Source organism: Actinomycetospora sp. 2LY8.5 (genome assembly GCF_057180585.1).
The window spans coordinates 1-56,577 of record NZ_JBXUHE010000042.1 but is presented as its reverse complement, the minus strand read 5'-3'; the positions used below and the strand labels follow the sequence as shown (position 1 = coordinate 56,577).

General features: G+C 74.4%; 55 protein-coding genes (1 of these 55 only partly in view). 10 read left to right on the top strand and 45 right to left on the bottom strand.

Annotation, left to right across the window (positions count from 1 at the left end):
* The 24 genes from nuoN to menD all read right to left on the bottom strand — a co-directional run.
* On the bottom strand, positions 1–722 hold the beginning of the coding sequence (nuoN, locus tag AC2A1K_RS29935) for an NADH-quinone oxidoreductase subunit NuoN (protein ID WP_483899995.1). 931 nt of this gene lie to the left of the window's left edge; 722 of the gene's 1,653 nt are visible here — the first part of the coding sequence; its start codon is at positions 720–722; the stop codon falls past the left edge of the window.
* Positions 719–2,350, bottom strand: a complete 1,632-nt coding sequence (locus AC2A1K_RS29930) for an NADH-quinone oxidoreductase subunit M (protein ID WP_483899994.1) — start codon at positions 2,348–2,350, stop codon at positions 719–721. The genes nuoN and AC2A1K_RS29930 overlap by 4 nt, the downstream gene beginning before the upstream one ends.
* Entirely contained in the window at positions 2,347–4,338 is a 1,992-nt protein-coding gene (gene nuoL / locus AC2A1K_RS29925) for an NADH-quinone oxidoreductase subunit L (protein ID WP_483900002.1), read from the bottom strand. Before nuoL ends, AC2A1K_RS29930 begins: the two co-directional genes overlap by 4 nt.
* 19 nt (positions 4,339–4,357) lie before the next feature.
* Positions 4,358–4,657, bottom strand: coding sequence for an NADH-quinone oxidoreductase subunit NuoK (gene nuoK / locus AC2A1K_RS29920; RefSeq protein ID WP_483899993.1), 300 nt, complete (start codon positions 4,655–4,657; stop codon positions 4,358–4,360).
* Positions 4,654–5,553, bottom strand: coding sequence for an NADH-quinone oxidoreductase subunit J (locus AC2A1K_RS29915; RefSeq protein WP_483900001.1), 900 nt, complete (start codon positions 5,551–5,553; stop codon positions 4,654–4,656). The genes nuoK and AC2A1K_RS29915 overlap by 4 nt, the downstream gene beginning before the upstream one ends.
* A 41-nt stretch (positions 5,554–5,594) precedes the next feature.
* Positions 5,595–6,194 (bottom strand): NADH-quinone oxidoreductase subunit NuoI, encoded by a 600-nt coding sequence (gene nuoI / locus AC2A1K_RS29910; protein WP_483899992.1) that lies wholly within the window; start codon positions 6,192–6,194, stop codon positions 5,595–5,597.
* Positions 6,194–7,546: an NADH-quinone oxidoreductase subunit NuoH gene (gene nuoH, locus AC2A1K_RS29905; protein ID WP_483899991.1), complete on the bottom strand. Its 1,353-nt coding sequence runs from the start codon at positions 7,544–7,546 to the stop codon at positions 6,194–6,196. Before nuoH ends, nuoI begins: the two co-directional genes overlap by 1 nt.
* Positions 7,543–10,200, bottom strand: a complete 2,658-nt coding sequence (locus AC2A1K_RS29900; RefSeq protein WP_483899990.1) for an NADH-quinone oxidoreductase subunit G — start codon at positions 10,198–10,200, stop codon at positions 7,543–7,545. Before AC2A1K_RS29900 ends, nuoH begins: the two co-directional genes overlap by 4 nt.
* A complete protein-coding gene (gene nuoF / locus AC2A1K_RS29895; RefSeq protein WP_483899989.1) occupies positions 10,197–11,528 on the bottom strand; it encodes an NADH-quinone oxidoreductase subunit NuoF in 1,332 nt (443 codons plus the stop codon). The genes AC2A1K_RS29900 and nuoF overlap by 4 nt, the downstream gene beginning before the upstream one ends.
* On the bottom strand, positions 11,525–12,322 hold the full coding sequence (gene nuoE, locus AC2A1K_RS29890; RefSeq protein ID WP_483899988.1) for an NADH-quinone oxidoreductase subunit NuoE: 798 nt from the start codon (positions 12,320–12,322) through the stop codon (positions 11,525–11,527). Before nuoE ends, nuoF begins: the two co-directional genes overlap by 4 nt.
* Complete coding sequence (locus tag AC2A1K_RS29885; protein WP_483899987.1) at positions 12,319–13,644, bottom strand: NADH-quinone oxidoreductase subunit D; 1,326 nt, start codon at positions 13,642–13,644, stop codon at positions 12,319–12,321. The genes nuoE and AC2A1K_RS29885 overlap by 4 nt, the downstream gene beginning before the upstream one ends.
* The gene (locus tag AC2A1K_RS29880) at positions 13,644–14,564 is read right to left on the bottom strand and encodes an NADH-quinone oxidoreductase subunit C (RefSeq protein WP_483899986.1); all 921 of its coding nucleotides are present in this window, start codon (positions 14,562–14,564) and stop codon (positions 13,644–13,646) included. The genes AC2A1K_RS29885 and AC2A1K_RS29880 overlap by 1 nt, the downstream gene beginning before the upstream one ends.
* Positions 14,554–15,150: a NuoB/complex I 20 kDa subunit family protein gene (locus tag AC2A1K_RS29875; protein WP_483899985.1), complete on the bottom strand. Its 597-nt coding sequence runs from the start codon at positions 15,148–15,150 to the stop codon at positions 14,554–14,556. The genes AC2A1K_RS29880 and AC2A1K_RS29875 overlap by 11 nt, the downstream gene beginning before the upstream one ends.
* Before the next feature lie 18 nt (positions 15,151–15,168).
* Positions 15,169–15,534: an NADH-quinone oxidoreductase subunit A gene (locus AC2A1K_RS29870; RefSeq protein ID WP_483899984.1), complete on the bottom strand. Its 366-nt coding sequence runs from the start codon at positions 15,532–15,534 to the stop codon at positions 15,169–15,171.
* 175 nt (positions 15,535–15,709) lie between these two features.
* Positions 15,710–17,044, bottom strand: coding sequence for a geranylgeranyl reductase family protein (locus AC2A1K_RS29865; protein ID WP_483899983.1), 1,335 nt, complete (start codon positions 17,042–17,044; stop codon positions 15,710–15,712).
* Between the two features lie 209 nt (positions 17,045–17,253).
* Positions 17,254–17,991 carry a demethylmenaquinone methyltransferase gene (locus AC2A1K_RS29860; RefSeq protein ID WP_483899982.1) on the bottom strand — a complete coding sequence of 246 codons (738 nt, stop codon included), beginning with the start codon at positions 17,989–17,991 and terminating at the stop codon, positions 17,254–17,256.
* The gene (locus AC2A1K_RS29855; RefSeq protein WP_483899981.1) at positions 17,988–18,602 is read right to left on the bottom strand and encodes a DUF3592 domain-containing protein; all 615 of its coding nucleotides are present in this window, start codon (positions 18,600–18,602) and stop codon (positions 17,988–17,990) included. Before AC2A1K_RS29855 ends, AC2A1K_RS29860 begins: the two co-directional genes overlap by 4 nt.
* A 23-nt stretch (positions 18,603–18,625) precedes the next feature.
* Positions 18,626–19,069, bottom strand: coding sequence for a monovalent cation/H(+) antiporter subunit G (gene mnhG / locus AC2A1K_RS29850; RefSeq protein ID WP_483899980.1), 444 nt, complete (start codon positions 19,067–19,069; stop codon positions 18,626–18,628).
* The gene (locus AC2A1K_RS29845) at positions 19,066–19,350 is read right to left on the bottom strand and encodes a monovalent cation/H+ antiporter complex subunit F (RefSeq protein ID WP_483899979.1); all 285 of its coding nucleotides are present in this window, start codon (positions 19,348–19,350) and stop codon (positions 19,066–19,068) included. The genes mnhG and AC2A1K_RS29845 overlap by 4 nt, the downstream gene beginning before the upstream one ends.
* Complete coding sequence (locus tag AC2A1K_RS29840; protein ID WP_483899978.1) at positions 19,347–19,928, bottom strand: Na+/H+ antiporter subunit E; 582 nt, start codon at positions 19,926–19,928, stop codon at positions 19,347–19,349. Before AC2A1K_RS29840 ends, AC2A1K_RS29845 begins: the two co-directional genes overlap by 4 nt.
* Positions 19,925–21,760 carry a Na+/H+ antiporter subunit D gene (locus AC2A1K_RS29835; protein WP_483899977.1) on the bottom strand — a complete coding sequence of 612 codons (1,836 nt, stop codon included), beginning with the start codon at positions 21,758–21,760 and terminating at the stop codon, positions 19,925–19,927. Before AC2A1K_RS29835 ends, AC2A1K_RS29840 begins: the two co-directional genes overlap by 4 nt.
* Complete coding sequence (locus tag AC2A1K_RS29830) at positions 21,757–22,260, bottom strand: Na(+)/H(+) antiporter subunit C (protein ID WP_483899976.1); 504 nt, start codon at positions 22,258–22,260, stop codon at positions 21,757–21,759. The genes AC2A1K_RS29835 and AC2A1K_RS29830 overlap by 4 nt, the downstream gene beginning before the upstream one ends.
* Entirely contained in the window at positions 22,257–25,109 is a 2,853-nt protein-coding gene (locus tag AC2A1K_RS29825; protein WP_483899975.1) for a Na+/H+ antiporter subunit A, read from the bottom strand. Before AC2A1K_RS29825 ends, AC2A1K_RS29830 begins: the two co-directional genes overlap by 4 nt.
* Positions 25,110–25,296: 187 nt before the next feature.
* Entirely contained in the window at positions 25,297–27,024 is a 1,728-nt protein-coding gene (gene menD, locus AC2A1K_RS29820) for a 2-succinyl-5-enolpyruvyl-6-hydroxy-3-cyclohexene-1-carboxylic-acid synthase (RefSeq protein WP_483899974.1), read from the bottom strand.
* 117 nt (positions 27,025–27,141) lie between these two features.
* Here menD and AC2A1K_RS29815 point away from each other — a divergent pair, with 117 nt between their 5' ends.
* Positions 27,142–27,330: a hypothetical protein gene (locus AC2A1K_RS29815; RefSeq protein ID WP_483899973.1), complete on the top strand. Its 189-nt coding sequence runs from the start codon at positions 27,142–27,144 to the stop codon at positions 27,328–27,330.
* Here AC2A1K_RS29815 and AC2A1K_RS29810 read toward each other — a convergent pair whose 3' ends face one another.
* Together AC2A1K_RS29810 and AC2A1K_RS29805 are read right to left on the bottom strand one after the other, a co-directional pair.
* Complete coding sequence (locus AC2A1K_RS29810; protein ID WP_483899972.1) at positions 27,331–29,301, bottom strand: sigma-70 family RNA polymerase sigma factor; 1,971 nt, start codon at positions 29,299–29,301, stop codon at positions 27,331–27,333.
* Positions 29,298–29,621 (bottom strand): YciI family protein, encoded by a 324-nt coding sequence (locus AC2A1K_RS29805; RefSeq protein WP_483899971.1) that lies wholly within the window; start codon positions 29,619–29,621, stop codon positions 29,298–29,300. Before AC2A1K_RS29805 ends, AC2A1K_RS29810 begins: the two co-directional genes overlap by 4 nt.
* Positions 29,622–29,767: 146 nt before the next feature.
* Here AC2A1K_RS29805 and AC2A1K_RS29800 point away from each other — a divergent pair, with 146 nt between their 5' ends.
* The 3 genes from AC2A1K_RS29800 (at position 29,768) to AC2A1K_RS29790 (ending at position 32,868) form a co-directional block, all read left to right on the top strand.
* Positions 29,768–30,421: a DUF998 domain-containing protein gene (locus AC2A1K_RS29800; RefSeq protein WP_483899970.1), complete on the top strand. Its 654-nt coding sequence runs from the start codon at positions 29,768–29,770 to the stop codon at positions 30,419–30,421.
* Positions 30,422–30,696: 275 nt separating this feature from the next.
* Complete coding sequence (locus AC2A1K_RS29795; RefSeq protein ID WP_483899969.1) at positions 30,697–31,971, top strand: hypothetical protein; 1,275 nt, start codon at positions 30,697–30,699, stop codon at positions 31,969–31,971.
* 24 nt (positions 31,972–31,995) lie between these two features.
* Positions 31,996–32,868, top strand: a complete 873-nt coding sequence (locus tag AC2A1K_RS29790; protein ID WP_483899968.1) for a 1,4-dihydroxy-2-naphthoate polyprenyltransferase — start codon at positions 31,996–31,998, stop codon at positions 32,866–32,868.
* Between the two features lie 42 nt (positions 32,869–32,910).
* Here AC2A1K_RS29790 and AC2A1K_RS29785 read toward each other — a convergent pair whose 3' ends face one another.
* Positions 32,911–33,312, bottom strand: a complete 402-nt coding sequence (locus tag AC2A1K_RS29785) for a DUF4229 domain-containing protein (RefSeq protein ID WP_483899967.1) — start codon at positions 33,310–33,312, stop codon at positions 32,911–32,913.
* Positions 33,313–33,539: 227 nt separating this feature from the next.
* On the opposite strand from AC2A1K_RS29785, the gene AC2A1K_RS29780 reads away from it, so the two are divergent.
* Both AC2A1K_RS29780 and AC2A1K_RS29775 read left to right on the top strand, forming a co-directional pair.
* The gene (locus tag AC2A1K_RS29780; RefSeq protein WP_483899966.1) at positions 33,540–33,743 is read left to right on the top strand and encodes a BldC family transcriptional regulator; all 204 of its coding nucleotides are present in this window, start codon (positions 33,540–33,542) and stop codon (positions 33,741–33,743) included.
* Positions 33,744–34,008: 265 nt separating this feature from the next.
* Positions 34,009–34,260 carry a hypothetical protein gene (locus AC2A1K_RS29775; protein WP_483899965.1) on the top strand — a complete coding sequence of 84 codons (252 nt, stop codon included), beginning with the start codon at positions 34,009–34,011 and terminating at the stop codon, positions 34,258–34,260.
* A 24-nt stretch (positions 34,261–34,284) separates the two neighbouring features.
* Here the strand turns inward: AC2A1K_RS29775 and AC2A1K_RS29770 are convergent, their stop codons facing one another.
* The 4 genes from AC2A1K_RS29770 to AC2A1K_RS29755 form a co-directional block, all read right to left on the bottom strand.
* Positions 34,285–35,661, bottom strand: a complete 1,377-nt coding sequence (locus AC2A1K_RS29770; protein ID WP_483899964.1) for a MinD/ParA family ATP-binding protein — start codon at positions 35,659–35,661, stop codon at positions 34,285–34,287.
* 123 nt (positions 35,662–35,784) lie between these two features.
* The gene (gene ccsB / locus AC2A1K_RS29765; protein ID WP_483899963.1) at positions 35,785–36,813 is read right to left on the bottom strand and encodes a c-type cytochrome biogenesis protein CcsB; all 1,029 of its coding nucleotides are present in this window, start codon (positions 36,811–36,813) and stop codon (positions 35,785–35,787) included.
* Complete coding sequence (resB, locus tag AC2A1K_RS29760) at positions 36,803–38,578, bottom strand: cytochrome c biogenesis protein ResB (RefSeq protein ID WP_483899962.1); 1,776 nt, start codon at positions 38,576–38,578, stop codon at positions 36,803–36,805. The genes ccsB and resB overlap by 11 nt, the downstream gene beginning before the upstream one ends.
* An 11-nt stretch (positions 38,579–38,589) precedes the next feature.
* The gene (locus AC2A1K_RS29755; protein ID WP_483899961.1) at positions 38,590–39,438 is read right to left on the bottom strand and encodes a cytochrome c biogenesis CcdA family protein; all 849 of its coding nucleotides are present in this window, start codon (positions 39,436–39,438) and stop codon (positions 38,590–38,592) included.
* Positions 39,439–39,704: 266 nt separating this feature from the next.
* Between AC2A1K_RS29755 and AC2A1K_RS29750 the strand changes: the two genes are divergently transcribed.
* Positions 39,705–39,890, top strand: coding sequence for a hypothetical protein (locus tag AC2A1K_RS29750; protein ID WP_483899960.1), 186 nt, complete (start codon positions 39,705–39,707; stop codon positions 39,888–39,890).
* A 289-nt stretch (positions 39,891–40,179) separates the two neighbouring features.
* Here AC2A1K_RS29750 and AC2A1K_RS29745 read toward each other — a convergent pair whose 3' ends face one another.
* The 14 genes from AC2A1K_RS29745 to AC2A1K_RS29680 form a co-directional block, all read right to left on the bottom strand.
* Positions 40,180–40,755, bottom strand: coding sequence for a TlpA family protein disulfide reductase (locus AC2A1K_RS29745; RefSeq protein ID WP_483899959.1), 576 nt, complete (start codon positions 40,753–40,755; stop codon positions 40,180–40,182).
* 1 nt (position 40,756) lies between these two features.
* On the bottom strand, positions 40,757–41,386 hold the full coding sequence (locus AC2A1K_RS29740) for a histidine phosphatase family protein (protein ID WP_483900000.1): 630 nt from the start codon (positions 41,384–41,386) through the stop codon (positions 40,757–40,759).
* Between the two features lie 56 nt (positions 41,387–41,442).
* Positions 41,443–42,759: a glutamate-1-semialdehyde 2,1-aminomutase gene (hemL, locus tag AC2A1K_RS29735; protein ID WP_483899999.1), complete on the bottom strand. Its 1,317-nt coding sequence runs from the start codon at positions 42,757–42,759 to the stop codon at positions 41,443–41,445.
* An 85-nt stretch (positions 42,760–42,844) separates the two neighbouring features.
* Positions 42,845–43,174, bottom strand: a complete 330-nt coding sequence (locus AC2A1K_RS29730; protein WP_483899958.1) for a hypothetical protein — start codon at positions 43,172–43,174, stop codon at positions 42,845–42,847.
* Positions 43,171–43,623 (bottom strand): hypothetical protein, encoded by a 453-nt coding sequence (locus AC2A1K_RS29725; RefSeq protein WP_483899957.1) that lies wholly within the window; start codon positions 43,621–43,623, stop codon positions 43,171–43,173. The genes AC2A1K_RS29730 and AC2A1K_RS29725 overlap by 4 nt, the downstream gene beginning before the upstream one ends.
* Positions 43,620–44,060 (bottom strand): hypothetical protein, encoded by a 441-nt coding sequence (locus tag AC2A1K_RS29720; RefSeq protein ID WP_483899956.1) that lies wholly within the window; start codon positions 44,058–44,060, stop codon positions 43,620–43,622. Before AC2A1K_RS29720 ends, AC2A1K_RS29725 begins: the two co-directional genes overlap by 4 nt.
* The gene (gene hemB, locus AC2A1K_RS29715; RefSeq protein ID WP_483899955.1) at positions 44,057–45,046 is read right to left on the bottom strand and encodes a porphobilinogen synthase; all 990 of its coding nucleotides are present in this window, start codon (positions 45,044–45,046) and stop codon (positions 44,057–44,059) included. Before hemB ends, AC2A1K_RS29720 begins: the two co-directional genes overlap by 4 nt.
* A gap of 31 nt (positions 45,047–45,077) precedes the next feature.
* On the bottom strand, positions 45,078–46,724 hold the full coding sequence (locus tag AC2A1K_RS29710) for a bifunctional uroporphyrinogen-III C-methyltransferase/uroporphyrinogen-III synthase (protein ID WP_483899954.1): 1,647 nt from the start codon (positions 46,722–46,724) through the stop codon (positions 45,078–45,080).
* Between the two features lie 41 nt (positions 46,725–46,765).
* Positions 46,766–47,767, bottom strand: a complete 1,002-nt coding sequence (hemC, locus tag AC2A1K_RS29705) for a hydroxymethylbilane synthase (protein ID WP_483899953.1) — start codon at positions 47,765–47,767, stop codon at positions 46,766–46,768.
* Positions 47,764–49,194: a glutamyl-tRNA reductase gene (locus tag AC2A1K_RS29700; protein WP_483899952.1), complete on the bottom strand. Its 1,431-nt coding sequence runs from the start codon at positions 49,192–49,194 to the stop codon at positions 47,764–47,766. Before AC2A1K_RS29700 ends, hemC begins: the two co-directional genes overlap by 4 nt.
* Entirely contained in the window at positions 49,191–49,991 is an 801-nt protein-coding gene (locus AC2A1K_RS29695) for a redox-sensing transcriptional repressor Rex (RefSeq protein WP_483899951.1), read from the bottom strand. The genes AC2A1K_RS29700 and AC2A1K_RS29695 overlap by 4 nt, the downstream gene beginning before the upstream one ends.
* A gap of 343 nt (positions 49,992–50,334) precedes the next feature.
* Positions 50,335–51,030 (bottom strand): ferritin-like domain-containing protein, encoded by a 696-nt coding sequence (locus AC2A1K_RS29690; protein ID WP_483899950.1) that lies wholly within the window; start codon positions 51,028–51,030, stop codon positions 50,335–50,337.
* Positions 51,027–51,614: a hypothetical protein gene (locus tag AC2A1K_RS29685; protein ID WP_483899949.1), complete on the bottom strand. Its 588-nt coding sequence runs from the start codon at positions 51,612–51,614 to the stop codon at positions 51,027–51,029. Before AC2A1K_RS29685 ends, AC2A1K_RS29690 begins: the two co-directional genes overlap by 4 nt.
* Positions 51,611–51,961 carry a glutaredoxin family protein gene (locus AC2A1K_RS29680; RefSeq protein WP_483899948.1) on the bottom strand — a complete coding sequence of 117 codons (351 nt, stop codon included), beginning with the start codon at positions 51,959–51,961 and terminating at the stop codon, positions 51,611–51,613. The genes AC2A1K_RS29685 and AC2A1K_RS29680 overlap by 4 nt, the downstream gene beginning before the upstream one ends.
* An 860-nt stretch (positions 51,962–52,821) precedes the next feature.
* Here AC2A1K_RS29680 and AC2A1K_RS29675 point away from each other — a divergent pair.
* From AC2A1K_RS29675 to AC2A1K_RS29665, 3 genes are all read left to right on the top strand, one after another.
* On the top strand, positions 52,822–53,532 hold the full coding sequence (locus tag AC2A1K_RS29675; RefSeq protein ID WP_483899998.1) for a sigma-70 family RNA polymerase sigma factor: 711 nt from the start codon (positions 52,822–52,824) through the stop codon (positions 53,530–53,532).
* Positions 53,533–53,656: 124 nt separating this feature from the next.
* Positions 53,657–54,973 (top strand): DUF5667 domain-containing protein, encoded by a 1,317-nt coding sequence (locus AC2A1K_RS29670; protein WP_483899947.1) that lies wholly within the window; start codon positions 53,657–53,659, stop codon positions 54,971–54,973.
* A gap of 367 nt (positions 54,974–55,340) precedes the next feature.
* Positions 55,341–56,234, top strand: a complete 894-nt coding sequence (locus AC2A1K_RS29665) for an HAD family hydrolase (protein WP_483899997.1) — start codon at positions 55,341–55,343, stop codon at positions 56,232–56,234.
* The last annotated feature ends 343 nt before the right edge of the window (positions 56,235–56,577 follow it).

The following is a 56,577-nucleotide window of genomic DNA, read 5'->3' as shown; positions in this document are numbered from 1 at the left end:
AAGAACGCCGACGAGAACGCCCCGAGCAGGAAGTACTTGACCGCCGACTCCTGGCTCATCAGCCGCCGGCGCCGGGCCAGGCCGCAGAGCAGGTACAGCGGCAGGCTGAGCACCTCGAGGGCGATGAACATCGTCAGCAGGTCGTCCGCGGCGCAGAAGACGAGCATGCCGCCGAGCGCGAACAGGACGAGCGAGAAGATCTCGGTCTGCCCGTCGACGGCGCCTCGTCCCCGGGCACCGTCGCGGGCGTCGCGGGCGTCGCCGCGGCCGGTGCCGTCCCCGCGACCGGTGCGCGCCCGCACGGTCCCGCCGCCGGCCCGGGCGCCGACCGTCGCCTTCTCCCACGCCTCCGCCTCGCCGGCCGCGTCCGGGTCGGCGAGGAACGCTCCCCCGGGCTCGACGGAACGGTCGGCGATCAGGAGCACACTCGGGATCGCGAGGGCGAGCAGCGTTCCCCAGAGGAACAGGGCCGGACCGTCGACCGACACCGCACCGGCGAGGGTCGAGACCGGCGGCGCACCCGACGCGGCCCGCACGATCACGGCCAGGAGTGCCACCACGAGCGCGCCGAGCGTCAGCCCCAGCTGCACCCGGCGGCGCACGCGGAAGGGCAGCAGGGCCTCGAACAGCACCGCGACGCACGCCGCACCGAAGACGATCCAGAGGGGTGCCAGCGCCCCGTAGGCGATGGTCGGGAACGTGGGCGCCAGGGGCCCGGTCATCGCGCCACTCCGTTCGGGGTCACCGGATCGGTCACGCCGACCTCGCTCATCGTCGCCGCCACCGTCGGGTCGAGGACCTCGAGGACGGGCCCGGGGAAGAAGCCGAGCACGAGGATCAACGCGACCAGCGGGGTGAGCAGCGCGATCTCCCCGCGGGTCAGGTCACCGAAGCGGGCGGTGGTCCGCCGCATCCAGGAGTCGTCCCCCGTGTCGTGACCAGTGTCGGTGCCGAGCGTCGCCGCCGATGCCGCCCCCGGGCCGTCCCCAACGACCGCCGTACCGCGCAGCGGCCCGGTCATCGTGCGCTGGAAGACCCAGAGCATGTAGAGGGCGGCGAACACGATGCCGACGGTCGCGATCACCGTGAAGGCGGGCTGCCGCGCGAACGACCCGAGCAGCACGAGGAACTCGCTGATGAAGGAGTTCGTGCCGGGCAGAGCGATCGTCGACAGGCCCGCGACGAGGAACATGCCGGCCAGCAGCGGGGCGGCCCGCCCGACGCCGCCGTAGGCGGTCAAGTCGGCCGTGCCTCCACGGCGGATCAGCAGCCCGACGACGAGGAACAGCATCGCGGTCGAGATGCCGTGGTTGACCATGTACAGCGCCGACCCGGCGATCGACTGCGTCGAGAACGCGAAGATGCCGAGCGCGATGAAGCCGAAGTGTGCGATCGACGTATAGGCGACGAAGCGCTTGAGGTCGGTCTGCGCCGCGGCCAGTAGGGCGCCGTAGAGCACGCCGATCACGGCGAGCGTCAGCACCAGCGGTGCGAGCTCCCGCGACGCGGCCGGGAACAGCGGCAGCGTGTAGCGCAGGAAGCCGAAGGTGCCGACCTTGTCCAGCAGACCGAGCAGGATGATGCTGCCCGCGATCGGGGCCTCGGCACCGGCGTCGGGCAGCCAGGTGTGGAACGGCACCAGCGGAGCCTTGATCGCGAACGCGGCGAAGAACCCCAGGAAGAGCCAGATCTGGGTCGACAGCGGCAGCTCGGCGGCCATCGCCTGCAGCGCGGTCCAGTCGAAGGTGCCCTGGCCGTAGCGCGCCTCGCTGGCGACGAACAGACCGATCACCGAGGCGAGCATGATCAGCCCGCCGAGGAACGAGTAGAGGAAGAACTTCACCGCGGCGTACTGCCGGCGCGGCCCGCCGAAGCGCCCGATGAGGAAGTACATCGGGATGAGCATCGCCTCGAACAGGACGTAGAACAGGAACACGTCCGTCGCGGCGAAGACGCCGACGAGGATGCCCTGGGTCGCCAGCATCAGGGCGGTGAACCCGGCCCCGGTGCGGCCCGGGGGCAGCTTGTCGGCCGCCGCGAAGACCAGCACGATCGGCACGAGCACCGACAGCAGCGCGATCATCGTCAGTGCGATGCCGTCGAGCCCCAGGGCGAACGACACCCCGAACGCCGGGATCCACTCGACGGAGATCCGGCCCTGGAACCGAGCCGCGTCCGGGGCCGTCGAGAAGAGCGACCAGACGGCCGCCACGAGCAGGAGCGACACCGCGGAGAACCCGAGACCGACGGCGCGGGCGGCCCGGTCGAGGTTCTCGCGGTTCGCCATGCCGCCGCAGATCGCGGCGCCGATCAGCGGGACCAGCAGCAGGGCCAGCAGCAGCGCGCTCATCCGACACCGCCCACGACGAGCAGGGCCGCGACGAGCACGACGGATCCTCCCAGGATGGTCAGGGCGTAGGAGCGGACGAAGCCGGTCTGCGTGCGCCGCAACCGGCCCGACGAGCCGCCCAGCAGGGCGGCGACGCCGTTGACGACACCGTCGACACCGCGGTTGTCGACGTAGACCAGCGCGCGCGAGAGCCAGATGCCCGGGCGGGCGATGACGCCTTCGTTGATCGTGTTGGCGAACAGGTCCGCGCGCGCGGCCCGCACGGGCAGGCTGACCCGCTGCGGGCGCTCGACCGGCACCTCGCGGCGGCCGACGAGCACGTAGGCGAGACCGGCGCCGATCAGCATCACCAGGGTGGCGACGTAGGGCACCAGGCCGACCGGGAACGCGGCGGGCAGGTCGTGGGGCTCGACGGGCACGCCGATCGAGGCCTCCAGGTAGTGGCCCAGGCGCTCGCCCCCGACGAGGAACGCGCCGGCGCCCACCGACCCGATCGCGAGCAGCACCATCGGCGCCGTCATGGACGCGACGGACTCGTGCGGGTGGTAGTGCTCGGGCGGGTCGGAGAGGTCGGCGCCGTCGATGCGCCGCGGGTGGAGGTCCTTCCACCGCTCGGGCCCGAAGAACGTCATGAGCATCAGGCGCGACATGTAGAAGGCGGTGAGCCCGGCGGCCCCCAGCGTCGCGACGCCGAAGATCCACCCGGCGACGGGGCCCGCGGTCAGCGAGGCCTCGATGATCAGGTCCTTCGTGTAGAAGCCCGACAGGAACGGGAAGCCGATCAGGGCCAGGAAACCGGCGGTGAACGTCGCGAACGTCACCGGCATGTGGCGCCACAGGCCGCCGAAGCGGCGCATGTCGGTCTCGTCGGCCATCCCGTGCATCACCGAGCCGGCGCCGAGGAACAGGCCGGCCTTGAAGAAGCCGTGGGTGAGCAGGTGCGCGAGCGCCGCGGCGTAGCCCACCGGACCGAGCCCGACGGCCAGCATCATGTAGCCGATCTGGCTGACCGTGGAGTACGCGAGCACCTTCTTGATGTCGTCGTAGGCGCAGCCGATGATCGCGCCGATCACCAGGGTGATCGCACCGATGATCGTCACGACGAGCTGTCCGACCGGCGCCAGGTCGTAGAGCGGGTTCGCGCGGGCGATGAGGTAGACGCCGGCGGTGACCATCGTGGCGGCGTGGATGAGCGCCGACACCGGGGTCGGGCCCTCCATGGCGTCGGGGAGCCAGGCCTGCAGCGGGAACTGGCCCGACTTGCCGCACGCGCCGAGCAGCAGGAGCAGCGTGATCGCGGTCAGCGTCCCGGGCGAGATCTCGCCGGCGCGGGCGAACACCTCGGCGTACTGCGTGGTGCCCAGCTCGACGAACAGCAGGAAGATCGCCAGCGCGAGCCCCACGTCACCGACGCGGTTCATGAGGAACGCCTTCTTGGCCGCGCTGCCCGCCGAGGAGCGCCCGGTGTAGAAGCCGATCAGCAGGTAGGACGCGAGACCGACGCCCTCCCAGCCGAGGTAGAGCGTCACGAACCCGTTGCCGAGGACGAGCACGAGCATCGCCGCGACGAACAGGTTGAGCTGCGCGAAGAACTTGCGCCGGTTCGGGTCGTGGGACATGTAGCCCACGGAGTAGATGTGGATCAGCGAGCCGACGCCGGTGATGAGCAGGGCGAACGTCAGCGACAGCGGGTCGATCCGCAGGCCGAACTCGACGTTCAGCGCGCCGACGGCGATCCAGTCGTAGATCCCGAGGTCGCGGACCCGCTCCTCGGCGGGCAGCCCGAGCGACCCGGCGAACAGCACGACGGCGACGACGAACGACGCGAGGACGGTGGCGACGCCCAGGACGTGCCCCCAGCGGTCGGTGCGACGACCACCGACGAAGAGCACGAGCGCGCCCAGGGCGGGCAGCGCGACCAGGAGCCAGGCCACGCCCGCGGCGCCCTCGGCGGGGAGCACCGGGGGGAGCGGGGCGGCGGCGGTCACGAGCGACACGACGCTCCCCCTAATACTTGAGCAGGTTGGCGTCGTCGACCGAGGTCGACCGGCGCGTGCGGAAGATGGTCATGATGATGGACAGGCCGACGACGACCTCGGCCGCGGCGACGACGATGACGAAGAACGCCAGGATCTGACCGTCCAGGGACCCGTTGATCCGGGCGAACGTCACCAGGGTCAGGTTCACGGCGTTGAGCATCAGCTCGACGCACATGAACACGATGATCGCGTTGCGCCGCACCAGCACCCCCACCGCGCCGATCGCGAACAGCAGCGCGGAGAGCAGGAGATAGATCGTCGGGCTCATCGCGCACCGCCCTCGTCGTCGGCGTGGTCGGCCTCGTGCAGGCGGTCGTGCGTGCTGCCCACGCGGAGGTCCCCGTCACCGCCGTCACCGGCCTCACGGCCGTCCCCGCCGCGCAGGGCCCGTGCGTCGACCTGCCCGGCGGGACCGCTCTCCGACTGCACGTCGGCGATGTCGGCGTCGAGCCGCTCGCGGCGGGTGGCCTCGATGATGCGGGACAGCGAGGCCGGCGCGACCGAGCCGTCGGGCAGCAGCGCCGGGGTGGCGACCGAATCGGCCGTCGCGAACACCCCGGGTCCGGAGCGCGAGCCGTAGCCGGCGAGCGGGCCGCGGAGGCGCTCGGTGACCCGCTCGCGCTGCGACGTCCCGCGCTGGCGCGCGCGACCGGCGAAGGCGTAGACGAGCGCGCCGACCGCGGAGACGGTCAGCAGGAACGCGCTGAGGATCACGGGGAACACGTACTCGAGGAAGATGCTGCTGCCGAGCAGCGTCACGTTCCCCCGGGCCTCCGGCCCGTAGCCCGGACCGAGGCCGACCGGCTGCACCGCGGTCAGGGTGCCGGCGACGGCGACGGCCGCGAGCACGGCGAGGCCGACGCCCAGGACGGCCGCGACCAGGCGCTGACCGCGCAGGACCTCGACCACCGAGTCCGACGCGTCACGCCCGACCATCATCAGCACGAACACGAACAGGATCATGATCGCGCCGGTGTAGACGATGATCTGCGTGACCCCGAGGAAGGGCGCCTGCTGCACCAGGTAGAGCACCCCGAGCGAGAGCATCGTCAGCACCAGCCACAGCGCCGAGTGCACCGCGTTGCGCGAGAAGATCATGCCGAGGCCGCCGGCGAGGGCGACCGGGCCGAGGATCCAGAACACCACCGCTTCGCCGGTGGTCATCTCCCCGCCGCCCGTCACGGGTGCGGCGGCCAGCAGGGCGCTCACGGGGCCTCCTGGCTGGGCACCGCGTCGGGGGTCGCCGCCCCGGACACCATCGGGATCTCCTCGCGGACCTGGTCCTGGACGTCGGCCCGACGCGCCATCTCCGGGCCCTGCACGTAGTAGTCCTGCTCGTTCTCGCCGAGGCGCATCGGGTGGGGCGGCTGCTCCATACCCGGCAACAGCGGCGCGAGCAGACGGTCCTTGTCGTAGATCAGGTCCTGGCGATCGTCGTCGGCGAGCTCGTAGTCGTTGGTCATCGTCAGCGACCGGGTCGGGCACGCCTCGATGCACAGACCACACCCGATGCACCGCAGGTAGTTGATCTGGTAGATCGCCCCGTAGCGCTCACCGGGCGAGTACCGCTCCTCGTCGGTGTTGTCCCCGCCCTCGACGTAGATCGCGTCGGCCGGGCACGCCCACGCGCAGAGCTCGCAGCCGACGCACTTCTCCAGACCGTCGGGATGGCGGTTGAGCTGGTGGCGCCCGTGGTAGCGCGGTGCGGTCACCTTCTTCACCCGCGGATAGTCCTCGGTGACGACCTTGCGGAACATCGTCGAGAAGGTCACGCCGAACCCGGCGACGCCGTCGAACATGCCCATCAGCGGTCTCCCTTCGATGGTCCGGCTCCGGCCGGCTCCGCGTCCGACCCGCCGGCGCCGGCCCCGACCGTCTCGCTGTCCTCCTCCGTCGACCGCCCCGAGGGCAGCCCGCGCCGTCGGCGCTTGGGGGTCGTCGGCACGGCGAGATCGAGCGGCGGGACGGGGTAGTCGGCGGCGAGCGGCGGTTCCTCGTCCTCCTCCGGCGGTGCCTGGTCGGGGATCAACAGCGCTGCCCCCACCAGCACGACCAGCGCGATGCCGCCGACCACGAGGATCTGGCCGGTCGTGAGCTCCGTGCGCAGCACCCGCAGGGCGGCCACGAGCACGAGCCACACCAGCCCGATCGGGATCAGGAGCTTCCAGCCCAGCCGCATGAACTGGTCGTAGCGCTGCCGCGGCAGCGTGCCGCGCAGCCAGACGTAGACGAACAGGAACGCCAGCGTCTTGCCGAAGAACCAGAGCAGCGGCAGCCAGCCCTCGTTGACGCCCGGGATCAGCGACAGTGGCCACGGCGCCATCCATCCGCCGAGGAACAGGGTCGTGGCCACCGCGGAGAGCGTGACCATGTTGATGTACTCGGCGAGGAAGAACAGGGCGAACTTCAGCGACGAGTACTCGGTGTGGAAGCCGCCGACGAGCTCCGACTCGGCTTCGGGCAGGTCGAACGGCGCGCGGTTGGTCTCGCCGACCATCGACACCGCGAAGATCACGAAGCTGACCGGTAGCAGCCAGACGTACCAGCCGGTCTGTTGCGCCGCGACGATGTCGGCGGTCGAGAGCGAGCCGGCGTAGAGCACGACGGCGATGATCGACAGGCCGAGCGCGAGCTCGTAGGAGATGACCTGGGCGGCGCTGCGCAGGCTGCCCAGCAGCGGGTACGGCGAGCCGGAGGCCCAGCCGGCCAGGACGATGCCGTAGACCCCCACCGAGGAGCAGGCGAGCACGACCAGCACACCGACGGGGAGGTCGGTCAGCTGGAGCGCGGTGCGCTCGCCGAAGATCGAGACTTCCGGGCCGAGCGGGATCACCGACCACGCCACGAACGCCGGCACCACGGAGAGCACCGGGGCCAGGAAGAACACCGCGCGGTCACGCGCGGCGGGCAGCACGTCCTCCTTGAACGCCAGCTTGAGCCCGTCGGCCAGGGACTGGAGCAGGCCGAACGGGCCGTTCCAGTTGGGGCCCGGCCGTTGCTGCATCCGGCCCACGACGCGGCGCTCGAACCAGATCATGAACAGCGTGACCAGCATGAGCCCCGCGAAGACCACGACGACCTTGATCAGGGTCAGCCAGAACGGGTCGTCCGCGAGCAGTGTCTGGGTGTACCCCGGCGGGGGTGGTACGGGGTTCACGCAGAGCTCCCATCCGTGGCCCCGCTCCGCTCCGCTCCGCGTCCCGCGTCGCGAGTGGGGCGGCCGCCGGTCAGGCGGACGGCCCCGCCGTGGGCGAGACCGAGCCCGGCGAGCGTCGTGACCCCGCCGTCGAACCGCGGGACCCGCGCCGGGGCCCACACGACGTCGTCGGGAAGGTCGGCGACCTCGACCGGCAGGATCAGCGACCCGTGCGGGCCCTCGAGCTCCGCGGGGTCGTCCTCGACGAAGCCGAGCCGGCGCGCGGTCGCCGCCGAGACCCGGATCCTCGGCGGCCGCGCCGTGCCCGCGAGCTCCGGCTCGCCGGCCATCAGCGCACCGCCGTCGAGCAGCTGGCGCCACGTGGCGAGACGCAGCGCGGGGGCCTCGACCTCCTCGGTGACGTCGTCGTTGCCCGCGAGCGGGGAGTTCGCGCGCCTAGAAGCAGCGAACAGCGCGTTCGCTGCGTCCTGGGTGCGGTGGCCGGCGAGGGCGTCCGCGACGCGCGCGAACTCGGCGGCCGCGGCCTCCGGGGTCTGGGTGAAGAGGTCGACGTCCATCTCGACGGCGAGGGTGTCGAGCACCCGGCAGTCGGGCAGCGTCGTCGCCGCGGTGCCGCCGACACGTCCCGCGGAGCCGCCGGACGGGTCGATCGTGGTGGCGAAGCGGCGGTCGCGGCCCTCCCAGTTGCGGAAGGTCCCCGCCTTGTTGATCACCGGGGCGACCGGGAGAACGACGTCGGCGCGGTCGGTGACCTCGGTGCGGCGCTGCTCGAGGGACACGACGACGTCCGCGGCCTCGAGGGCCCGGCGCGCGAGGTCCGGGTCGGGCAGGTCGTCGAGCGCGACGCCGCCGACGACCAGCCCGGCGAGCTCGCCGTCGGCCGCCGCGCGGAGGATCTCGCCCAGGTCGCGGCCGGCGTCGGACGGCAGCTCGGCGACCCCCCACGACGACGCCAGCGCCGCGCGGGCCCCGGCGTCGGCGACGGGGGCACCGCCGGGCAGCACGGTCGGCAGCGCGCCCGCGTCGAGCGCGCCCCGCTCCCCCGCGCGGCGCGGGATCCAGGCGACCTTCGCGCCGGTGCGCTCCGCGAGACTCGCGACCGCGGCGTACAGGCCGGGCACCTGCGCCGCGCGCTCGCCCACGAGGACGACCGCGCCGGGCTCGGCGAGCCCGGCGGCGACGGGGTCGGGCAGCGTGCCCAGGGCGGCGACCTCGTCACCGGGCGCGCAGCGCACGAGCTTGCTGCCGGTCTTCACCACCGCCGGCGTCGACCACTGGCCGAGATGGTGCACCGCGGTACCCGTCCGCGCGGCCTTGCGCAGCCGCAGGAAGACGATCGGCGCCTCCTCCTCGGGCTCGAGGGCCACGCACAGCACCGCGGGCGCGCTCTCGAGGGCGTCGAAGGAGACGTGGTCGGGGCCCGTCCCCGCGACCCGGGTGCCGAGGAAGTCGAGCTCCTCGTCGGTCGCCGCGCGCGCCCGGGCGTCGACGTCGTTGGTGCCCAGGGCGAGGCGGGCGAACTTGGCGTAGGCGTACCCGTCCTCGACGGTCACGCGGCCGCCGGGCAGCACGCCGACACCCTGCTTGCGGTGCCCCTCGGGGTCCTCGGGATCCTCGGGACCCTGACCGTCGCGCGCCGCCACCAGCAGCTGCGCCGCGCGCTCGAGGGCCTCGGTCCACGAGGTCTCGGCCAGCTCGCCGTCGTCGCCGCGCACCATCGGGCGCAGCAGGCGGTCGGCGGCCTGGGTGTAGCGGAACGCGAAGCGGGTCTTGTCGTCGATCCACTCCTCGTTGACCTCGGGGTCGTCGCCGGCGAGGACGCGGGTGACCGCCCCGCGGCGCCAGTCGCGGCGGACCGAGGCGCCCGAGGAGTCGTGCTCGGAGACCCCGGGCGTCGAGACGAGGTCGAACGGCCGCGAGCGGAAGCGGTAGGACGCCGAGGTCAGCGCGCCGACCGGGCAGATCTGGATGGTGTTGCCGGAGAAGTAGGACTGGAAGTCCTCGCCCTCGCCGAAGGCGGTCTCCTCGGTGCCGATCTGCTGGTGTGCGCCACGCTCGAGCAGCTCGATGAACTGGTCGCCCGCGATCTGGCGGGAGAACCGGGTGCAGCGCTGGCAGAGCACGCAGCGCTCACGGTCGAGCAGCACCTCGTCGGAGATCGGCAGCGGCTTGGCGAACGTCCGCTTCTCCTCGTGGAACCGCGACTCCGCCCGCCCCGAGGACATCGCCTGGTTCTGCAGGGGGCACTCACCGCCCTTGTCGCAGATCGGGCAGTCCAGCGGGTGGTTGATCAGCAGCAGCTCCATGACGCCCTGCTGCGCCTTGTCGGCGACCGGCGAGGTCATCTGGGTCTTGACGACCATGTCCTGCGCGACCGTCATCGTGCAGCTGGCCTGCGGCTTGGGCATCTTGCGCCCGCCCATCTCCACCTCGACCAGGCACTGGCGGCAGGCGCCGGCCGGGTCGAGCAGCGGGTGGTCGCAGAAGCGCGGGACGACGATGCCGAGCCGCTCGCACGTGCGGATGATCAGCTCGCCCTGCGGCGCGTCGACGATGCGGTCGTCGATGGTCAGCCGCACGTACCCCTCCGGTACGGGCGGCAGGTCCTCCCGCTCCGAGGGCTTCTCCGGGGCCCTCTCCGATGCCGCGGTCATGCGCTGGCTCCGCTCAGTTCGACGATCCGGTCGACCTCGGGGTGGCGGCGCTGCGCGGTGCAGAGGTCGACGAACTCCTGCCGGAAGTACTTGATGCCGCTGGTGATCGGCGAGACCGCACCGTCGCCGAGGGCGCAGAAGGAGCGGCCGAGGACGTTGTCGCAGACGTCGAGCAGGGTGTCGACGTCGGCCTCGGTGCCCTCGCCCTCGACCATCCGGCGCAGGATGCCGGCGAGCCAGTAGCAGCCCTCGCGGCACGGCGTGCACTTCCCGCACGACTCGTGCTCGTAGAACTCGGTCCACTTCATGACCGCCCACGGCACCGACACGGTCTCGTTGAAGATCATGAGCGCGGTGGTGCCGAGCATCGAGCCGGCCTCGGTGGCGCCCTCGAAGTCCAGCGGGACGTCGAGGTGGTCGGCCGTGAGCAGCGGGGTCGACGACCCGCCGGGCGTCCAGAACTTCAGCGGGACGCCGTCCTTCATGCCCCCGGCGAGGTCGAGGAGCTCGCGCAGCGTCGTGCCCAGTGGCGCCTCGTACTGGCCGGGGCGCTCGACGTGCCCGGACAGCGAGTAGATCTTCGGGCCGGGCGAGCGCTCGCGGCCCATCGTGCGGAACCAGTCCTTGCCGCCCGACACGATCGACGGGACGGTCGCGATCGTCTCGACGTTGTTGACCACGGTCGGCGCGGCGTAGAGCCCCGCCGTCGCCGGGAACGGCGGCTTGAGCCGCGGCTGGCCGCGGCGGCCCTCGAGCGAGTCGAGCAGCGCGGTCTCCTCGCCGCAGATGTACGCCCCGGCGCCGGCGTGCACGACGATGTCGAGGTCGAACCCGGTGCCGTGGATGTTCTTGCCGAGGTGACCCGCGTCGTACGCCTCGCGCACGGCGGCGTGCAGGCGCCGGATGCAGTGCACGACCTCGCCGCGCACGTAGATCGCGCAGAAGTGCGCGCGGATCGCCCAGCTCGTGATGATGCAGCCCTCGATGAGCGAGTGCGGGTCGGCCATCATCAGCGGGACGTCCTTGCAGGTCCCGGGCTCGCCCTCGTCGGCGTTGATGACGAGGTACTTCGGCTTCGCGGCCGGGCCGGTGGGCTCCTCGCCGGGCTTGGCCTGCGGGATGAAGCTCCACTTCATGCCCGTCGGGAACCCGGCGCCGCCGCGGCCGCGCAGGCCGGAATCCTTGATCAGCGCGATGAGGTCGTCGGCCGGCGTCTCCAGCGCCTTGTCCAACGCCTGGTAGCCACCCAGCTCGGTGTAGTGGCGCAGCGTCCACGACTCCGGACCGAGCCAGTGCTTGGTCAGCACCGGGGTCAGCGGGTCGGTCATGAGGAGCTCCCCTCATCCGGCACGGGCGGAGCGGTCCAGCCGCGCTCCTCGGCGAGCCGCGCGCCGCGCAAGCTCTCCTCGGCGGCCGACGGGCCGGCGACGGCGTCGAGACCCCCGACGGCGGGGTCGTCGAAGAACCCGGCCAGCAGCAGCTCGACCGAGCGGAAGTCGGTCAGCGGCGCCCCGCGGGTCGGCGCGGGCTTCTCGCCGCGGCGCAGCGCGTCGATGATCTCGAGCGCCGAGTCGACGGTCTGCTTGTCGAAGAACTCGTAGTCGACGGTCAGCACGGGCGCGAGGTCGCAGGCCGCCAGGCACTCGGCGTGCTCGATCGTCATCGACCCGTCGGCGCTGGTCTGCTCGTGACCGATGCCGCCGAGGCGTTCGCGCACCGCCGCGTAGATGTCGTCGCCGCCGAGCGCCGCGCACAGCGTGTTGGTGCAGACGCTGACGAGGTGGCGGCCGACGGGCTCCCGCTTGTACATCGTGTAGAAGGTCGCGACCGCCGAGACCTCCGCGGTCGTGATCTCCAGGGCCTCCGCGCAGAAGGCGATGCCGCTGCGGGAGACGTGGCCCTCGACGTGCTGGACGAGGTGGAGCAGCGGCAGCAGCGCCGACCGCGGCTCCGGGTAGCGGGCGATGATCCCGGCCGCGCGGTCGCGCACCCCGTCGAACATCGAGATGTCGACGGCGGAGAGCGCGGCGTGCGCGGCGGGCGTCCCGCCGGCCTCGTCGATCGCGTGGTCCGGCTCCGACGGCGGCGTGGCCGGGGCCTCGGGACCCAACGTGCGGCTCATCGGTCACAACCCCCCATCACGGGATCGAGGCTCGCCAGCGCGGCGATGACGTCGGAGACCATCCCGCCCTCGGACATCGCCGGGGCGGCCTGCAGGTTGACGAAGCTGGGGTCCCGCATGTGGACCCGCAGCGGGCGGGTGCCGCCGTCGGAGACGAGGTGCGCGGACAGCTCGCCGCGCGGCGACTCGATCGGCACGCACGCCTGCCCCGGCGGGACCTTGAAGCCCTCGGTGACCAGCTTGAAGTGGTGGATCAGGGACTCCATCGACTGCCCCATGATCCGGCGGACGTGCTCGAGCGAGTTGCCCATGCCGTCGGCCCCGATCGACAGCCGGGCGGGCCAGGCGATCTTCGCGTCCTCGACCATGACCGGTCCCGGCTCGAGACGGGCGAGGGCCTGCTCGATGATCGACAGCGACTGGCTCATCTCCTCCACCCGCAGCAGGTAGCGGGCGAAGCTGTCGGCGGCCGTGTCGGTGGGGACCTCGAAGTCGTAGTGCTCGTAGCCGAGGTAGGGCTCGACCTGGCGCAGGTCCCACGCGAGCCCGGCCGAGCGCAGGATCGGGCCGGTGACGCCGAGCGCCAGGCAGCCGTCCAGCGGCAGGTAGCCGACGCCCTCGAGGCGCTGGCGCCAGATGCGGTTGCCGGTGAGCAACTTGTGGAAGCCGGGCAGCCGCTCGCGCATGACCTTGACGAACGAGCGGATGCGCTCCTCGTAGCCCTCGGGCAGGTCCTGCACGACCCCGCCGGGCCGGATGAACGCGTGGTTCATCCGCAGGCCGGTGAGGAACTCGAGCAGGTGCAGGACCTCCTCGCGCTCACGGAAGCCGTTGGTCATACCGGTCAGCGCGCCGAGCTCCATGCCGCCCGTCGCCAGTGCGACGAGGTGCGAGCCGATCCGGTTGATCTCCATGAGGAGCACGCGGATCGTCGCGGCGCGATCGGGCACCTCCACGCCGAGGAGCCGCTCGACCGACATGCAGTAGGCGGTCTCGTTGAACAGCGGGGCGAGGTAGTCCGCGCGCGTCACGAAGGTGACGCCCTGGGTCCAGGTGCGGTACTCGCAGTTCTTCTCGATGCCCGTGTGCAGGTAGCCGATGACGAGACGGGCGTCGGTGACGGTCTCGCCGGAGAGCTCGAGCACCAGGCGCAGCACGCCGTGCGTCGACGGGTGCTGCGGACCCATGTTGATGACGATGCGCTCGTCGCCCGCGGTCTGGTCGACCATCTCGTCCCAGTCGCCACCGGTGACCGTGTAGACGGTGCCCTCGGTGGTCTCGCGGCTGGACGCGGCGTACGGGTCGGTGTGGGTCTCCGTCATCAGGTGTACGCCCTCCGCTGGTCGGGCGGCGGGATCTCCGCGTCGTGGTACTCCACGGGAATGCCGCCGAGCGGGTAGCTCTTGAGCTGCGGGTGGCCGTTCCAGTCGTCCGGCATGAGGATCCGGGTCAGGCTCGGGTGGCCCTCGAAGACCACGCCGAACATGTCCCAGGTCTCGCGCTCGTGCCAGTCGGCGGTCGGGTAGACCTCGACCAGCGACGGGCAGCGCGCGTCGTCGAGCTCCAGGGCGATCTCGAGGCGCAGGCGGCGGCGGTAGGTCATCGACAGCAGGTGGGTGACGACGTGCAGCTGCTGCGGCACGCCCTCGCCGTAGTCGACGCCGGAGACCCCGGAGCAGAACTCGAAGCGCAGGGCGGGGTCGTCGCGCAGGGTGCGGGCCAGGCGCACCAGCTGCTCGCGGTTCACATACCAGGTCATCTCGCCGCGGTCGACGGTCACCTGGTGCACGCAGACGTCGAAGGGAGCGCCGCCGGCCCCGTTGTCGTCGGCCAGTGCTGCCGTGGTCTCGTCGACGACCTCGTCGAACCAGCCGCCGTAGGGCCGCTCGGCGGGCGCCGGCGCGTAGGCGGGCAGGCGCAGCCCGCCGAAGCCGGACGTGTCGCCCGACCCGTGGATGCCGAACATGCCCTCGCGGGCCCGGCCGGACACCGTCTCGGACGCGGCTCCCCTCTCGGCGTACTGCCCCGATCGCTTCGCGGGAGGGCCCGGGACGTCGCGGCGCTGGATCTCCTGAGGACCGAACGCGGTACCGGCCGTGCCGGGGTTCGACGCGCCGGTCGGGCCGCTCGCGCCGCCGGCACCCGTGCCGGGGGTCTCGGGCTTCTCGTCGCCCCCCTGGGTCGAGCTCCGCGGCCCGGTCGGCGTGTTGTGCTGTTCTCCGTCTCCCGAGTCACCAGACATGCTCGGCCTTCACCTCCCCGGTCCTGCGGTCGGTCTTGCCGTACTTCTCCGAGGAGGGCAGCAGCTCGAGCTTCTCCCCCTGCGCGCGGCGCTCCGCGGCGAGCTCCGCGCGCACCGGGCCGAGCGGCTCGTTCTGGATCTTCTGGTGGAGCTTGAGGATCGCGTCGATGAGCATCTCCGGGCGCGGCGGGCAGCCCGGGAGGTACATGTCGACGGGCACGACGTGGTCGACGCCCTGCACGACCGCGTAGTTGTTGAACATCCCGCCCGACGACGCGCAGACGCCCATGGCGAGCACCCAGCGGGGCTCGGCCATCTGGTCGTAGATCTGGCGCAGGACCGGGGCCATCTTGTTGGTGACGCGGCCCGCGACGATCATCAGGTCGGCCTGGCGGGGGCTGGGGCGGAACACCTCCATGCCGAAGCGACCGAGGTCGTAGCGGGGGGCGCCCGAGGTCATCATCTCGATCGCGCAGCAGGCCAGCCCGAAGGTGGCGGGCCACAGCGACGCCTTGCGGGTCCAGTTGACCAGGCTCTCGACGCTGGCCAGCACGATCCCGTTCGGCAGCTTCTCTTCGAGTCCCACAGTGCCCTCCTTCCGGGCTCAGCTCCAGTCCAGTCCGCCGCGGCGCCACTCGTAGGCGTAGGCGAACACGATGGGCGCGAGGAACACGACCACCACCGCCAGGCCGTAGAGGCCGAGCGCGTCGATGTTCACCGCGTACGGGTAGAGGAAGACGATCTCCACGTCGAAGAGGATGAACATCATCGCGGTGAGGTAGTAGGCCACCGGGATGCGCCCGCCGCCGGAGACGGGCTGCGGCGACGGCTCGATACCGCACTCGTAGGAGTCGAGCTTCGCGCGGTTGTAGCGGCGGGGCCCGATGAACGGTGCGGCCGTGACGGAGAACAGCCCGAACGCGGCCGCCAGCACGAACATGACGATGAGCGGGACGTAGAGGTCCAGCATCCTCGTCTCCTTCCTCCCCGGGGCTGCTGCGCGACGGGATCTCGCGTGGGTGGTGCGGCCCCGTGTCGGGGCCGTGTGGTGGATCACGCTCGTCGGGCGGACGCCGACCCTAATGAGGACCTGGGTGCCGTCCGGTGATGAGGGCGTCCTAACTCGCGGTGCTCGGGGCGGCTCCTCAGGCCGCCGCGGACTCCCCCTTCCGGTCGGGGGCGTCGTCCAGCGGGGGGACCAGGCGGAGGGCCAGCTCGAGCACGCGGTCGGCCGCGTCCCCGTCCCGTCCGTCGGTCAGGCCCGCGAAGAGCTTGAGGGCGGCGCACATCACCCGCTGCCGCGGCAGGCCGAGGCGCAGGGCGTGGTGCATGAACCGCGGCCGGCCCAGGGCGCCCGCGGCGCGGTTGCCGACGCGGTAGTAGCGGCCGAGCTCGTGGCGCACGGCCGTCGGGTAGGCCCCGAGAGCCCGCTCGCGGCCGGGGCCCTCCGGGCGCGCCATGGCCTGGACGACGCACTCGGCGGCGAGCGCGGCGGACTGCATCGCGTAGGCGATGCCCTCGCCGCTGAAGGGGTTGACCATCCCACCGGCGTCGCCGACGAGCACGAGCCCGTCGCGGTAGACCGGCGTGCGGTTCAGGCCCATCGGCAGTGCGGCCCCGCCGACCGGGCCGGTGGCGTTCTCCTCGCGCAAGCCCCACTCCGCGGGCAGGCCGTCGAGCCAGGAACGCAGCATCGCGCGGTAGTCGCGCTTGTCGCTCGGCCGGGTGGCGAGGACGCCGAGGCCCACGTTCGCGGTGCCGTCGCCCATCCCGAAGATCCAGCCGTAGCCGCCGTGGAGGTCGGCGCCGACGCCGGGCCGGTCGTGGAGGCCGAGGTGGGTCTCGAGGTAGTCGTCGTCGTGGCGGGGGCTCGTGTAGTAGCGGCGGACGGCGACGCCGAGCGGGCGGTCGTCGCGCTTGGCGATGCCCAGGCTGAGCGCGGTCCGCGCGCCGACGCCGTCGCAGGCGACGACGAGGGGGGCCTCGTACCGGGCGGGTGTGCGCTCGGGGCCGCGGCGGATCTCGACGCCGGTGACCCGCCCGGTGCGTCCGTCGCGCGTGGCGCCGGTGACCGAGACGCCCTCCTCGACGCGGGCTCCGGCGGCGCGGGCGTGATCGGCGAGCATCTGGTCGAAGTCGCGACGCGGGCGCACCAGGCCGTAGGCCGGGTAGTGTGCGAGCTCGGGCCACTCGAGCTCGACGCTGGCGCCGCCGCCCACCACGCGCAGGCCGCGCTGGTGGCGCCAGCCGGCCTCCTCGCGGGTGTCGACACCGAGGTCGACGAGCTGCTTGACCCCGCGCGGCGTGACCCCGTCGCCGCAGACCTTCTCGCGGGGGAACGTGGCCTTCTCGAGCACGACGACGTCGATCCCGGCGCGCGCCAGGTACGTCGCGACCGTGGAGCCTGCGGGACCGGCACCCACGACCACGACGTCGGCGTCGCTGTCGGGACTGCGGCGCGCTCCGGTGGTGGCGGACACGGCGACCTGGCTCCTTGTGAATCCGTTCACTAGCTCGGTACACCGAAGTGTAGGGATCGTGTGGCGAGATCGCCCGCCGAGGGTGGTTTGGATCCGTGCGCGGCGGTCAGCAGGTGAAGTCCGCGTGATCGGAGGACGGCGTGTCGCGCCGGCGAGGATGTGGCGATCCTGGAGTGAGACGCCAGCGATGCCGCATCGCTGGTACGGGCCTACGAGGGCTTGGTCGCGGTGTGGAGGGCGACGATGCCGCCGGAGAGGTCGCGCCAGGCCACGGAACGCCAGCCGGCGGCGGCGATCCGCTGGGCGAGGGCGGCCTGGTCGGGCCAGGCTCGGATGGATTCCGCGAGGTAGACGTAGGCGTCGGGGTTCGAGCTCACCGCCGTCGCGACGCGGGGCAGCGCGCGCATGAGGTAGTCGGTGTACAGCCGGCGGAACGGACCCCAGGTCGGCCGCGAGAACTCGCAGACCGCGAGCGTGCCGCCGGGGCGGGTGACGCGGGCGAACTCGGCGAGGGCGGCGTCGGGGTCGACGGTGTTGCGCAGGCCGAAGGAGATGACGACGGCGTCGACCGCGGCGTCGGGCAGCGGCAGGGCCAGCGCGTCCGCGGCGACGAAGGGGAGGGCCTCGTTCGAGGGTCGGGATCCACTCCGTTTCGTCTCCCGGACGGCTTGGCGCGCGCGGCCGGTGCGCAGCATGCCGAGCGAGAAGTCGGTGGCCAGGCAGCGCGCGCCGGTGCGGGCGAGCTCGACCGTCGACACCCCGGTGCCCGCCGCGACGTCGAGCACCGTGTCGCCGGGCCCGACGGCGAGCGCGGCGCGGGTGGCGCGGCGCCACCGGACGTCCTGCGCGAACGACAGCACGGTGTTGGTGAGGTCGTAGCGCGCCGCGACCCCGTCGAACATGCGCGCCACCGCGGACGGATCGCGGTCGAGGTCCGCCCGGCTCACCGCTTCCCCGCCCCGGCCATCTCCGGCTCGCCGTCCTCGCTCTCGTCGGAGCCGGAGCCGGAGCCGGAGCCGGAGCCGGAGACGTCGTTCTGCCACCGCGTCACGGCCGCGGCGGCCTCGCGGCGCCGTCGACGCGCCCGCGCGAGCGCCCACGCCGACGGACCCACGAGGGCCCACAGCACGACCAGTCCGAGCAGCACGGGCACGAGGCCCTCGGTCCAGGTGCGCCCGGCGACGCGGACGAGCTCGGGGTCGGTGCGGTCGTACTCGACCTCGACGAGCTGGCCCGGCTCGAGCCCGCGCGGGTAGAACACGCCCTTCTCGGGGGTGAGCACCGCGCCCTCCACCGTGGTGAAGCGGACGTAGACGTGGGGCCGCGACCCGCCCTCGAGCACCTCGGCGACGGCCCGGCCCTGCGCGGCGTCGATGGAGGCGTCGTTGCGAGCGGCGCCGACGAGCACGAGGGCGAGCAGCACGCTGATCACGACGCCGACGACGACCACGATCTCCGGCGCCCGTCGGCCGGCCGGGCGGATCAGGTCGACACCCTCGGCGAGGAACGGAGCGATCCGCGCGCGGCCCCGCCGCACGAGCTCGCGCAACCAGGTCACCGGGCCGATTCTAGGGAGGCGGCTCACCGTCCCTCCCTGGGCCCGCCGGGCGCCGGGGCGTCCGCGTCCTCGACGTCGGGCTCGGGGCGGTCCGGGCCGGGGTCGGCGTCGTCGGGGGTGTCGTCGAGCTCGTCGACGTAGAGCAGGTCGCGACGCACCCCGTCGCCGCGGTGGGCGAGCCGGCCCACCACGTGCGCGGTCACCGGCGCCGTGACGAGCTGGAACGCCCCGACGAGCACGAGCATCCAGACGTCGACGCTGTCGCGCAGATGCAGCGCGCCGCCGATCACCACCAGCAGCAGGCCGACGACCTGGGGCTTCGTGGCCGCGTGCATCCGGCTGAGGACGTCGGGCAGCGACAGCAGGCCGATCGACGCGACGAGGGTCAGCAGCACCCCGAGGACGATCGACACCGTCCCGACGGCGTCGAGGGCCACCGACAGGCCGTCCTGGCCGTCGGGGGTCACCGGTCGGTCCCCCGCCGCACGAACCGCGCGACCGTGGTGGACCCGAGGAAGCCGACCAGGCTGATCGCCACCACCACGGGCACCAGGGCGGAGTTGCCGGTGAGCGCGGCGTAGGCCACCAGCCCGCAGAGGAACTCGGCGACGAGGACGTCGAGCGCGATGAGCCGGTCGAGCCCGGAGGGCCCCCGCAGCAGGCGCACGACCACGAGCACCGCGGAGAGCCCGAGCAGCACGAGGGAGACGACGAGGACGGCGTCGAACAGGGCGGGCAGGCCGGTCACGACGTCTCCTCCCCGGCGGTGGCAGGCGCGACCGGGCGTCCGAGGGCCGCCACGACGTCCGCCTCGAGCCGAGCGACCTGCGCGCGGAACGCCGCGACCGACTCCGCGTCGCCGGCCCCGAGCACGTGCGCGTAGATGGTGTGCTCCTGCGGTCGGGCCTCGATCACCACGCTGCCGGGCACCAGCGAGAGCATCTCGACGACCATCGCCATGACGAACTCCGAGGACGACGCGAGCTGCACCGCGACCACGGAGCTGCGGATCGGCCGGCCGGGACGCAACGCCTCCAGCGACTGCCACGCCACCTGCACGCTCGAGACGACGATGTCGGCGACGAAGCGGCCGATCGTGCGCAGTGCCGCCCCGGGGCGCAGCCACCCGCGCCCGGGGGCGGGTGGCAACGGGAACACGGTGAGCACGACGAGGGCCACCACGAGCCCGCCCAGCACGTTCGCCCACGAGAACGTGCCCCACAGCAGGACCCACACCAGCACGAGCCACGCGACGGGCACGGCCCGGCGCACCAGGCCGGCGGTGTCGGGCGGGGTCGGGCGCGGCGCGCCGTCGGGGCCGCTCATCGTGCGACCCGGTCGTCGACGGTCTGAGCGAAGACGGCCTGGACGTAGGGGGTGCGGGCGACCAGGTCGTCGGCGGCCTGGTCGGCGACGGCGTACAGCGGTCCCGCGACGAACGTCAGGGCCAGCCCGAGCGCGACGAGGGCGCCGGTCGCGCCGGCCATGACCCGCGGCAGGCGGGAGGAGACGTGGTCGTTCGGGTTGCCGAGGAACCGGCCCGTGAGCACGGGGGCGCCGTCGGCGGGGGCGAGCCGGGCCACCGGCCAGTCGACCTCCGCGCCGGTGTTGGCGTCATGGCGCGCGATCCCCCGCGCCGTGCCCGGCCGCACGCCGGTGAGGGTTCCCGAGCGCGGCGCCTGCACGCCGGCCAGGCCGCGGCCGGCGGGCACGGTCGAGGGTGTCGCGTTCTCGTCGTACTCCTCCTCGGGATCGTCCAGGGACTCCTCGTCCTCGTCCTCGACGTCACGGTCCGACTCCGCGGGCGCGGGGATCTGGTCGGCCGGGCGCCAGAACGCCAGCACCCAGACCTTGGTGACGGCGTAGAGCGTGAGCAGGCTCGTCAGTACCGAGACCACGACCAGGGTCCAGGCCAGCGCGGACCCGTCGGCGACGCCGGCCTGCACGAGCCCCAGCTTGCCGACGAAGCCCGACAGCGGCGGGATACCGCCGAGGTTGACCGCGGGCACGAACCACAGGATCGCGAGCAGGGGGGACGCGCGCATGAGGCCGCCGAGCCGCGTGACCGACGTCGACCCGCCGACGCCCTCGATCAGCCCGACGACGCAGAACAGCGTGGCCTGCACGGTGATGTGGTGGACGACGTAGAACACGGCGCCACCGACGCCCATCGGGGTCGCGAGGGCCACTCCGAAGATCATGTAGCCGATGTGGCTGACCAGCGTGAACGACAGGACACGTTTGATGTCGGCCTGCGCGATCGCCCCCAGCGCGCCCACGAGCATCGTCAGCCCCGCGGCGACGAGGAGGATCGTGTGCGTCACGTCGGAACCGGGGAAGAGCAGCGTCTCGGTCCGGATGATCGAGTAGACACCGACCTTGGTGAGCAGGCCGGCGAACACCGCGGTCACCGGAGCCGCGGCCGTGGGATAGCTGTCGGGCAGCCAGGCCGACAGCGGGAACATCGCCGCCTTGATCCCGAACGCGGTGAGCAGCACGAGGTGGATCGCGAGCGCCGTGCCGGGAGGCACCTGCTCCATGCGTGTCGAGATCTGCGCGAGGTTCAGCGTCCCCACCGCGGCGTACACGAGCGCGATGCCGACCAGGAAGATCAGCGACGACACCACGTTGACGACCATGTAGACCACGCCCGCGCGCACCCGGGACCGGCTGCCGCCCAGGGTCAGCAGCACGTAGCTCGCCATCAGCAGGACCTCGAACCCCACGTAGAGGTTGAACAGGTCCCCGGACAGGAAGGCGTTGGCGACGCCCGCGGCGAGCACGAGATAGGTCGGGTGGAAGATCGTGATCGGGGTGGCCTCGTCGCGGTCGTACACGCCCTGGCCGATCGCGTAGACGAGGACCGCGAGCGTCACCGACATCGAGGTCAGCAGCATCAGAGCCGACAGCGGGTCGACGACCAGCGTGATACCCAGCGGCACCGGCCACGAGCCGACCGTCGCGACGATCGGACCGGACTGCACGGCCGCCACCAGCAGGAACGCGGCGATGACCACCACGGCGGCGAGGACCGCGACGCTGACCGCGCGCTGCAGGGTCGGCCGGCGCGAGAGCACCAGCGTGAGACCCGCGCCGAGCAGCGGCAGCAGCGCCGGCAGCGGGATGAGGGTCGCGAGCAGGCTGGAGCCGGGGTTCACCGCGGAACCTCCCCGTGCCCCGGCCCGCTCCCGGCGGCGGCCGGCGCCGGGTCCGGCGCCGACTCGGTGTCGTCGGGGTCGGTGTCGGAGGTGTTCTCGCACCCCGTGGTGTCGAGCTCCTCCTCGTCCTCCTGCTCCCCGCGGGCGAGGCGGCGGCGCACGGAGCGGTCCTCGACGTCCTCGGTGAGGTCGTCCTCGCGGTCGAGGGTCCAGGCGCGGTGGATGAGCGAGAGCAGGAACGCGGTCACGCCGAGCGTGATGACGATGGCGGTCAGCACGAGCGCCTGCACGAGCGCGTCGCTCATCGACTCCTCGGGGAAGCGGCCGACCAGGGGCGGGGTGCCCGCGCGGCCGCCGGCCACGACGACGAGCACGTTGGTGGCGTTGCCGAGCACGAGGATGCCCAGCAGCACGCGGGTCAGGCTGCGCTCGAGGATGAGGTAGACGCCCGCGGTGTAGAGCACCCCGACGAGCCCGAGCAGGACGATGGGCGAGGTCACGACGGGACCTCCTCGCGTCGCAGGGCGGCGGTCCGGCGCCGGTCGAGCTCGGCGCCGAGGCTGCGCAGGACGTCGAGCACGAGCCCGACGACGATGAGGTAGACGCCGACGTCGAAGATCAGGGACGTCACGAACTTGACGTGGCCGAGCACCGGGACGTCGGCCTCGAGGACGGCGGTCTGGAGCACCTCGCCGCCGAGCAGCAACGGCCCCAGCCCGGTGCCGCCCGCGCACAACAGGCCGAGCCCGAGCAGCAGGCCCGCGTCGACGGGCACCGCCTCCCCGAGCTCGTAGCGCCCGCCCGCCACGTACCGCACGACGAGCGCCAGGCCCGCGACCAGGCCGCCCGCGAACCCGCCGCCGGGGGCGTTGTGACCGGCGAACAGGAAGTACAGCGAGACGACCATCATCGTCGGGAACACGAGGCGGGTGATCACCTCGAGGAGCAGCACGCGGTCGCCGTCGCCGCGTCGCGCCGAGCGCAGCCAGCCACCGGCCCGTGTCGACGGGCTCACCGCCGGCTGCGGCTCCGAGCGGGGCGGCGCCCCGGAGCGGCGGGACACGAAGACCAGGCTCGCGACGCCCGTGGCCGCGGCGACGATGACCGAGAGCTCGCCCATCGTGTCCCAGGCACGGATGTCGACCAGCGTCACGTTGACGACGTTCTGGCCCCCGCCGAAGTCGTAGGCCTGCGCGGGGTAGGCGGCCGACACCGGCGGGGCACCGCGCGCGGCGAGCGCCACGGCGCCCAGCCCCACCATCAGGAGGCCGACCGGCACCGCCACCAGCAGGCGACGCACCCGCTGGCGTCCGGTGTTCCGGTCGGCGATGTCACGCGGCAGCGTGCGCAGCACGAGCACGACGACGACGAGCGTGGCCGTCTCGACCAGGGCCTGGGTCAGCGCGACGTCGGGTGCCCCGGCCAGCGCGAAGATCAGGGCGATCGCGTAGCCGAGCCCGCCGACCACGAGCACCGCGCCGAGCCGGCGCCGCACCCTGGTGGCGGTGATCGCGCACGCCGCCCCGACGATCGCGGCGAGCAGCTGGAACGGCGAGTCGACGAGACGGTCGACACGTACCTCGCCGAGGTCGGCGGCCAGGAGCAGCGCGAGCCCCGGGCCCAGGACGAGCACCGCGAAGACCGTCGTCAGGATCCAGGGCAGCGAGCCGCGCTGAGTACGCGCCGTGACCCGCAGCGAGGTGTTCTCCAGGGCGTGGACGACGCCGCGCCAGGTGATCTCGGCGCGCATCGGCGCCAGCGGGTGGACGGCCGTGAGGCGGGAGCTGACCCGGGGCAGCCCCACCACGAAGCCGAGCACCACGGCCAGCACGGACAGGCCGAGAGCCATGCCGATCGAGGGGATCACCGCGAGCTCGAGCAGCACGGGATAGCTCACCGGCAGCGTGTCGGCGTAGGCGACGAGCGGCGGGGCGACGGCGGTGACGCCGAGGCCCGCCACGAGGCCGCCGAATCCCAGCACCACCGGGGAGGCGGCGAACAGCGGGCCCGGGTGCTGCCAGGTGATCGCGTCGACGCCCGGCTTGCGCCAGAACGCGCCCCAGACGAACCGCGTGCTGTAGGCGACGGTCAGCACCGACCCGAGCACCACGAGCGCCAGCAGTGGTACCGCCGCCGGTCCGTAGGCGTCGTGCAGGAAAGCCTCGAACGCGCCCTCCTTGGTCACGAACCCCAGCAGCGGCGGGAGCCCCGCCATCGACGCGGCCCCGAGGATGCCGGCCGTGGCCAGCACGGGCGCGCGGCGACCGAGCCCCGACAGCTCACGCAGGTCGCGGGTGCCGGCGCGGCGGTCGATCACGCCGACGACGAGGAACAGGCAGGCCTTGAACATCGCGTGCCCGACGACCAGACCCGCGGCGGCCAGGGCGGCGTCGCGCGTGCCGGCCCCGGCCAGGAGCACCATGAAGCCGAGCTGGGAGACGGTGCCGTGCGCGAGCAGCAGCTTGAGGTCGTGCTGACGCAGCGCCTGGATCCCGCCGAGCAGCATCGTCGTCACCGCGAGGGCGGCGACGAGCGGGCGCCACGGCTCGACGTCGGCGAGCCCCGGCGCGAGGCGCATGACGAGGTAGACGCCGGCCTTCACCATCGCCGCGGCGTGCAGGTAGGCGCTGACCGGCGTCGGCGCCGCCATCGCCGAGGGCAGCCAGAAGTGGAACGGGACGAGCGCGGACTTGGTGACCGCACCGACCAGCACGCACACCACGCCCGCGGTGACCGCTGCCGACGTCGGCGCGCCGCCGGCGAAGTACGTGACGAGGTCCGACAGGCGCGAGGTGGCGGCCGCCTGGGAGAGGATCACGAGCCCGACGAGCATCGTCAGCCCGCCCGCGGCGGTGACCACGAGCGCCTGCACCGCCGCGGCACGGCTCGCCCGCTTGTGGGCGTCGTGGCCGACGAGCAGGAACGAGAAGACGGTCGTGAGCTCCCAGCACACGTAGAGCACGAACACGTCGTCGGACCAGACGAGCGCGAGCATCGCGCCGGCGAACGCCGTGAGCACCCCGGCGAACCGCCCGAGCCCCCGCGTCCCCGCGCCGAAGTATCGGGTGCAGTAGAGCAGGACCAGGGCGCCGACGCCGGTGACCAGCAGCGACACCGTGGCGGCGAGCGCGTCGAGGCGCAGGGCGATGTCGACGCCGAGGGCGGGGATCCACGGGACGACCTCGGTGGGCACCTGCCCGGTGAGGACGTCGGGCAGCTGCACGAGGATCCACGCGAAGGCCGCCGCGGGCACGAGCGCGAGGACGGCGAACGCCCGGCGGTCGAGAGCCCGCACCAGTGCGGGCGCGGACAGCGCCGCCACCGCGTGCGCCACCACCAGCACCAGCACGCCCGCCGCGCTCCCTTCGTCGACCTGTCTCGTCTGCGCCGCCCCGGTCGCCCCCGAGGCGGCGCCATCCTTCCTGATCCCCCGTGGTGACCGCGTGCGGAGCCGACAGGGTCACTCCGCGGGCTCACCACGAGATCACACGGCGGGGGTCACGGCGGGGGTCACGGCGAGAGTCACACGGTCGGTGTCACTCCCCGGCGCCGAGCACCTCGCGCACCGCCGCCGCGGTCTGCTCCCCCGCCGCGCGGCGGGTGGTCCGGTCGATCTCCACCTCGACCACTCGGGTGCCCGGCCGGCCCGTCGGCGCCAGGGCGTCGGGGAGCTCGTCGGGCGTGGCGCGGCGGTGGGGGACGTGGTGGGCGGCGCAGAGCGAGGCGAGGTCGGTGCCGTGCGGGGTGCCGAACACGCGCTCGAACGCCGCGGCGTAGCGCGGGGCGCCCTGCTCGAGGGTGGTGAAGATGCCGCCGCCGTCGTCGTTGGCGACCACGACGGTGAGCTCGCCCTGCGGCTCGTCGGGCCCGACGAGCAGGCCGTTGGTGTCGTGCAGGAACGTCAGGTCGCCGAGCAGCGCGTAGGTCGGACCGCGGTGCCCGAGCGCGACCCCGGCCGCGAGCGAGACGCCGCCGTCGATCCCGGAGACGCCGCGCGCCGAGTGCAGGTTGACGTCGGCGCGCGGGGTGGCGGCCAGGGCGACGTCGCGGATCGGGGCGGACGAGCCGACCACGAGGTGCGCGCCCGGCGGGAGCGCGGCGACGGTCGCGGCGGCGAGCGTGGCGCCATCCGCGAGCTCGAGGGCGCCCGCGGCACGTTCGGACGCCTCCGCCCACGCGCGGGCGAAGGTGAGGTCGGGCTTCCAGTCGTCCGGGTCGGGCAGCCCACCGACCGCGGAGACCGCGCCCGCGACGTCGGTCCAGCCCGGGCGGGGCCGCCCGCCGGTCGGAGCGACCGCGGGGACCGCGAGCACCTCGACCGCCGGGTCGGCGAGGAGCCGGGACACCGAGCGGTGCAGGGTCGGGCGGCCCAGGACGACGACCTGCTCGGGGCGCAGGTCGTCGCGCAGGCCGTCGAGCGCGACGGGCAGCACCCACGTGCCGGCGTGCAGCGTGCGGCCACCGAGAGGGTCCGACCACAGCGGCGACGTGGGCTCGGCGAGCACCGGCACCCCCTCGGGCAGGCGCGTCCCGGCGGGCACCGTGTCGCCGCCGAACCCGGCGACGACGAGCGTGCGCGCACCGGCGCGCAGCGGCAGGGGGGCGAGCACGGACGTCGGCGGCGCGGCGATCGTGCGCGTCCACGGCGCCGCGTCGGGGCGGCCCGCGAGCGCCGGGTCGGGCTCGCCGGGGGCCTGGTCCACGGGGTCGGCGGGGTCGAGCAGCGGCTCGCGCAGCGGGACGTTGAGCTGGACCGGGCCCGGGTCGCCGCCGCTCGTGCCGGCCGCGCGGTCCAGCGCCCGCGCCACCACCGCTCGCCAGGTGCGCGCGGCGCCGTGCCGGTCCTCGGCGAGCGGCATGACGATCGAGGCCCGCGCGGCCTCGCCGAACAGACCCGCCTGGTCGATGGTCTGGTTCGCCCCGCTGTCGACGAGCTCGACGGGACGGTCGGCGCTCACCACGAGCATCCCGACCCCCGCCCGCGAGGCCTCGAGGACCGCCGGGTGCAGGTTCGCGACGGCCGTCCCGGAGGTCACGACCACGGGGACGACCCGCCCGGTGACCGTGCCGAGGCCCACCGCGAGGAAGCCCGCGCCGCGTTCGTCGATGCGCACGTGCAGGCGCAGACGGCCGTCGCGGTCGGCGGCGTCGAGAGCGACGAGCAGCGGGGCGTTGCGGGAACCGGGGCTCGCGACCGCGTCGGTCACCCCGGCCCGCACCCACTCGTCGACGACGACGTGGGCCTGCGCGGTCGAGGGGAACACGCACTCCACGGTAGGGGCGACGGGACCCCGGCACCCGCCGGCGGGGGGTGATCCCGGCCCCTGATCGCCCCGCGCCCGAGCCCGACGTGGCGCGCAATCCGGTCATCGACACCCACCGTGACAGCTACACCACCGAACGAGTGGTCGGAATGGCCGCCACCTCGCTGCGCCACCCGTCTGCGGTGCTCGGCGCTGCTCACCACCGGGCTCACCGCGGGGCTCAGCGCGGTCGCGCTCCTGTTCGCCCTCGTGCTCGGCGGCAAGCGACCCGCCGGCACCGGCGAGCGGGTCGTCGCCGAGGCTTGATCAGCGCAAGCGACCCAGGGTGACCCGGGCGGTGTGCTTGCAGAGGTACTCGGCGCGCTCGTAGGACAGCCGCGTACGCCCGGTGTCCGGGCAGCGGTCGGCGGCCGCCGGGGTACGAGCGGGCCCGGGGCGGCGGTCGGCGAGGAACACCGGCCCGCGGGTACGCCCGGCGAGCAACTCGTCCAGCAGGCGGGCGGTGCGCGATCGCCAGGTGACCGCTCGGTCGTGGGTGCTGCGGTCGTCGCGGTCGAGGTCGGTGACGTCGAGCGCCAGCGCCGCGCGCACCGGCGCCCCCGACTCGTGCAGCAACGACCAGAGCGCGCGCTCGCGCACGGGGACGGTGGGGTCGTCGCACAGCGCCGCGACCCGGTCCGGGGCGAGGGGCAGGGCGGGGGGCAGGGGGGGGGGCGCGGTCGCGGCGCGGCGGGCGAGGTCGGCGGCGAGCTCGGGCCGCTCACACCACGCCGCGAACGACCGGGCGGCGGCGCGATGGCGGTTCCACGTGGCGGGCGCGACCGCGCCCCAGGAGGCCGTGAGCACTCGGGCGACGTCGGCGGCGGTGAGCGCGGCGAGCGGGGTCGTGCCACCGAGCCCGCGCACCAGCCGTCGCATCGTCTGCCCGTAGGCCCGGCGGGCGGGGGCGGCGAGGCCGGCCAGGAACTCCTCGGTGAGGTCCTCGAGCGACGGGCTCGTGCTCGCGGGCTCCAGATCGGCGGCCCGCGCGTCGAGGTAGGCGCGCTCGGCGGCGTTGCGCGTGAGGGCCGCCGCGCGGGCGTACTCCCGGCGCGCCTCCTCGTCGCGGCCGAGCCGGACGAGCAGGTCGGCCCGCACGCCGGGCACCAGGTGGTAGTCGCGCAGCCGGGGGTCGTCCCTCAGCTCCTCGACCAGCGCGAGCCCCTCGGCCGGGCCGCGGGCGCGCGCCACCGCCACGGCCCGGTTCAGGGCGACGACGGGGGTGGGCGCCACGGCGGCCAGGCGGTCGTAGAGCGCGGCGATCGCGGCCCAGTCGGTGTCCTCCGGACGTCGCGCCTGGGCGTGGCAGGCGGCGATGGCGGCCTGCAGGACGTACGGGCCGGCGACGCCTCCGAGGTCGCGTCCGCCCAGATCCCGGACTCGCAGCATCGCGGTGAACCCGCGGCGCACGTGGACCGGGTCCCAGCGGCCGCGGTCCTGCTCGTGCAGCGGGATCGGCTCGCCCGACGGTCCGGTACGCGCCGCGGTGCGCGAGGCCTGCAACTCCATCAGCGCGAGCAGTCCGTGCACCTCGGGCTCGGTCGGGGCGAGCGCGGCGAGGCGGTGGCCGAGGCGCAGCGCCTGGCCGGTGAGGTCGGGGCGCAGCAGGTCGTGCCCCGAGGTCGCGGCGTAGCCCTCGTTGAACACGAGGTAGACCACCTCGAGCACCGACGACAGGCGCCCGGCCAGCTCGTCACGGCCGGGCATCGTGAGCTCGGCGCCCTCCTCGGCGAGGGCGCGCTTGGCGTCGGCGACCCGGCGGGCGATCGTGGCCTCGTCGACGAGGAACGCCCGCGCGGTCTCCTCGGCGGACAGCCCTCCGAGCAGCCGCAGGGTCAGCGCGAGGCGCCCCTCGGTCGGCAGCACCGGGTGGCACGAGAGGAACATCAGGCGCAGGACGTCCCCGTCGGCGTCCCCGTCCGCGTCCGGTTCGTCCTCCTCGGTCTCCTCGTGTGCCAGCGCCTCGTGGGCACGCTCGGCCCGTTCGGCACGGCGCAGGTGGTCGACGGCGCGGCGCTTGGCGACCGAGGTCAGCCAGGCGCCGGGGTTGTCGGGCACGCCGGCGGTCGGCCACTGCTCCAGGGCCGAGACCAGCGCGTCCTGCGCGAGCTCCTCGGCCAGGCCCACGTCGTGGACCGTCCGCGTGAGGGCGGCGACGATCTTCGCGGACTCGAGCTTCCAGACCGCGTCGACCCGCGCGTGCAGGTCGACCCCGCCGCCCTCACGCGGGGAGGTCACGGGCCCATCACCCGGTGCAGGATGCTCGCGCCGTCACCGACGATCCGGCGGAAGCGGCGCGACACCTCGAGGGCCTCCTCGTGCGAGGACACCTCGACGAGCGCGAAGCCGAGGATCTCCTCCTTCGCCTCGGCGAAGGGCCCGTCGGTCACGGTGATCTCGTCGCCGTGCGAGGTCATCTTCACGCCGCCGGGCTCGAGGCCCCCGGTCGCGATGAGGATGCCGGCGGCCGTCATCTCCTCGACGAACGCGCCCATCTCGGCGAAGAGGGCCTCGTCGGGCTGCCGGCTGTTCTGCCCGGTGGTCATCAGGTAGCGCATCTCGATCTCCTCGAACGTCGTGGTTGGTGCTTCCGGCTCCACGTCGATCGGCTCGATGCGACAGGGAACGATACGCGTTCCCTGTCGTATCAGCTCGGACGACGTCCTGGCGAGAGTTCGACCATCCCGCCGAGGAGGCACCCGAGATGACCACGATCACCGCTTCCGCGACCACCACCCACGACCGCACCCGGCGCCGGCTCGCCGCCGTGGCTCTCGGCCTCGTCGGATGGAGCGTCGTGTCGATCGCGCAGGCGGCCACCCGTGAGGGGTTCGACATCCTGCGCCACCCGCTGAGCCAGCTGGCCACCGGCGACCAGGGTTGGCTGCAGATCACCAACTTCGTCGTCGCGGGCCTGCTGGTGCTCGCCGGGGCCGGTGGTCTGCGGACCGCCCTGCGCGGCACGCCGGGTGGAGTGTGGGCGCCCCGCCTCGTCGCGGCCGCCGGCGCCGGGCTCGCGGCCGCGGGGATCCTCGTCATGGACCCGGGCAACGGCTTCCCCGTCGGCGCGCCGACCGGCGTGACGACGATGTCCTGGCACGCCCTCGGCCACATGGTCGCGGGCACACTCTCGTTCACCACCCTGATCGCAGCCTGCTTCGTGCTCGGCCGCCACTTCACCCGCGGCGGTCGCCGCGACCTCGCCGTCGTGTCGCGGACCGCGGGCCTGGCGCTCGCGGTCGGCTGGGGCTGGGCGATGATCGGCGGCGCCGCCGGGACGCTGACCCTCGCGATCGGCGCGATCGCGGCCATGGTCTGGGTCGCGGTGGTCGCGCTGCGACTCCGCCGCGGCCTCTGACCCCTCCGCGCCACTGGACCCCCGGGGATCACCCACAGGAGCCCCGGGGGTCTCGTACGTCTGCACCACGCACGCCCCGACGTCGAGCCGCCGCGCCGAACGGGTGGCAAATCGCTCGACCGGATGACGAACCATCGAGTGAATCTCGCGCGCGCCCTGTCATCCACGAGGCCGTTCGCGCCGTTCCATGAGGCGTGCGCATCGATCAGACCCGAACCGCCGCCTCTGCGGGCCGGGCCGTCGGAGCGCCGCGGAGACGACGGACGGGACTCGTCGTGGCCGCCGGCGTCCTGACGACCGCCCTGACCCTCACCGTGACCGCGCCCCTCGCGGCGGCCGAGCCCCCGCCACCGCCCGGCCCCGGCGCGTCCGGGACCTCGGAGCCGGTGCCGCGCGACGACCGCGTCCCCGCGGACCAGGACGGCCCCCAGCGCTGGGCCCCGCCGCTGGCCGGCACGACGACCGGCGTCGAGATCACCGAGGGCACCGCGCGGCTGAGCACCGCCCGCGACGGCACGGAGACCGGGCCGGCGGCGCTGCGGGGCGCCGAGCGCCAGGGCCTGCTCGACCTCGGCGCCCACCAGTTCGCGACGCCCGTGAACCGGGTCGAGGCGCCCGTCACGGGCGACGTCCCGCCCGGGACGCAGGTCACCGTCGACGTCCGTGGTCAGGGGCCGGACGGGCAGTGGACCGAGTGGGTCCCGGCCGCCCCCGGCGCGCCGGCGATCCTCCCCGAGCCCACGCGCACGGTGGCCGCGCGCCTCGCGCTGATCGCCCCGCCCGGCGGGACGGGCCCGGTGGTGCGCAGCCTCGAGGTCCGCGCCGACCAGGTGCCGACCGACGCGCGCACGATCGCCCCGCGCGCCAGCCACCGGGTCTTCGCCACCCGCGAGGGGCTCGTCGGCGGCACCACGGCCAACGGACACAAGATCGTCGCCAACGACCAGTTCGCCGCCCTGCCCTCGCGGCGCGCGCTCTCACCGAAAGGCAGCGGGGACTACAGCGTGCGCGTCTGCACCGACGGCGGACGCTGCGCCACGGTCCCGGTGTGGGACGTCGGACCGTGGAACACCAAGGACGACTACTGGAACCCGCCGGACGAGCGCGAGCAGTGGAAGGACCTGCCGCAGGGCCGCCCGCAGGCGCAGGCCGCCTACGAGAACAAGCACAACGGCGGGCGCGACGGGTTCGGGCGCCAGGTCAAGAACCCGGCCGGCATCGACCTCGCCGACGGGACGTTCTACGGCCTCGGGCTGAACGAGAACGCTTTCGTCACCGTCGACTACCTCTGGACCGCCCGCTCGGCCGCCCTCGGCCGCGCCGTCACGGGGGGCGCCGGGCCGGTCGTCGAGCGGACCGGCGCGGACGCGGCGGCCGCGGACGGCGGCGTGGTCGGCGACGGCGCCCAGGTCGAGGTCCAGTGCCAGGTCGCCGGCAGCGCCGTGGCGGGCAGCCAGGGCACGAGCAACCTGTGGCTGCGCACCCGCCCCGACCGCTACGTCCCGGCGGCGTGGATCCAGGGCGCGCCGCCCGTGCCTCCCTGCGCATAGCGGACGCCGCTAGGCTCGCCGTCCGTGGCGACCGTCGCGCAATGGGTGGAGGGAGCCCGGCCCCGCACGTTGCCCACGGCGATCGCGCCGGTGCTCGCGGGTTCCGGGGCGGCCGCGGGCGTCGTCGGGTTCGATCCGGTGGCAGCGGTGCTCGCGCTGGTCGTCTCGGTGTCGCTGGTCATCGGCGTGAACTACGCCAACGACTACTCCGACGGCGTGCGCGGCACCGACGACGACCGCGTCGGCCCGCTGCGCCTCGTCGGCTCGGGGGCCGCGCAGCCGTACAAGGTGCGCCGGGCGGCGTTCTTCTGCCTCGGGCTCGGAGCCGTCGCGGGGATCGCGCTCGCGCTCTACAGCGGGCACTGGTGGCTGATCATCGTCGGGGCGGTGTGCCTGCTGGGCGCCTGGTTCTACACCGGCGGGTCGCGCCCCTACGGCTACCGCGGGCTCGGCGAGGTCGCGGTCTTCGTGTTCTTCGGCCCGGTGGCCGTGCTCGGCACCGAGTTCACCCAGACGGGTCGCGCGAGCGGGCTCGGCATCGGCGCCGCGGTCGGTGTCGGGCTGCTCACGTGCGCGGTGCTCGTGGCCAACAACCTGCGCGACATCCCGTCCGACCTCGACACCGGCAAGCGGACGCTCGCCGTCGTCCTCGGCGACCGCGACACCCGCGTGCTCTACGCCGCCCTCGTCGTGGTGCCGCTCGGCATGACGCTCGTGCTGAGCCTGCGCGCCTGGGGCGCGCTCGCCGGCCTGCTCGCGCTCATCCTGCTGGGCCCCGGCCTCCGCCGGGTGCTGGCCGGATCGACGGGTCCGCAACTGATCCCGGTGCTGCGCGACACGGCCCTGGGCCTGCTCGTGTGGTCGGCGGCGACGGCGCTGGGCCTGGCGCTGACGTAGGTCGCCGGCGCGAGCACCGGCGCGCCGCAGATGGCGAGCCCTTTACGACGTGGCGGAGCCGCCGTCCGTCTCGACGTCACCGCGCAGTTCCGCCCGCAGCCGCTCGCGACGTTCGCGGCGGGACGCCGTCGCGGCCTCGACCTCGGCGTTCAGGCGCGTGCGCAGGCCGCGGAAGAGCACGAGCGAGAGCGGCAGGGCCACGACGATCGCGATGAGCAACGCCACGAGCAGGGGGAGACCGACGCCCACGAGGACGCCCGCGATCACGGCGACGACGAGCAGCCGCGCGCCGACGTAGAGGACGACGGCGAGGGCCACGCTGCCGGGGGTCCCGGCGGCGGGCGCAGGCTCCGTGGTGGTGCGGTCGGTGGTGCGGTCGGTGGTGCGGTCGGTGGTGTCGCTGCTGCGCACGGCCTCGGTGGACCCGGATTCCTGGGAGGTCACGCCCCCAGGGTAGGCATCGTCCCGCCCGCCCACGCGAGGTCGTGCCGGACGCCGACAACGTCCTGTTCGCCCTTTATGGTCCCTTTACCTGGATACAAGCGTTCGAGTACGTACGGGGTCCGGTGTCACGATTCGCTGCGTTACGTCCGCTCCGCCCGCCCGGGGGCCACTCGGCCGCCGCGCACGGTGCGGGCCAGGAGTGTGAGGGATAGGGAAGGTGGAGTGACATGACCATCACTCACGAGGCCAGCGAGCGGCTCATGACCCCGGGCGAGGTCGCCGCGATGTTCCGTGTCGACCCCAAGACCGTGACCCGCTGGGCGTCCGCCGGCCGCATCGGCTCCATCCGCACCCCGGGCGGGCACCGCCGCTTCCGCGAGTCCGAGGTCCGCACGCTGCTCGACGGCCTCACCAGCGAGGCGCACCACTAGCACCACCACTGGTCGATGCCGGGTGACCGGCGGTCGTGAGGCCGCCGGTCACCGACGGTTCCCCGGGCGCCGCGCACGACGCCGTCCGGGAAGATCTCCGGCGCCCCTCGTGACGACATCTCCCGCTCGTCCCGGGCACCCGACCGTCACGCGACGGCCACCTGCCGCACGCCACGCGGACTGTCGTTCCGACCGGTAGCCTGGACGATGCCCGGTCCGCGGATCTCCCGCGAGCCGGAGACGTCGAGATGCTGGAGGCGTCCGAGTGATCCCGTTCCTCGTGGCCGTGCTGGTCCTGGTCGTCGTGGGGACGTTGCTGTGGAAGGTGATGGCCGCCCAGGCGGCGCAGGCCGGCCACGACGGCGGTCCCGGTGGCATGGTCGAGGACGCTCCCACGGGCCCCACCCGCCAGCAGGCTCCGCGGCGCCCCCGCCGTCCCGTGGCCCCGGATGACGACCCGGAGTTCCTCCGCTCGCTCGACGAGAAGATCCAGCGCGAGGACCCTCCCTCCGCGTAGGACTCCCGCTCTCCTGGGCGCCCGTCAGCGGGGCAGGACCGGTCGGCGCACACGCGACCCGGCGCGCCCGAAGTCGTCGGCCACCGTGGCGGCGAGCTCGAGCAGCGCCGCGCGGGTGCGTGACGCCAGCTTGTCCAGCTCGATCTCCGCGCCCTCCTCGAGGTGCGGGTCGAACGGCAGGCGCACCACGGCGCGGCAGCGGGCCGCGAAGTGGTCGGAGACGCGGTCGAGGTCGACGTTGCCCGAGCTGCGGCGGACGTAGTTGATGACGGCCACCGACCGCGACACGAGATCGCGGTAGCCGTGCGCGTCGAGCCAGTCGAGCGTCGCCGACGCGCTGCGGGCCCCGTCGATCGACGCCGACGACACGATCAGCAGCGAGTCCGCGACGTCGAGGACGCCCTTCATCGCCGAGTGCATGAGGCCGGTGCCGCAATCGGTGAGCACGACGTTGTAGAAGTGCTCGAGCAGCGTGACCGTGCGCCGGTAGTCGACCTCGCTGAACGCCTCGGACACCGCCGGGTCCTGCTCGCTCGCGAGGATCTCCAGGCGTGACGGGCCCTGCGAGGTGTACGCGCGCACGTCGGAGTAGCGCCGTACGCGGTTGGCGTCGCGCAGCAGGTGGCGCACGGTGGCCGTGGTCTCGAGCGGGATCTTCTGGCTGAGCGTCCCGCGGTCCGGGTTGGCGTCCACCGCGATGACGCGGTCGCCGCGCAGGGACGCGAACGTCGAGCCGAGCGTGGTGGTCATCGTCGTCTTGCCGACCCCGCCCTTGAGGCTCAGCATCGCGATCTTGTAGCAGCCGTGGAGCGGCTGGTTGACCCGTGCGATCAACTCGCGGCGGGCGGCGTCGCCGAGGCTCTCACCCGGATTGATCAGGCCGCCGGAACCGACGAAGAGTGCGCGCCGCCAGCCCGTCTGCGGCGGACGCTTGCTCGGCCGTAGGAGCTGGGCGGACGACAGGTCGTAGCTGGCGGGGCCGTTGGGGCCGGTCGGGGGGACGCCCGCCCCGCGACCCGGCGTGGTGAAGCGGCCCGAGACGGGCGCGCGGTCGGGCGGCGCCGTGCCCCCGGGCGGGCCCGCGACCCGGCCCGTCGGGGCGGCGCCCACGCGCGGGTCGAAGCCCGCGTGCCGTGGCTGGGCCGCATCACCGCGGGCGGCCTCGGCGGTGTCGACGCGGCGGGTGGTGTCCGGGGAGTCCGGTGGGCTGCCGACGGATCCCGCGCCGGACGACTCGGTGGCGCCCGTCGGCGGGGCCGGCTCGGCCGTTCCCGCGACGGCTTCCGACGACTCGGACGTACCGGAGGCGGCGTCACGCGGCTGACCGCCCTGCAGGGTCGAGCTCCGCGGCGCTGCGTCTCCCGCCTCGCGCTCGGCGCCGGTGTCGTCCCTGGAATCCATCCCCACGGTCCTCCCTCGTCGCGTGCGCGCGACGCACCGTATCCCGTCGGGAGATCCTGCACGAACCACTGGGACAAGATCGATCGGTCGAGCTCCGCTGCGCCTCGTCTCCCGTCGACAGGGTCACCCGACGCCGGCGTACGAGTGCAGCCCGGTGACGACGAGGTTGATGAAGAACAGGTTGAACACCATGACCGCGAAGCCGATGACGTTGATGGTCGCCGCGCGCGGGCCGCGCCAGCCGGCGGTCGAGCGGGCGTGCAGGTAGCAGGCGTAGACGATCCAGGCGATGAACGCCGTGGTCTCCTTCGGGTCCCAGCCCCAGTACCGGCCCCACGCCGCCTCGGCCCAGACCGCGCCGGTGATCACCGCGAACGTCCAGATCGGGAACGCGATGGCGGTGGCGCGGTAGGCGACGCGGTCGAGGACGTCGGCCGAGGGCAGCCGCGCGGTCCAGGCCATCGTCGCGGGATCGTTCTCGTGCGCCCGGCGCAGCAGGTAGAGCACGCTCGCCACGCCGGCGAGCAGCAGGATGCCCGAGGCGACGACGGCCGCGGAGACGTGGATGGCGAGCCAGTAGGAGCGCAGCGCGGGCACCACCGGCGCGGTCTGCGTGTAGAGCACCGTGCCGGCGAGGAACATCAGGATGACCACCGGCAGCAGCACGAACGCGCCGAGACGGCGCAGCTCGGGCCGGCGGCGGAGCACCACGAGCCAGGCCACCACCGCGACCAGGCAGATCGCCGCGGTGAACTCGTACATGTTGCCCCACGGCACGCGCTGGGCGGCGAACCCGCGGACCACGAGCATCGCGAGGTGCAGGCCGGCGCCGAGGACGGTGAGCGACACCCCGGTCCGGCCGAAGCGTTCGGCTCTGGTCCGCGGGGGGCGGGTCGGCGTGCCCGCGCCCCCGGCGTCCCGGGCGTCGCGATCGGCGGCCACCACCGCGCCCTCGCCCGAGAGGCCGGCCTCCTCGGCCCGAGCGCTCCCGGCGGCCACCGGGACGCGGGCCTCGCTCTCCTCCTCCTCCGAGCCCGTCCGCCGCAGCAGCGCGTGCTCGACGGCATGCATGATCATGGCGAACACGTAGACCGCGAGCGCGGAGTTGAACAGCAGGTCGCCGAACTGGCCCAGCTCTGCGTCAACGACCATCGTCGTCCTTCCGTTCGTCCTCGTCGGGTCGAGCTCCCCTGTCGGCGGGCTCCCCCGATTGCTCCGTCTCCCGGTCCTGCTCGTCGGTGTCGGCGGGAGGTTCCGCCGGCACGTCCGGGTCCGGGCGTTCCCGACCCCTCTCCCCCGCGTCGGGGTGGGGCGGGGCCAGCTCCGCGGCGATCCGCCCGAACTCCTCGCCGTAGCCCGCCCGGTCGGTCCGGGCGAGCCCACCGAGGCTCACCACCGTACGACCTCCTGTCGTAGACGGCTGCGCGGGGGCCGCGCGCACCCAGAACCGTCGGCGCCGCACCGTCAGCGAGAGCGTCAGGCCCCCGAGCAGGGCGATCGCCGCGACGAGCACCGAGGCCTGCGCGGGGTCGTGGGACACCTGCAGCGACACCCAGTTCTCGACACCGTCGAAGCGGATGCGCGTGCCGTCGTCGAGGGCGATCTCGCCGCCCGGCTCGACGTTCTCGCGGGCCACGCGGACCAGCCGGCCCTGCTCGACCATGCGCTGGTCGATCTCGAAGATCGACTGGGCGCGGCCGGAGTCGAGGCCCAGGTCGCCGCGCATCACGTCGACGGCGGCCTCCGGGTCGTTCAGTGCGGGGAACGTCGACGTGACGAGCCCGCCGCCCGACGACGTGGGGGCGAACAGCCCGGTGATCGCGAGCTGGGAGCGCCGGCGCTCGGACTCGTCGGTGATGCCGGGCGGGTCGATCTTGGTGGCGCCCTCGGAGAGCAGCGTGGCCTGGTCGACGGGGCGCCACTGGATCAGCCCGACGCGCTGCTCGCCGTTCGGGAACGTCACCGTGAACCGCGGGGCGTAGCCGTGCCCGAGCAGGTAGACCCGCTCGCCGTCCACGCGCAAGGGGTCGTTGACGGCGAGGTCGTGCGACTGCCAGGCCTCGTCACCGCGTTCGACCGCGGCGGTGTCCTGGTAGCGGACGTTCGCGTCGAACGAGTCGGGCTGTCCGTCGGGGCGGAACGTGGCGCGGAAGTCGTCGACGATCATGCAGAACGGGTCGAGGCCCGTGCCGTCGACCTGCAGGCCGGGGCGGAACGAGTCGTAGGCGTAGATGCCGGAGTTGCAGAACTCGCTGCCGTCGGCCATGACGATGACCTGGCCCTCGTAGCCGAACAGCTTGCCGGCGGCGATCCCGCCGAGCAGCGCGACGAGGCTGAGGTGGAAGACGAGGTTGCCGACCTCGCGCAGCGCGCCCTTCTCCGCCGAGAGGGTGCGCACCCCGCCCGGCTCGGAGCGCACCGCGACCTTCCAACCGCGCAGGCGCCGCCGCGCCGACTCGACGACGGTGTCCGGGTCGTCGTCGGACGTACTCTGCGCGTGGTGGGGCAGGCGGGCGAGGTTGCGCGGCACCGACACGGGCTCGGCGCGCAGGCCGCGCACGTGCTCGAACGACCGCGGCACCAGGCAGCCGATGAGCGAGATGAACAGCAGCAGGTAGATCGCGGCGAACCATGGGGTCGCGAACACGTCGAAGAGCCCGAGGTCGTCGAAGAACGGGCCGACGGTGGGGTTCTGGGTCAGGTAGTCGTCGACGGCGTTGGGGCTGGGGGTGCGCTGGGGCAGCAGCGCGCCGGGCAGCGAGGCGACCGCGAGCAGGAACAGCAGGATCAGCGCCGTGCGCATGCTGGTCAGCCCGCGCCACGTGTTGCGGGCCAGCGCGAGCGCCTGCCGCACACGGCTCGGGCGCGACGGCGGCGGGCCGGCGTCGCCGGGGGGCGCCTGGAGCGTGGAGGTCATGGGCGAGCGGCCTAGAGGGGGGTGGTGAAGCCGGCGACGGGTCCGCGCAGCAGGGCGACGATCTCGGCCCAGAGGCCGGTGGCGAGCAGCAGCCCCACCACGACGAGGGCGACACCGCCGACGATCTGGATGCGGCGGCTGTTGGTCCGCAGCCACGCCTGGGCCCGGACCGCGCGGCCGGCGCCGAGGGCGATGAGCACGAACGGCACGCCCAGCCCGAGGCAGTAGGCGAGCAGCAGAACGAGGCCCCGGACCCCGGCCGACCCGGAGTCGGTGCCGCTGGCCAGGGCGACGACCCCGGCGAGCGTCGGCCCGAGGCACGGTGTCCACCCGAGCCCGAAGGTCGCGCCGAGCAGCGGGGCGCCGACGAGGCCGGTACGGGGGACCCAGTGCGGGCGCGTGTCGCGCTGCAGCGCGGGAACGAGTCCGAGGAAGACCAGGCCCATGGCGACGGTGACGACGCCGCCGACCCGCTGCAGCAGCGCTTCGTTGACCAGCAGCGCGTCGGCGAGCCACACGACCGACCCGAGCCCGAGGACGAACACGACGGTGAAGCCGAGGACGAACAGCGCCGCCGCCCCGGCCACGCGGAAGCGCCGGAGCCTGCGCGGCGTCGCGGTGGCCGTGCCGACGGAGAGGAGCTCGCCGGTGACCGCCGCGCGGCGCTCGGCGTCCTGGACGCGGACCTCGTCCTGCGTGACGGCCGGGGAGTCGGCGCCGACCAGCCCGGCCAGGTAGGCGAGGTAGCCCGGCACGAGCGGCACCACGCAGGGCGAGGCGAAGCTGACCACTCCCGCCGCCACCGACAGCAGCACGGCGAGCAGGACGGGGCCGGATGTGGCCACCTCGGTCAGGTTCATGGCGGGTCCAGGGTAGGACCCACGGGTCGGGCGCGCGTGAGCACGGGGACCGATCTCCGACGATGTGTCGTAGGAGACCCGCGGAAATTGGCTCGCGTGCTCCGGGGCCGCGTCCTACCGTGCCCGCCGTGGACATCGACTCCTGAGGACGCCGGGACCCGCACGTCCCGCGTCCGACCCCGCTGCCCCTTCACGCCGCCCGGCGCGGTGCCTTCGCACCCCGGGTGTCGCCGGCGGCGTCCGTCCGCACTCTCAGGAGGTCTCGTATGCGAAGCACCGATCCCACGCCCCCGCCGGCCAACCGCGCGGAGCGCCGCGCCGCCGCCAAGGGGCGGTCGGTCGGGTCCGGCGGTCAGCCGGCCGCACCGCGCCGCGGCGGCCACGCCGGCCCGAAGGAGCACACGAAGCCCGTGCGGACCCGCACGGACTTCGCCGCGCGCCGCAGCGGCTGAGCGCGCCGCTCGGGACGGTCAGCCGTGCGAGGCGTGACCGTTCCCGTTGCGGGCGCCGCCCTGCGGCGGCGCCGTCCAGGGCGCGGTGCCGGGCATTCCCGGTGCCGCGCCCTGGTGCGGAGAGGGCTGGTCATCGCGTTGGCGGCCGAGCGATGACAGTTGGCGCAGGTCACCACGACCAGCGCGAGCTGCTTGACGGTGCGGCGAGTGCCGAAGACGATCAATGCGTACCCCCGGAGGAGCGGTCCTGTGCGCAGCTCGGCAGATCGGGCCGCCCGGCGGCACCGGATCAGCTCGCCGGCGCCGGTTCCGCCGCGATGCGGTCGACCACGGGCTGCAGGTCCTCGGCCAGGATCGCGGTGAGGAAGACCGCCGCCACGCGGTGCTGGCGGTCGAGCACGACCGTCGACGGCACCGCGTTGCGCGGGTAGCCGCGCAGCGCGAGCAGGGAGCGTCCCGGCGGGTCGTAGATCGACGGGTAGACCACGCCGCGGTCGCGCACGAAGTCGGCGGCGGCGTCACGCTGGTCGCGCACGTCGATCCCGAGGAACTGCACCCCGCGCGGTGCGGAGGCCGTCGCGACCTGGTCGAGAGCGTCCGCCTCCCCCCGGCACGGGCCGCACCACGACCCCCACACGTTGAGCACGACCACCTGGCCGCGCCAGTCGTCGGTGGAGATCGTCCGGCCCTGCTCGAGCAGGCTCTCGCCGCTGATCGGGGTCAGCGAGCCGCGGCTCTCGGGCGGGTCGTAGACGACGGTGGTGCGCCCGCCGGTGCCGTTGAAGACGAACTCACCGTCGGACGCCCCGGACGAGCACCCGGCGACGAGCAGCAGAGCCGCCAGCACCAGCAGGAGCACGCGCACCTCAAGCCCCCGTCGCCGTCGGGTCGGAGGTGCCGCCGGGCTCGGCGTAGGCGATGTCGACGAGGCTCTCGTCGTCGAAGACGAAACTCGTCACCGAGCCCAGCGAGCACTGCCGGTGCGTGGGGTTGTGCCACAGCCGTTGCCCGGCCAGGAAGCGCCGCAGCGTCCAGATCGGGAGCTGGTGGGAGACACAGACCGCCTCGTGGCCTGCGGCCGCGGCACGCGCCCGGTGGGCGGCGCCGAGCATGCGGTGGGCGATCTCGAGGTACGGCTCGCCCCACGACGGGCGGAACGGGTTGTGCAGCAGCGGCCAGAACTCCGGCTGGCGCAGTGCCCCGTCGCCGACGGAGACGTGCTTGCCCTCGAAGGCGTTCGCGGCCTCGATGAGCCGGTCCTCGGTGACGGGCTCGAGCCCGAGCGCGGCGGCCACCGGCTCCGCCGTCTCCTGCGCGCGCTGCATCGGCGAGACGAACAGGGCGGTGACATCGGCGCCGGTGACGTGGAGCGCGACCCGCTTGGCCTGCTCGCGACCGGTGTCCGAGAGCCCGTAGCCGGGCAGGCGCCCGTAGAGGATGCCCTCGGGGTTGTGCACCTCGCCGTGACGCACCAGGTGGACGGTGGTGCGGACCACGGTGGTCGAGCTCCGCTCCCCTGTCGGCGTGCTGTGCTGATCCCCGTCTCCCGCGGTCACGGAGCCTCCGCCGTCGCCGCGGCCCGCGCGGCGTAGGGCAGCGCCTCGGCGATCACCGAGAGCGCGTCGTCGTCCATCGCCGCGGACACGAAGCAGGCCTCGAACACGCTCGGCGGCCAGTACACGCCGCGGTCGAGCAGCGCGTGGAAGAAGGGCGGGAAGCGCCAGGTCTCGGCGGCGCGCATGTCGTCGTAGTCGCGACCGACGCCGTCGGCGAAGCGCACCGAGACCAGCGAGCCCGCCCGCTGCATCGTGTGCACGACACCGGCCTCGGTGAGCGCGTCGGACACGAGCCCGTGCAGCCGGTCGGCGTTCGCGTCGAGCGCGGCGTAGACCTGCGGCGTCGCGTGGCGCAGCGTCGTCAGGCCCGCGGCGGTGGCCACGGGGTTCCCGGCGAGCGTGCCGGCCTGGTAGACGGGACCGGCCGGCGCGAGGTGACCCATCACGTCCGCGCGGCCGCCGAAGGCCGCGGCGGGCAGGCCGCCGGACATCACCTTGCCGAAGCAGTAGAGGTCGCCGGCCACGCCCTCGAGGCCGTACCAGCCGGCGGGCGAGACGCGGAAGCCCGTCATCACCTCGTCGATCACCAGCAGCGCGCCGTGCGCCTGGCAGAGGCGTTTGAGCCCGGCGTTGAAGCCGTCGTCGGGCGCGACCGCGCCCATGTTGCCCGCGGCCGCCTCGGTGATCACGCAGGCGATCTCGGGGCCGCGCTCGGCGAACACGGCCGCGACCGCGTCGAGGTCGTTGTAGGGCAGCACGACGGTGTCGGTCGCCTGCGCGCCGGTGACGCCCGGCGTGGACGGCAGCCCGAAGGTCGCGACTCCGGAGCCCGCCTCGGCGAGCAGCGCGTCGACGTGCCCGTGGTAGCAGCCGGCGAACTTCACGACGACACTGCGGCCGGTGAACCCGCGCGCCAGACGCACCGCGCTCATCGTCGCCTCGGTGCCGGAGTTGACCAGGCGCACCTGCTCGACGGGCTCGACGCGGCGCACGATCTCCTCGGCGAGCTCGACCTCACCGGTGCTCGGCGTCCCGAACGACAGGCCGCGGGTCGCGGCCTCGCGCACGGCGTCGACGACGGCCGGGTGCGCGTGCCCGAGGATCATCGGTCCCCAGGAGCTGACCAGGTCGACGTAGCGGTGGCCGTCGGCGTCGGTGAGGTACGGCCCGGCGCCGGACACCATGAACCGCGGCGTGCCGCCGACCGACCGGAACGCGCGGACCGGGGAGTTCACGCCGCCCGGGACCACCTGCTCGGCGCGGGCGAAGAGGTCGGCGCTGTGGCCGGCGCTCGACGTGCCGGAGCCCGTCATCGCTGTACTGGTCACGGACGCCAGTGTCCCAGCCGGCAGGTGACCGCGCCGTGCCCGGGATCAGGGACCGACGAGCGTCAGTCGCTCACGAACTGCGCGAGGAGCCCGGCGTGAGCGAGACGGTGGCCGGGTCGGGCTCCGCGGACGGGGGACGCACCTCGGTGCTCTCCGTGGGCGGCTCCTCCACGGCCGCGTCCCGTCGCCGTGCCGGCAGGGCGGCGAGGGCGGTGAGCACGGCCGCAACGCCGGCCGCCGTGCCGGCGACGAGATACCCGCCGACGAGGTGCAGCTGGCGGATCGGGGCGACGAGCAGCCCGCCCGTGGTCTCGCGCACCTCGACCCCGGCGAGCAGCAGCACCACCGCGGCGACGGCGAGCACGGCCGCGGTCACGACGAGGGCCGGACGACGCGTCACGACGCCGCTCGCGCGCGCAGCAGGCGCTCGAGCGCCGCGCGCAGCCCGGCGCCGTCGCGCGCCCACGCCACGGCGCGGGTGCCGTCGGAGAGGCGCAGGACCACCGGCTCCAGCCGGCGCGGCACGACGGGGCCGTCGCCGAGCACCCGCACGCCGTGGTGCTCCTCGTCGACGGGGCGCAGCGAGGTCACCTGCGACATCGGCAGGCTCGTGGTGCCCTGCTCGAGAGCCGTCGGGGTCAGGCGCACCCGCAGGTAGCGCCGCCGGGTGCGCACGAGCAGCAGCGTGTAGAGGAAGACGAGCAGGCCGACCCCGAGCCACAGCGGCATGGAGGCGCCGCCGGGCGCGAGGCTCTCGAGCCCGATCCCGGCCGCGGCGAGCACCGGGCCGAAGAGCAGGATCCAGGGCCGGGTGCCCGACTCCTCGAAGAGAACATCGGGTTCGGTCATGCGGACCGGCCGAACCACGCCCGTGTCGCAGGCAGGTGCAGCAGCACCGCGCCGACCACGAACGCGACGAACCACACGCCACCGACACCGAGGAACGTCACCTGCACCAGGCCGACGACCCCGAGCACGGCGCCGAGCACGGTGAGGCCGATCCAGGCCGTGCGCGAGTGGTCGCGCAGCCGGCGCGCCCCGACGACCGTCCCGACGCCCGCGGCGGCGAGCACGATCATCGCGGCGACGACGGCGATCGGCTCGGTGGTGGGGTCGAGGGTGCCGAACACCAGGCCCACCGCGAACAGCACGGCGGTCCCGACCATCAGGACGCCGAGCGCGATCCAGAGCACGACCGCCGTCGTGACGATCCCCGGACGCCCCGGCTCCTCCTCGGGCGGGGTGACCGCGACGGGGTCGACGGGCGCACGGTCGGGCACGGTCACCGGTCCAGCCAGGCCGTGGCCTCGGTGGCCCAGTAGGTGAGCACGAGGTCGGCGCCGGCCCGGCGGATGCCGGTGAGCGACTCGAGGATCGTGCGCTCGCGGTCGAGCCACCCGCGCTCGACCGCCGCCGAGATCATCGCGTACTCCCCGGACACCTGGTACGCGGCGACCGGGACGTCGGCGCTGTCGGCGACCCGGCGCAGCACGTCGAGGTAGGCCATGGCCGGCTTGACCATCACCATGTCGGCGCCCTCGTCGAGGTCGAGCGCCGCCTCGCGGGCCGCCTCGCGGGCGTTCGCCGGATCCTGCTGGTAGGTCCGTCGGTCGCCCTGGAGCTGGGAGTCGACGGCCTCGCGGAACGGCCCGTAGAAGGCGCTCGCGTACTTGGCGGAGTAGGCGAGGATCGCGGTGTCGCGGAACCCGGCCTCATCGAGCGCGGCCCGGATGACGCCGACCTGGCCGTCCATCATCCCGCTGGGCGCGACGACGTGGGCGCCGGCGCGGGCCTGGGCCACCGCCATCTCGCCGTAGATCGGCAGCGTCGCGTCGTTGTCGACGGCACCGGCCGCGTCGAGGACACCGCAGTGGCCGTGATCGGTGAACTCGTCGAGGCACGTGTCGGCCATGACCGGCAGCGCGTCGCCGACCTCGGCCCGAACGTCGGCCAGCGCGACGTTGAGGATGCCGCCGGGGTCGGTCGCCCCGGAGCCCACCGCGTCACGCTGCGCGGGCACGCCGAACAGCATGAGCCCGCCGACACCGGCCGCCGCCGCCTCCGCGGCCGCCTTGCGCAGCGACTCGCGGGTGTGCTGGACCACCCCCGGCATCGACGAGATCGGCTTCGGCGCGTCGAGGCCCTCGGCCACGAACACCGGGAGGATCAGGTGCCGCGGGCGCACGTCCGTCTCGGCGACGAGGCGGCGGATGCCGGGGTTCGCCCGCAGACGGCGGGGGCGGACAGCCGGAAAAGATCTGGCTGGGAACATGGGCCTTCGTCCTTCGGGGGTCGACCCCAAATTAGCGCTTGCGGGCCTTCGTCTTGCGCGGCGGGGGCAGCGCACCCTCGGCCCGCAGCTTGTTGGCATGCGACGCCAGGGCCTCGACCAACGACGGGACGTCGGCGGTCTCGGGCTTGACGTCGACGCGCAGCCCGAACTCGACGGCCGTCTCGGCGGTCTTCGGGCCGATGCAGGCCACGATCGTGCGGGCGTGCGGCTTGCCGGCGATGCCGACGAGGTTGCGCACCGTGGACGACGACGTGAAGCAGACCGCGTCGAACCCGCCGGTCTTGATCGCCTCACGCACCGGCGCAGGCGGCGGGGCCGCGCGCACCGTGCGGTACGCCGTGATGTCGTCGATCTCCCAGCCGCGCTGCTGGAGGCCCTCGGCGAGGGCCTCGGTGGCGATGTCGGCGCGCGGGAGCAGCACCCGGTCGACCGGGTCGAGCACGTCGTCGTGCGGCGGGAAGACGTCGAGCAGGCCCTCGGAGGACTGCTCGGTCTCCTCGGACGGCACCAGCTCGGGGTGGACGCCGAAGGCGCGCACGGTCTCGGCCGTCGCCTCGCCGACGCAGGCGATCTTCACGCCGGAGAACGCCCGGGCGTCGAGACCGAACTCGCCGAACTTCTCCCACACGGCGCGCACCGCGTTGGCCGAGGTGAACACGACCCACTGGTAACGACCGTCGACGAGCCCCTTGACCGCGCGTTCCATTTGCGCCGGGCTGCGCGGGGGCTCGACCGCGATGGTCGGCACCTCCTCGGGCACCGCGCCGTGCACGCGCAGGCGGTCGCTCATGGCGCCGGCCTGGTCCTTGGTGCGCGGCACGAGGACGCGCCAACCGTAGAGCGCCCGCGACTCCCACCAGGACAGCGTGCTGCGGTCGGTGACCGCGTCGCCCAGGGTGACGACGAGGATCCCCTCGAGCTCTGCGCCGTCGGTGGCGACCTTGTCGAGGCTGGTCTCCACGGTGCGCTGGCGCGAGCCGGTGCCGGCCGCGGTGACCAGCACGGGGGTGCCGGGCTTCCAGCCGTTCTCGACGAGCTGCGCCGACGCGCCGGCGAGCTCGGCCGCGGTGGCCTGCAGCACCAGCGGGCCGGGCGCGACGGCCAGGGCGGCGTAGTCGACCACCTCGCCGGCGGTGAGGTCGACCGAGGTGTGGGCCGGGCCGAGCGCCACGCCGGCGTAGGTCGGCACCGCGGTGTCGGCGGGCATGCCCGGCACGACGTCGAACGGCACCCTGGCCGCCGCGACGGCGCGGACCTCGGTGACGACGTCCGGGCGGACCAGCGGGTCGCCGATGACCAGGCGCACCACCGACTCGCCACCCCGGGCCGCCGCGACCACGGTCTCGGCGAGCACCGCGGGGTCGGCGGGGGCGGGGCCCTCACCGGTGGAGGACGGGTCGTCGGCCGCGTAGCCCGGCGCCACGACGGCGTCGGTCGCCGGGCCGACGGCCGCGGGGTCGTCGCCGGCGTGCCCGACCGGGCGCACCGTCACCGACGAGGGCAGCAGCGCGAGGACGTCCGCGGGGACGCCCCGATCGGCCACCACCAGCGTGGCGGCGGCGAGGGCGTCGCGGGCCCGCACGGTCAGCAGGCCCGGGTCACCGGGCCCACTGCCGACGAAGGCGACCCGGCCGGCGGTCGTCGAGGGTGCTGTCATGTCTTCGGTTCCCATCGTGGTGTTCAGGAGGCGGGCGGGGGCTAACTCTCCTGCGCCGTGTCGCCGGCGAGCCCCTTCGGCTCCGCCCCGTCGGCGAGCAGTTCCTCGGCCAGCTCCCGGCCGATCCGCTCGGCGTCCTCGGTCTCTCCGGTGGCGGAACCGCGCACCAGCGCGCCCTCCGCCGTGGCGGCCACCGCACGCAGCGACAGCCGTTCGACGACGTGCCCGTCGTCGTCGAGGTCCTCGACGACCTCGGCGAGCGCCCCGACCGCGGCGCCGCAGGGTGACCCCAGCCCGCCGAGCACGGCGCGCTCGGCGGAGACCGCCACCGCGACGGACCCGTCGTGCAAGGTGGAGCGCAGGAAGTGCTCGAGAGGAGCGTCGTCGCTCCGGCACTCACAGGCGAGCGCCCCCTGCGCGGGAGCGGGCAGCACCTGCAGTGGGTCGAGCACCTCGGTGGCCTCGCCGACCCGGCCCAGGCGGGCGAGGCCGGCGCGGGCGAGCACCACGGCGTCGAGCTCACCGCGGGCCACCTTCCCGATCCGGGTGTCGACGTTGCCCCTGATCGGCACGAGCTCGAGCCCCAGCCCGAGCGCGGCGATCTGGGCGATGCGCCGCGGCGACCCGGTGCCGACCACGGCGCCCGGCGGCAGTTCGCCGAGCACCATGCCGTCGCGGGCCACGAGCGCGTCGCGCGGATCCTCGCGCGCCGGGACGGCCGCGAGGGTCAGCCCCGGCACCGGGGCCGTGGGCAGGTCCTTGAAGGAGTGCACGGCGACGTCGATCTCGCCGGCGAGCACGGCGTCGCGCAGGGCCGTGACGAACACGCCGACCCCGGTCTGTGCGATCGGGGTGCCCGCGGCCTGGCTGCGGTCGCCGTCGGTGGAGATCGTGACGATCTCGACGGTGGCGCCCGCCGCGGTGAGCGCGGAGGCGACGATGTCGGTCTGGGTGCGGGCGAGCAGGCTCGCGCGGGTCCCGATCCGGATCGTGCGCGCCCCGGAGCCCGTCAGCAGCGCCTCGGCGGTGTCGGTCACGCTCATCGGCGCCCCCCGCCGATCGCGCCGGCTCCGCTGCGCTTCCCGTCGTCCCGGCTGGTGCGGGTGTCGACGGCGAGCGCCTGGTCCATGTCGCCGCCGGGCTCGACGCTCGTCGTGGTCTCGGCGAGCGCCGCAGGCGTCTGCGGGTCGAGCTCGAACAGCTCGCGCAGCGCCTCGGCGTAGGTGTCGCCGCCCGGGGACTGGGCGAGGCGCTTGACCTGCACGGTCGGCGTGTGCAGCAGCTTGTCGACGACGCGGCGCACGGTCTGGGCGACCTCGTCGCGGGCGTGGTCGTCGAGGTCGGGCAGGCGCCCGTCGAGCCGGAGCATCTCGGCGTCGACGACCTCGGCGGCCCGGCGGCGCAGCGCGGTGACGGTGGGCGTGACCTCGGCGGTGCGCTGGGCGGCGAAGTAGCCGCGCACCTCCTCGGCGACGACCGACCTCGCCTCCTCGACGGCGCGGCCCGCGCTCGCGGAGCGCAGGCGCTCGCCGAGGGCGGCCAGGTCGACGACGGTGACGCCCGCGAGCGCGCCGACCCGGGGGTCGACGTCGCGGGGCAGGCCCAGGTCGCAGACGATCAGCGGCGGGGCGCCGGCGTCGCGCATCGCCAGCGCGGCGCGCACCTCCTCCTCGCCGACGACCGTGCCGATCGCGCCCGTGCAGGCGACGACGACGTCGGCGGCGGCGATCTCGGTGCCCAGCGCGTCGAGGCCGACCGCACGGGCCGTGGCGCCCTCGGTGCGCAGCGCCACGGCGAGGCGCTCGGCGTTCTCCTCGGAGCGGTTGGCGAGCACGAGGTCGTCGACGCCCGATCGGCGCAGGTGGGCGGTGGACAGCGCACCCATCGACCCGGCACCCACGACGAGTGCGCGGCGTCCGGCCAGCGCGCCCGGCCCGCCGAGCGCGGCCTCCGCGTCGGCGAGGACCTCGGACACGACCGAGGCGCCGGCGGCGTCGATGCCGGTCTCGGCGTGGGCGCGCTTGCCGACGCGCAGTGCCTGCTGGGCCAGTTCGTGGAGCACGCGGCCCGCGGACCCGAGCTCGCGGGCCTCGCCGTAGGCCGCGCGGAGCTGCCCGAGGATCTGCGCCTCGCCGACGACCATCGAGTCGAGCCCGGCGGCCACGGAGAAGAGATGCTCCACCGCCGAGCCGGCGTAGTGGACGTAGAGGTGGTCGGTGAGGTCGGAGACCTCGGCGTGGGCGTGGCGGGCGAGCACCGAGGACACCTCGGTCAGGCCGCCGTGGAACGTCTCGACGACCGCGTAGATCTCGACGCGGTTGCACGTGGAGACGAGCATCGCCTCGGTGACGTGATCGCCGGTCAGCAGGTCGTCGAGGACCTTGCGGGTGTCGTCTCCGGACACGGCGACGCGCTCGAGCACCGGCACCTCGGCGGTGCGGTGCGAGACGCCGACCAGGAGCAGGCTCATCGGGAGACCGCCTCTCGCGGGGTCTGTCGCGGGGCGGCTGCGGGCCCCGCGGCGGGCACGGTGCCGTGCCGGCGGGCGACGTGGAACGACAGCACCTGCATCTCCACCGCCAGGTCGACCTTGCGCACCTCGACGCCCGCCGGCACCGCCAGCACGGTGGGCGCGAAGTTCAGGATGCTGCGCACGCCGGCGGCCACGAGGTGGTCGCAGACGCGCTGGGCGGCGGGAGCGGGCGTCGCGACCACTCCGATGGTCACGCCGCGCTCGGCGCAGACGCGCGGGATGGTGTCGGCGTGCTCGACCTCGACGCCGTCGACGGTGGTGCCGACCAGGGCGGGGTCGACGTCGAAGAGCGCCGCGACGGGGAAGCCGCGCTGGGCGAAGCCCCCGTAGCCGGCCAGCGCGTGCCCGAGGTTGCCGACACCGACCAGGGCGACCGCGTGCGGACGGGTCAGCCCCAGGGTGGCCTCGACCTCGCTGACCAGCCGGGACACGTCGTACCCGACCCCGCGCACACCGGACGAGCCGATCAGCGAGAGGTCCTTGCGGAGCTTCGCGGAGTTGACCCCGGCGGCCGCCGCCAGCTCCTCGCTGGAGACGGTGCCGCGGCCCTCGGCCAGCAGGGTGGTGAGCACGCGGAGATAGACGGCCAGACGCGCGACGGTCGCCTCCGGCACCGGGCGGGACGCGGTGTCCGCGTCACCGTCGGCGCCCTCGACCGGCGCCAGGTCGTCCTCGGGCGTCCGGGTCGTGGGCACCGGGCGGCGGGCAGGCCGGGTGCCACGATCGACCGTCACTTCCGGGCGCCTCCTGTCGTGCCTCGCTGCGTGCCGCGGTCCGCGACCGGCGGCCGGAACCTCACGAGCGCCCGGACGCGTTCTCTCCCGACCACGCTAGCGCTCGTGAACGCACGCACAAAATCGCCGCGACCCGCCGGGCCGCGGGGCGGACCGGGCCTCGACCAGAGGCTGCCCACCCGCCGCGCCGGCGCGGATCGCGCCGTGTCGTGCAGGCGTCGTGCCGACCGGCGGAGACCTCCAGTCTGCCCGATACGGCCGCGGAGCGCCTGCTCCAGGCCTGTCGTGAGCGTCGCTACGCGGTACCCGGCGCCCCTCGTGCGCCGTCCGGCGGGAGCAGGTGTCAGACGGTGAGCGCGTCGGGACCCAGCGCTCCGGCCGTGGGGTCGTCCGGTGCGGTGGGCGGACGTCCCAGCAGGAAGTCCGCCGTCGCGCCGTGCATGGCCGCCACCGGCCCGACGCCCGCCGCGAGCGTGACGGCCGACGCGTCCGTGACCTGGCCCACGATGGCGGTGACGGTGGCCGCGACCGTGCCGGTGAGGTCCGCGGCGAGGCTCAGCAGGTCGACCGGCGCCCGGGCGGCCTCCAGGCGGCCGCGCAGCGCGGGCTCGACGGTCAGCGGGGTGCCGTCCACCGCGGCCCGGCCGCCGGCGACGAGCAGCCGGTTCCACGCCTCGGCGTGCGCGACGTGCTGGGCCGCCGCCCCCGACAGGTACGCGGACACGACGGGCGGCACCGCGCCGTAGCGGCCCTGGCCCGCGCCGGCGGCGGCCTGACCGAGCAGCTCCCCGGCGAGGGCCGACAGCGCGGCGCCGAGCGCGATCAGCGCCGCCTCGCCCTCGTAGGTCGGGGGCGCGTCGGTCGTGGTGGTCGACGGGGCGGGCGGGGCGCCCGCTCCGGGCGGCGGTCCGGCCGGCGCCTCGTTCGAGCAGGCCGCCAGGGCCCCGGCGCCCGCGAGGAGCCCGAGACCGGCGAGGAAGCGCCGGCGCGGAACGCCCGTCGGGCCGGCTCGCCGCGACGCGGAGCTGACGCGTTTCATCGGATCGCGCCGTCGGCCGCCGGCGACGCCTTCTCGGTCGGGAAGAGGACGTCGGGGAAGCCGACGGTCCCGGCCGCCGGCGGGAGGGCCTGCAGGTCCGGCGGCGAGGCGACGAGCTCGGCGCGCCCGGTGGACAGCAGCGTCTGCAGGGTGAGCAGCAGGGCTTTGCGCCGGGCCGCGGCGGCGGCGTGGCCGGCGACGGTCCGGCGCACGTCGGGCGTGGACAGCTCGACGACGTCGCTCACGAGCGTCTGGGCGAGGACGTCCTCCAGGGTCAGCGCGAGCCCGACGACGTCGCCGGGGCCGCGCACGGTCGGCAGCGCCTGCTCCACCACGGGTGCGTACCGGGGGTGGGCGTTCGTCTGCGCCCGCCCGCCGGACCGCCGCGTCGCGGTCGCGAGGTCGGTGCGGGCCCGGGCCAGCGCGTCGAGCGCGGCGGCGAGGAGGTCGCGCAAGGGCGCCGGCGCCGAGGACCCGCCCCCGAACGGCAGCGCCTGCAGGGAGGAGTAGGTGTCGGCGGCGAGCACCACGAGCGACGACGCGGTCTGCAGGATCGGCACGTCCGCCGGCACCGGCGCGGTCACGGGGCCTCCCTCTCCAGGGCTCGGACGAGATCGTCGGGCTCGAGGCGCCACGACCCGACCTCCACGCCGTCCACCAGCGTGACCGGGATGCGGTCGCCGTACTCGGCACGCCACTCGGGGTCGGTGCCCGGCACGTCGACGTCGACCACCGCGTGCTCCTCGCCGGCGCGCCCGCAGATCTCCCGCACCACGCCCTCCATCCGGTCACAGGTCCGGCAGTCCGCCCGGACGAGGACGACGACGCGAACGTGCTCGTCGTCCGGCGTGGCGGTCGACCCGCCGGGACGACCGCCCGCCGTACCGCCCACCGACGCGGTCGCCCGCTCGTCGGACCGCTCGTCCCCCACCGGCTCGTCGCCTCCCTCCGGCACCGTGTCGGTGCACCGCCCGGCGGCAGTCTCGCACGGTCGTCAGGGCCCCACGCGGAGCCCCGGGATACCGCTGAATGGCCGCTCGTCGCACCGTCGGTGCAGGTCGGAGAGGGTCACCCCTCCCGGGGGCGCGCCGGTGTGAGGGGGGATCTCGCCGCACGTATGCTCCCCCGGCAGCGCCCCCTCCACAGGGGGATCCGGGTCGAGAGGTCGATCGAGGGAGAGGGCATGTCCGACGCTGCCGGCCGTCACCGCCGGACGTGCGCGCGCGACGCCTGCCTCGGTGCGCCCCGTCCCCCTCGCGCCCGTCGTCTCCCGGGCCACCCCGGTCTCCCCGCGACACCGCCCGGAGCGCCGTGAGGCGCCCGGCACCCGACCCCGCCGATGAGCCCGGTGCCGGCCACGTGCCGGCGCGGGGCGGCAGGCGGCACGGCGGCAGCGGCACCACCGGACGGTCGCGGGGCGCCACGGGCACCGACACCCCGCCCGAGCCGGTCATCGACGCGCGCGCGAACGGCGCCACCCCGACCGCGCCCTTCTACCCGGCGCAGCGCCGGCGCGAGGACACCTGGCCGCCGCCCTCGACGGAGCCCCCGAGCGGGCACACGAGCACGCCCCCGAACGGGCACACGCGCACCGGCCGGCCCGCGGGCGGCCGCCCCACGCCCCCGATGGGCGTCCCGCAGCCCGACCCGCAGGCCAACCCGTTGACCCCGGCGCCGCGCAGCAACGGCACGGGCCCGTTCCCCCCGGTACCCGCGCCCCCGGACGTGCCGCCCCCGTCCGACGCGGCCGACGTGGTCGCCCCCGACGTGGTCCCCACGGCCTCCGTGCCGATGCAGCCCCCGGGTGACCCGACCGCGACGCTCGCCGGCCCCGCGCCGCTGCCCGAGGACGCCGGGTCGGCCGAGTCCGACGCCGCCGACGCCGCCGACGCCGCCGACGACGAGATCGCCGACGACCTGCCCGACGATCTCCCCGACGACGACGGCTCGACCGCCGAGGGATGGGCGCTCGTCCGGGCCGCCCAGAACGGCGACACCGAGGCGTTCGGCCAGCTGTTCGACCGGTACCACGACACGGTCTTCCGGTTCGTGCTCTTCCGCCTCGGCGACCGGCCCGCCGCCGAGGACCTCACCCAGGAGACGTTCGTCCGTGCCTACCGCCGGATCACGTCGGTGAGCTACCAGGGCCGCGACATCGGTGCGTGGTTCGTCACCATCGCCCGCAACCTCGTGCTCGACCACGTGAAGTCCAGCCGCTACCGGCTCGAGAGCTCCACCGCCGAGGTCGCGGACGTCGCGCCCAGCACGTTCCGCGCCGGCCCCGAGTCCGAGGTCATCGCGGGCGCCACTCACGCCGAGCTGCTGCGATGCGTCGCACGCCTGGGCGACGACCAGCAGGAGTGCATCGCCCTGCGGTTCCTGCAGGGCCTCTCGGTGGCGGAGACGGCCGAGATCATGAACCGCAACGAGGGGGCGGTGAAGGCCCTCCAACACCGGGCGGTCCGTCGGCTCGCTCAACTGTTGCCCGAGGGGCTGCGGTGAGTCACATCCATGTGGTTCGAACCGCACACCGCATCGTCGTAACCGGTCGCCTGTCCGTTCGTTTGCCCCTGCGACGAGCACGGCGCGTACGGACCGTGACGCGCGGACGATGAGGACGGACGGCATGTCGAGCGGGCACGACGGGGACGACGAGCGGTTCGCTCGCGTCGGGGAGCAGCGCGACGCCCCGGGGCGTCCGACGCGTTCCGATCGTGCGGGATCGCCGGTCGAGCCCGAGCTCGCCCGTGACCTCGAGCTCACCGCCGCCCTGCGCGCGGCCGGACGCGACGCCGTCGGCCCGGACCGCGCGACGAGCGCCCGTATGCGCGCCGCCGTGATGGCCGAGATCACCGGGGACGCCGCGCCGTCCACCGCCTCCCCGCGGGGCAGTACACGCGTCCTGCGCACCTCGGACACCGGTCCGGCCGGCGGTCGGGGGGCCGGCCGGGCCGGTCGCCCCGACGGCGACAGGCGGCGGGCGAGCACCCGTCCCGCGGACGGACGCCCCGCCGGGCGCGCGACCGAGACGTCGCGGCGCTCCACCTCGCGGGTGATGTCCTCCTTCGTCACCGGGGCCTGCGCGATCCTGCTCCTCGGGGCGCTGACCGTGCTGCTCAGCCGCGGCGCCCTGCCCGGCGAGATGCTCTACGGCGTCAAGCGGGCCTCGGAGAACGCCGAGCTCGGGCTGACCAGCGGCCAGGAGGCCAAGGGCCAGCGGCACCTGGACTTCGCGGCGACCCGCCTGGAGGAGGTCTCCGACCTCATCGCGCGGGACGCGACCACCGCGGCCGGCACCGGGCCCGCGGCGGCGGGCCTCGGACCGGACCAGGCCGCGCTCGTGCTGGAGAACCTGCGCGCCTTCGGTGAGCAGGCCCGGACGGGCTCGCGGATGATCCTGCCGCTCGCGTCGCAGCCCTCTGGCCCGCGTCCGACCGAGCTCGCGGAGTGGGCCCGGTCCCAGTCGTCGCGCCTCGACACGCTGAGCCCGTCGCTCGACACCGACGGGCGCGCCGCCGCCACGGACTCCCAGCAGATGCTCCAGCGCCTCGGTCAGCGGGCCACCGCGCTCAGCGGCCCGGTCCGCTGCGAGACCAGCACCGAGTCCGACGACCTCGGCCCGATCCCCGCGCGCGAGTGCGACTCCACCCGCGAGCCGACGACGGCGTCGCCCGAGCGCACCGAGGCCGCGAACACCAGCAGCCCGACCTCGACGACGACCTCCACGACCACCACGTCGCGGACCAGCACCTCCTCCGAGCAGTCGACGAGCCGCAGCAACCGCGACTCGAGCGACGACAACGTGGTGGAGGACCTCCTGCCCGACGACCAGGAGCAGCGCGAGGCTCCGGACCCGGTGCGCGTTCCGCTGCCGGTGCCGCTGCTGCCGCAGGTCGACGTCCCGCCGCTCCTCCCCGGCCTGCCCGGTCTGAGCCTCGGCTGACGCGACCCCCACCGCGCGGGGACGTGAGCCCGGTCGTGGCAGCCCCCGCGGTCGAGGGTCGCGTCTAGGGTGAAACGAGCACCGCCGGGTCGAGAAGTTCCGTCCCCCTCCCGGCGACGTGGTCCCAGGACGGACGCGACGGGAGGTTCCGGCGGTGGCAGGACGGCGCGAGCGCCGGTTGCAGGCGGAGCGGGAGGCGGCACGGCTCGCGGGCGAGGCGTCCGCGGAGGCCGCGCTGCGCGATACGGCGCTCGGCGAACCCACCGCGTCCGAGCTCCTCGAGACGGTGCCCGAGCACGCCGGGCACGTCACCGACCCCACGGCGGGCGAGGCCCCCGCGGCCCCGGTGGAGGGCACCGGCGACCTCCTGGAGCCCGCCGACGGTGCACCCGACCGGGAGTTCGCCGGCGGCGCGCCCGCGGCGGCCGCCGCCGCCGCCGAGGCGCCCGACATCCACGTGGTGCCGCCCTCGCCGCGGGTGCCGCCCGATCTCACTGCCGCCGCGTTCTTCGACGTCGACAACACCATGATGATGGGCGCGTCGATCTTCCACTTCGCCCGCGGGCTCGCGGCGCGCAACTTCTTCTCCGGCTCCGACCTGCGGGGCTTCGTCTGGCAACAGCTCAAGTTCCGCCTCGGCGGCGAAGGGACGCCGGACGACGTCCGGGCCCACCGCGAGCAGGCGCTGTCGTTCGTGGCCGGCCGGTCGGTCTCGGAGCTGGTCTCGCTCGGCGAGGAGATCTACGACGAGCTGATGGCCGACCGCATCTGGGAGGGCACGCGCGCGCTCGCCCAGATGCACCTCGACGCGGGCCAGCGGGTCTGGCTCGTCACCGCCACGCCGCTCGAGCTCGCCCGCATCATCGCGCGCCGCCTGGGCCTCACCGGCGCACTCGGCACCGTGGCCGAGAGCGAGGACGGCGTGTTCACCGGACGGCTCGTCGGCGAGCTGCTCCACGGACCTGCCAAGGCCCACGCCGTCCGGGCCCTCGCCGCGCGCGAGGGGCTCGACCTGCGGCGCTGCGCGGCCTACTCGGACTCGGTCAACGACGCTCCGATGCTCTCGGTGGTGGGCACGGCGGTCGCCGTCAACCCCGACTCCGACCTGCGCTCGATGGCCCGCCGCCGTGGTTGGGAGATCCGCGACTTCCGGTCCGGCCGCAAGGCCGCGAAGATCGGCGTGCCCTCGGTGCTCGGCGCGGGCGCCGTCGCCGGCGCGGTGGTCGCGGGCGCGGCCTACCGTCGCCGCCTCGTCAGCTGACGCCGCTCGAGCCCCGAAGAGGGCGGGCGCGGGCTCGCCATTGGGCTCAGGGGCTCAGGGGCTCAGGGGCTCGCCGGTCGGAGCCGGAGCTTCGCGATGATCGACGACGCCTGCCCGCGCCCACCCGACCGGCCAGGCCATGAGCCGCAGAGACCTCGCCGGCGCGTGCGCGATCAGAAGGGCGGCGGGTCGTCGTCCTCCGGCTTGTCGCTGTGTGTGGTGGCGCGGGGTGGTGGTCTGGTGGGTGGGGTGTCGGGGTAGGGGTCGTTGGTCCAGAGGGGTGTGTCGGTGGCGAGCTCTGCGGGGTTGGTGCCCGAGTGGTGGCGGTAGTGGCCGGGTGCGG

Excerpts from the sequence above, each read along its gene's own strand:
- AC2A1K_RS29930 (WP_483899994.1), bottom strand. The coding sequence starts at position 2,350 with ATGAGCGCGCTGCTGCTGGCCCTGCTGCTGGTCCCGCTGATCGGCGCC.
- nuoK (WP_483899993.1), bottom strand. The coding sequence starts at position 4,657 with ATGAGCCCGACGATCTATCTCCTGCTCTCCGCGCTGCTGTTCGCGATC.
- AC2A1K_RS29915 (WP_483900001.1), bottom strand. The coding sequence starts at position 5,553 with ATGACCACCGGCGAAGCGGTGGTGTTCTGGATCCTCGGCCCGGTCGCC.
- nuoI (WP_483899992.1), bottom strand. The coding sequence starts at position 6,194 with ATGGGCATGTTCGACGGCGTCGCCGGGTTCGGCGTGACCTTCTCGACG.
- AC2A1K_RS29900 (WP_483899990.1), bottom strand. The coding sequence starts at position 10,200 with ATGACCGCGGCATCGGAGAGGGCCCCGGAGAAGCCCTCGGAGCGGGAG.
- nuoF (WP_483899989.1), bottom strand. The coding sequence starts at position 11,528 with ATGACCGACCCGCTGACCCCGGTGCTGACCAAGCACTGGCTCGGTCCG.
- nuoE (WP_483899988.1), bottom strand. The coding sequence starts at position 12,322 with ATGAGCCGCACGTTGGGTCCCGAGGCCCCGGCCACGCCGCCGTCGGAG.
- AC2A1K_RS29885 (WP_483899987.1), bottom strand. The coding sequence starts at position 13,644 with ATGACGGAGACCCACACCGACCCGTACGCCGCGTCCAGCCGCGAGACC.
- AC2A1K_RS29880 (WP_483899986.1), bottom strand. The coding sequence starts at position 14,564 with ATGTCTGGTGACTCGGGAGACGGAGAACAGCACAACACGCCGACCGGG.
- AC2A1K_RS29870 (WP_483899984.1), bottom strand. The coding sequence starts at position 15,534 with ATGCTGGACCTCTACGTCCCGCTCATCGTCATGTTCGTGCTGGCGGCC.
- AC2A1K_RS29840 (WP_483899978.1), bottom strand. The coding sequence starts at position 19,928 with ATGAGCGGCCCCGACGGCGCGCCGCGCCCGACCCCGCCCGACACCGCC.
- AC2A1K_RS29805 (WP_483899971.1), bottom strand. The coding sequence starts at position 29,621 with ATGCGCTACCTGATGACCACCGGGCAGAACAGCCGGCAGCCCGACGAG.
- AC2A1K_RS29800 (WP_483899970.1), top strand. The coding sequence starts at position 29,768 with ATGACCACGATCACCGCTTCCGCGACCACCACCCACGACCGCACCCGG.
- AC2A1K_RS29780 (WP_483899966.1), top strand. The coding sequence starts at position 33,540 with ATGACCATCACTCACGAGGCCAGCGAGCGGCTCATGACCCCGGGCGAG.
- AC2A1K_RS29770 (WP_483899964.1), bottom strand. The coding sequence starts at position 35,661 with ATGGATTCCAGGGACGACACCGGCGCCGAGCGCGAGGCGGGAGACGCA.
- ccsB (WP_483899963.1), bottom strand. The coding sequence starts at position 36,813 with ATGGTCGTTGACGCAGAGCTGGGCCAGTTCGGCGACCTGCTGTTCAAC.
- resB (WP_483899962.1), bottom strand. The coding sequence starts at position 38,578 with ATGACCTCCACGCTCCAGGCGCCCCCCGGCGACGCCGGCCCGCCGCCG.
- AC2A1K_RS29755 (WP_483899961.1), bottom strand. The coding sequence starts at position 39,438 with ATGAACCTGACCGAGGTGGCCACATCCGGCCCCGTCCTGCTCGCCGTG.
- AC2A1K_RS29750 (WP_483899960.1), top strand. The coding sequence starts at position 39,705 with ATGCGAAGCACCGATCCCACGCCCCCGCCGGCCAACCGCGCGGAGCGC.
- hemL (WP_483899999.1), bottom strand. The coding sequence starts at position 42,759 with ATGACGGGCTCCGGCACGTCGAGCGCCGGCCACAGCGCCGACCTCTTC.
- AC2A1K_RS29725 (WP_483899957.1), bottom strand. The coding sequence starts at position 43,623 with ATGACCGAACCCGATGTTCTCTTCGAGGAGTCGGGCACCCGGCCCTGG.
- hemB (WP_483899955.1), bottom strand. The coding sequence starts at position 45,046 with ATGTTCCCAGCCAGATCTTTTCCGGCTGTCCGCCCCCGCCGTCTGCGG.
- AC2A1K_RS29710 (WP_483899954.1), bottom strand. The coding sequence starts at position 46,724 with ATGACAGCACCCTCGACGACCGCCGGCCGGGTCGCCTTCGTCGGCAGT.
- hemC (WP_483899953.1), bottom strand. The coding sequence starts at position 47,767 with ATGAGCGTGACCGACACCGCCGAGGCGCTGCTGACGGGCTCCGGGGCG.
- AC2A1K_RS29700 (WP_483899952.1), bottom strand. The coding sequence starts at position 49,194 with ATGAGCCTGCTCCTGGTCGGCGTCTCGCACCGCACCGCCGAGGTGCCG.
- AC2A1K_RS29690 (WP_483899950.1), bottom strand. The coding sequence starts at position 51,030 with ATGAAACGCGTCAGCTCCGCGTCGCGGCGAGCCGGCCCGACGGGCGTT.
- AC2A1K_RS29675 (WP_483899998.1), top strand. The coding sequence starts at position 52,822 with ATGCAGCCCCCGGGTGACCCGACCGCGACGCTCGCCGGCCCCGCGCCG.
- AC2A1K_RS29670 (WP_483899947.1), top strand. The coding sequence starts at position 53,657 with ATGTCGAGCGGGCACGACGGGGACGACGAGCGGTTCGCTCGCGTCGGG.